Raw genomic sequence first — 55127 nt, forward strand, 5'->3', positions numbered from 1 at the left:
ATGCATGTGCCGCCAGCGCTCATAAATGATGCCCTTGGGGTTGGAGCGGATGAAGAAGAACTTTTCAAAATCGTCGTCGCTCTCGCCGGCCATATTGGCCGAGCGCGCGATGTGCGCCTCGCCAGCGTTGCGGAACTCGAGTTCCGGACGCTCTTCCTCGCAATAGGGGCAGCGGATGAGAAGCATTGTCCTGGTTCCTACAATTCGCCGTGGCCGACGTGGGCGCCCGCCGGTTGATCGCAAAGCTTCTGTCCCAAGGTCGCGAACGGTGCGACGAGCCGGATGCGCTCTTCCACGCTTGCAGCGGGACGAAACAGATCGCGGGACGCCATGTTGCCGAGGGTGAGCTGCATCGGATCGGTGGTGACGATGACTTGACGCGGCTGGAATGTCTCGGCCTCGTCGAGTCCTTCGGGTCGTCCCTCGAAGAACATCACCACTCTCTGGCCGCCACTCCAGACGCAGGCCAGCGTGCCGTCATCGACCGAAAACGGCCAGACGGTTTCGTTGCCGGTGCGGCTGATCGGCTGCGTGCGCACTTCGTCCGGCGAGGGAAAATGGAACATGCCCCGTTCCCCCGCCAGCACTTGTTCCCCCGCCAGCATCAGCGGCATCGCGACAGCCATCTGCGCCATCATCAGTGCGCCACCGCCGCCGCCGCCGCCTCGTCGATGAGCCGTCCGGTGCGGAAGCGCTCGATGGTGAAGGGCGCGTTGATCGGATGCGGATCGTCCCTGGCGATCGTATGGGCAAAGACATGGCCCGATCCCGGCGTCGCCTTGAAGCCGCCCGTGCCCCAGCCGCAATTGACATAGAGGCCGGGCACCGGCGTCTTGGCCAGGATCGGCGAGCGGTCGGGCGTGACGTCGACGATGCCGCCCCACGAGCGCAGCATCTTCATGCGCGTGAAGATCGGGAACATCTCGCAGATGGCGTCGAGCGTATGCTGCAATATGTGCAAGCCGCCGGTCTGCGAGTAGGAGACATACTGGTCGGTGCCGGCGCCGATCACCAGCTCGCCCTTGTCGGACTGCGAGATATAGGCGTGCACCGTGTTCGACATCACCACGCAGGGAACCACCGGCTTGACCGGTTCCGACACCAGCGCTTGCAGCGGATAGCTTTCCAGCGGCATGCGCACGCCGGCCATGTTCATGATGACGGAGGAATGGCCGGCGGCAACGACGCCCACCTTCTTGGCGCCGATGAAGCCGCGCGTCGTGTCGACGCCCATCACCGCGCCATTGGCCGCCCGCTTGACCCCGGTAACCTCGCAATTCTGGATAATGTGGACGCCGCGCGCCGAGGCGCCGCGCGCATAGCCCCAGGCAACGGCGTCATGACGGGCCGTGCCGCCGCGCCGCTGCAGCGACGCACCGACCACCGGATAGCGCGCCTCCTTGGAGGTGTTGAGCGGTGGGCAGAATTCCTTCGCCTGCTCCGGCGTCAGCCACTCATTGTCGATGCCGTTCAGCCGGTTGGCGTGAACGTGACGCTTCAGCACCTGCACGTCGTGCACATTGTGCGCGAGCATCATGACGCCCCGCGCCGAATACATGACGTTGTAATTGAGCTCCTGGCTGAGCCCGTCCCACAGCTTCAGCGCGTGGTCGTAGATGCCGGCGCTCTCGTCATAGAGATAGTTGGAGCGGATGATGGTGGTGTTGCGGCCGGTGTTGCCGCCGCCGAGCCAGCCCTTTTCCAGCACCGCGACATTGGTGATGCCGTGCACCGTGGCGAGGTAATAGGCGGTGGCCAGGCCATGGCCGCCGGCGCCGACGATGATGACGTCGTATTCTTTCCTGGGCTCAGGCGAGGACCACTGTTCCTCCCAGCCCTTGTGGCCGCGCATGGCTTCCCGGGCGATGGCGAATACCGAATATTTCTTCAACGTCCCAACCTCGCCCCAAAAAGGCTTCGCGAATGGCGGCCGGCGTTCGTTCGGTCCCGGCGCGCGAGGTGTATCACTAGCGAAACAGCACTTCCACCCTTGCGCTGTTTGCGACGGCGCTTGCCGTTTTGCGCCGTGGTGAAAAAGACGCATCTGGTGCGTCGGCGCTTTCCAGCATCTTGGCACGTATCGGGTGGCTCGCCTTGCCTCGATCTGCGACCAAGCACCCCAACTGCCGGTCAGGCCGGCGCGAAGAAAAGGATGCAAAAATGTTCGCACTCGCAAACAAGATCGCCATCGTCACCGGCGCCAGTTCCGGCATCGGCCGGGCCTCGGCAAAACTCTTTGCCGAGGAAGGCGCCAAGGTCATCGTCGCCGCCCGCCGTCAGGCCGAGCTCGATACGCTCGTCGCCGAGATAGAAGACAATGATGGCGCGGCCATCGCGCTTGCCGGCGATGTCAGGGACGAAGCCTATGCAAAGGCCCTTGTCGATCTGGCGGTCGAAAAGTTCGGCGGGCTCGACATCGCCTTCAACAATGCCGGCGCCGTTGGCCGGATGGGGCCGATTTCGGACCTGCCGCTGGAGGGATGGCGAAAGACGCTCGACACCAACCTCACCAGCGCGTTTCTCGGCGCCAAATACCAGGTGCCGGCAATGATCGAGCGCGGCGGCGGTTCGCTGATCTTCACCTCCACCTTCGTTGGTCACACAGTCGGCATGCCCGGCATGACTAGTTATGCCGCGAGCAAGGCCGGCCTGATCGGACTGACACAGGTGCTGGCCGCCGAATACGGCCCGAAAGGCGTGCGGGTCAACGCGCTGCTGCCCGGCGGCACCGACACACCGGCGGCAACCTTCAAGACCCCGGAATCACGGGTTTTCGTCGAAGGCCTGCATGCTTTGAAGCGTATCGCGATGCCGGAGGAGATCGCCCGCTCGGCACTCTATCTCGCCTCCGACGCCTCGAGCTTCACCACCGGAGCGGCTCTGTTTGCCGATGGCGGCGTGTCGATCAACCGGACGTGAAGATTCCAGCGGCGGGATGCATGCTCATAACCGCCAGGCAAACGGCCGCTCTTGATTTTTCGCCGCGATTTGGCGATTCCGTTTATGTCCAAAAGCGGGTCTGGAACCATGATGCTGATCAGAACCTATGTGACTGCGAGTGCGATCGAAGGTGTCGGCGTGTTCGCCGCGGAGCCGATCAGGAAAGGCGCTTCGATCTGGCGGCTCGATCCGGATTTCGACCGGCTGATCCCCATGGACAAATACGAGACGGCACCCCCGCATCTCAGGGAGCTGCTCGACCGCTATGCCTATCCGAGCCCGGACCGGCCAGGTTTCCTGGTCTATGAAGTCGACAATGGCCGCTTCATGAACCATTCCAGCAATCCGAATACGGATTTTTCGCAATATGGCGGGGCCACCGCGACCCGCGACATCGGCGTGGGCGAGGAGATCACCTGCGACTACGGCGAGTTCTTCGAAAATTTCGAGTTGCTGCACCTCGCGACGGCCTAGTCGGCTCCTTATATCAAGGCAAACAGACGGCGGCTGGCCCCGCAAATTCATTTCCGCTGTGGACAGCGCGGCATGATTCTGCTATCAGCCGCCACAATTCGTGGTGTAAACCGCCGCGGAGGCTAGTGGCTATGGCCGCTTGCCTGTTGATATCAAACCCGAAAGACAGGATTGCCCGTGCAGGTACTCGTCCGCGACAATAACGTTGATCAGGCGCTTCGCGCTCTCAAGAAGAAGATGCAGCGCGAAGGCATTTTCCGTGAAATGAAGATGCGCGGTCACTACGAGAAGCCGTCCGAGAAGCGCGCCCGCGAAAAGGCTGAAGCCGTTCGCCGCGCCCGCAAGCTGGCCCGCAAGCGCGCCCAGCGCGAAGGCCTACTGCCGATGACGCCGCGCCCGGTCGCTGCTGGCGCCGCCGGCGGTGCAGGTGGCGCTCCGCGTCCGCCGCGGTTCTAACGCCAATTTTTCGTCCTTTTCGAAGGATATCAGAGGTGGCGCGATGTGGAATCGCCGCCACCTTTTTGTTTTGATGTGACCGGTCCGGAGGGGGAGCCGGACCTGAACGACGCGGCTTGAAGTGAGGACAGGGCAGACATGAACGCAACGAGCGTGGAGCGCGGGACCGCATTGCGTGGTTTCGCCCTGACAGCAGCCCTGCTCTCCGGACTGGCGCTTGCCGGCTGCCAAACGGCGGGCCCGACCGGTGAATTCAACAACATCGACAAGGCGCAAGGGTCGAGCGAGAACATTTCCTCGCTGTCGGCGGTCATCCAGCGCAATCCCCAGGATCCCGAAGGCTACAATGTGCGCGGCTCGGCCTATGGCCGTGGCGGTCAGTACCAGGCGGCGCTCAAGGATTTCAATCAAGCCATCCAGCTCAATCCGAATTTCTTCCAGGCCTATTCGAATCGCGCGCTCATCCAGCGCTTCCTCGGCAACCAGGAAGCCGCGCTGGCGGACTACAACCGTTCGATCCAGATCAACTCGAACTATGACGCCGCCTATATCGGCCGCGGCAATCTCTACCGCAAGGCGGGTCGCACCCAGGACGCCTTCAACGACTTTCAGAAGGCGATCCAGCTCGATACGACCGACGCGCGCGCCTACCACAATCGAGGCCTGATCTATCAGAGCCAGGGCCAGCACAAATTCGCTATCGAGGACTTCTCGACCGCCATCTCGCTGGCGCCGGACGCCGCCGAACCCTACAATGGCCGCGGCCTCTCCTATCTGGCGACCAACGACGAAGACAATGCCTTCTCCGATTTCAACATGGCGATCAAGCTCGACGGCAGGAATGCCGAGGCCTGGTCCAACCAGGCGCTGATCTATGAGCGGCGCGGCGACAAGGCGAAGGCCGCGAAATCCTATAAGGAAGCCGTTCGCCTCGACCCTACCTACCAGCCGGCCAAGGATGGCCTCGCCCGCGTCAGCTGATCTCGGTTCGGCTTCCCATACAAATCCGCATGACATCCAAGTGCTGCGGGATTCTTTGCGTGTCCGAAAGGACGCACTTCGCAACCGCGCATTAACCCCGGCAGGAGGCTTTCGGCCCCTGCCTTGATCGCGCCAAGTTTTCGGCGGAACGGTCTACCCACCCAAGCCGTTGTTGAAAGTATTTTGCGAAAGGACCCTCCCATGATCAAGAAACTCGCCTGCGCCGCTGCCCTCGCCACGACGATGTTCGCGGTGGCTCCGGCCAGCGCCGGCAAGCTGCAACTCGGCACGCTCGATTGCACCATCGACGGCGGCACCGCTTATATCGTCGCTTCCAACAAGGGCGTGTCCTGTGTCTTCCGGCCTCATCATCACGGGCCGTCCGAGATTTACACAGGCGTCATCTCCAAGATCGGCCTCGATGTCGGCCAGACGCATCAGGGCCAGCTCGTCTGGGCCGTGCTGGCTGCGACCCGGGACCGTGACGGAGGCGATCTCGCCGGCAGCTACTACGGTGTCAACGCCGAAGCGAGCGTGGTGACCGGCGGCGGCGCCAATCTGCTGGTTGGCGGCCTGGACAGCGCCTTCATGCTGGAGCCGCTCAGCGTCCAGGCGCAGACCGGCGTCAACCTTGCCGTGGCCGTGACCTCGCTCCAGCTGATCCACTCATTCAAGTGATTACATGGAGCCGTGCGCTCCATGACCCCTCACCCCGCGGCGCGGAACCAAATAGGATGGTTTCGCGCCGTTTGATTTTGGAGGGGAACCATCATGCTGAAGACAGCCATAGCTGCCGCCATGTTCACCACGCTATCCGGAGCGGTGCAGGCGCAGGACCGAGGCATGGAAGTCGGTACGCTTGACTGCGCCATAGGCGGCGGCACCGGCTTCATCTTCGGCTCAAGCAAGGATCTGAGCTGCACCTTTAACCCCGCCGACAAAAGCTTCGCGCCGGAAGCCTATTTCGGCGCTGTCAACAAATACGGCCTCGACATCGGCACGACGAAGCAGACGGTCATGCAGTGGATCGTGCTGACGCCGCTGAAGAACATCTATGCGCCGGGTGCGCTGGCCGGCGACTACATCGGCGCCAGCGCGGAGGTGACGGCCGCCGTCGGCGCCGGCGCCAATCTGCTGGTCGGCGGCTCCTCTCAGGCCTTCACCTTGCAGCCGCTCAGCTTGCAGACGCAGACCGGCATGAACCTCGCGATCGGCGTCAGCCAATTCCAGCTGCGCAGCACCGAGAACTGATCGCGCAACGAACCCGCAACCGGAAAGGCTGCCGCGCGAACGATCTTCAAAAAAACCGCTTGAGCTCAACCCCGGTTGAGGTTTTACAAGCCTGCCCCGAACGCCACAACGCCTCGATCCGGCGCTGTCGATTCGCATGGTCCTGCCGGAAACCCGTACTGGCTTCTGGCGTGCTGCGCTGGCGTCGAGATATGCAAGACAGGGGTGGAAATGACCGAGATCAGCACGAACAGGGTCGACTGGCGCTTATTGTGGGCAAGCGGCGACCTGGCGCGCTTCTGCTTCATCAGCCTCGGCATCCTGCTGCACGCCACCAACGAGACGATGGTGGCAACGGTGATGCCGGCCATGGTCGGCGAACTGGCGGGCGTACAGCTCGTCGGCTGGTCGCTGGCGATCTACGAACTCGGCGCCATCGTTGCCGGCGCAGCCGCCGGACGACTGGTGAGTTATGTCCCCTTGCGCACCAACATGGTGGTCGCCGCGCTGCTCTACGCAGCAGGCGCGCTGATATGCGCCACCTCGCCTTCCATGCCACTGTTCCTCGCCGGCCGCCTGATCGAAGGACTTGGCGGCGGTGCGCTGGTGTCGCTGGCCTTCGTCTCGGTCGAACGACTGTTCTCGCGCGCCATCTGGCCGCAGCTTTTCGGCATCATGTCGGCGATCTGGGGCGTCGCCGCCTTCAGCGGACCATTGCTCGGCGCGATCATGACCGAGCTGTTGTCATGGCGCTGGGCCTTCGGCATCTTTACTCTCGGCGGCACTGCCATGGCGCTGGCAAGCTTCATCGTGCTCGACACGCCGCAGGCGACGAAACCCAAGACGAGCACGGGCAAGGCGCCGCCCTTCCCGTTCGCGGCCCTTGGCTGCCTTGCCGTCGCCGTGGTGTTGATTGCCTCGGCCGGCGTCGACATCGCCTTGCTGCGCTCTTCGCTGCTGATGGCCTTCGGCCTGATAGGCCTGGTGCTGTTCTTCACCATCGACGCGCTGAAGCCGCGTTCGCGGCTGTTTCCGGCGCGGCTGTTCTCGTGGCGCACGCCGGTCGGCGCCGGCATGACCATGGTTGCCGCCTTTTCGGTGGCGACCTGTTCCTTCGGCGTCTACGGGCCGCTGTTGCTGACCAGTCTTCACGACATTCCGCTGCTGACCACCGGCTACATCATCGCCGCCGAATCGATCGCCTGGTCGATCCTGTCGATCCTGGTCGCCAACGCGCCGCCGCAGCGCGAGCGGCTGATCATCGTCGGCGGCGCGGTGATGATCGCGGCCGGCATCGCAGGCTTTGCGTATGCGATACCGCTGGGCTCCATTCCGCTGATCCTGATCTGCGCCCTGCTGCAAGGCGGCGGCTTCGGCGTGGCCTGGCCCTTCCTCACGCGCGTCATCGTGGCCTCCGCGCCGGAGGGCGAGCAGACCATCGCCTCGGCGGCGGTGCCGACCATGCAGCGCATCGGCTATGCCGTGGGCGCCGCACTCGCCGGCATCGTCGCCAACGCCAGCGGCTTTTCGCAAGGTCTGAACCACGACGCGGCGGCGAATGTCGCGTCGTGGTTGTTTCTTGCCTTCGTGCCGCTCGGCATTGTCGGCTGCCTCGCGGCCTTGCGGGTTTCCAGACCGCTTGGCCAGCCACGGGAAGCTATCGGCTAAAACCTGGCCTGCTCACTCGACCTCGCGCAGGCGGTAGCCGACGCCGGTCTCGGTGGTGATGTAGCGCGGCTGGTCGGGGCTCTTCTCGATCTTCTGCCTGAGCTGCCGCACATAGACCCTGAGATACTGCACGTCGGTCGAGTCGCCCCAGACCTGCTTCAACAGGAAATGATGGGTCAGCACCTTGCCGGCGTGCTGCACCAGCATGCGCAGGATGTCGTATTCCTTCGGCGAGAGCTTTACCTCCTTGCCCTCGACCTTGACGATGCGCTTGACCAGATCGACGCTGAGATCGCCGGTCTGGAAAATCGGCTTCTCGCCCTGCTGCTGGAACTTGTGGCGGAGCGCCACGCGAATGCGCGCCACCAGCTCATTCATGCCGAAAGGCTTGGTGACATAGTCGTCGGCGCCGAGTTCCAGGGCCTGGACGATGCCGGCCTCGTCGGTCCGGCTGGACAGGATGACCACTGGAATGTCGAGACCATCGTCGCGCCATTTGCGCAGCAGTTCATGGCCGCTCATGCCGGGCAGCCCAAGGTCGAGCAGGACGAGGTCCGGCTTCTCCGCCTCCATCAGCTCGATCGCCACCTTCGCGTTCGGCGCCTCGCTGACCGCATAACCTTGGCTGCCGAGCCCGACGCGCAGCAGCTTGCGGATCGGCGGCTCGTCATCGACGACCAATATTCTGACGTTCGAGTTTGTCATGCCAGGTCACCCACATCGTGGTCGTCGGTATTCGAAGCGTCGAAATTGGGCGGATTTGCCGGCCTGGGCATTTTGATGGTGAACACCGCGCCCGAACCGTCGGTCCGGTTTGCCGCCATGATCGTGCCACCCATCGCTTCGACGAAGCCGCGGCAGATCGACAGGCCGAGCCCCGTACCGGCGCGGATCTGGTCGCCCTTGCGCACTCGATAGAACGTGTCGAAAATCCGTTCCAGATCGCCGGGAGGAATGCCTGGCCCTTCATCCATGATTTGCAGCAGGACGGAGCCATTGTCGGTCCAACCCTGCATGCGAATCGTCGAGCCTGCCGGGGCATATTTCGCCGCATTGTCGAGAAGATTGAACAACGCTTGCTCGAACAGCACCGGGTCGACCTTCAACATCGGCAAATCCTTGGGGATGTCGGTCTCGATCTTGTGCTCGCCAATGATTTTCCTGGCCCTTTGCAAGGCGGAGCCGACGATGTCGCCGACATAGTGAAAGGCGTAGTTCGACTCCATCGCGCCGGACTCGATCTTGGTCATGTCGAGCAGATTGGCGATGAAGCGGTTCAACCGCTCGGATTCGTCCAGCACCGTCGACAGCAGTTCGGCCCGGTCCGGTTCGGGAAGCGCGACTGAAAAATCCCGCAGCGTGCCAGCCGCGCCCATGATGGCAGCGAGCGGCGTTTTCAGATCATGGGAAATGGAGGTGAGCAGCGCCGAGCGCAGCCTGTCCGCCTCGGCCGCGAGCTTGGCACGGTCGACGTCGGCAACCAATTGAATACGTTCGATGGCGACCGCCGCCTGGTCGGCCAGTGCGTCAAGCAGCCGCTGCTGCTCGGGCGTCAGCAGCGGACCCTGCTTGTCGTTGTCCAGGCCGACGACCCCGATGGCCGTGCGCCCCGTCCGCAAGGGCAAATAGAGGCGCTTGGCGCCTGGAAGCGTGTCGGCGCCGCGACCCGCGGCACGATTGTGCTCCCAGGCCCAGCGGGCGGCGGCGATGTCGGCTTCGGCCAGCGTGTCGTCGGGCGGATAGCCGGCCTTGACGGTGATGGTCCCGTCTTCCGGCAAAAGCAGCACCACCCGCAGCTTCAGCATCGAGGCGATCTGGAAGGCCGTGGCCCAAAGGACGTCGTCGAGCGTGCCGGCGCCGGCGAGCTTCTTTGAAAAGAGGTAGATGTCTTCCGTGGCCCGCGCCCGCGAGCGGGCGGCGACCGCCTGGCGCTGCACGCGCGCCGTCAGATTGCTGGCGATGACCGCAACGACGAGAAAGACGCCAAGCGCGACGATGCTCTCCGGATCCCGGATCGTCAGCGTATAACGAGGCTCCAGGAAGAAATAATTGAAAGCAAGGGCGCTGGCGAAACAAGCGTACAGAGCCGGCCACAGACCGCCGGTTACCGCCGATGCCAGTACGCCGATGAGAAGAATGATCGCCAGGTTGCGAACGTCGAGAAACTGGTCGAGAACGACGGCGAAGGCGAGCGAACCGATGACAAAGGCCGTGGCCTTGAGATAGGGCCAGATCTCGAACTGCCACTGCTCGTCCGCCGCCTTGACACTCCTCGACGTCACCTCGGCGTTGCGTTCGGTTCCTGAAATGACATGGACGCTGATGTCACCGGCGTTGCGGATGAGATCGTAGGTGAGCGAGCCTTCGATCAATTCCCGCCAGCGCGACCGGGTCGGCCTGCCGACCACGATATGGGTGAAATTGTTCGCCGTCGCATGGCGAACAATGTCCTGCGCGATGTTCTGACCGGGAATGGTGGTCACCTCGGCGCCGAGCTGTTCGGCAAGCCGCAGGTTCGTAGCGAGCCGATCCTTGTCCGCTTCGGGCATGCTGGCCGAGCGAGGGCTGTCGACATGCAGCGCCGTCCACGGGGCACGGAGCCGGTCGGCCAACCTGCGCGCGTAGCGAATACGCGCCGCCCCGCCCGGACGCGCGTCGACGCAGACGAGTACCCTTTCCCCCGCAGCCCACGGTCCAGGAATGGCGTGGGCCTGCATATGGATCAGCAACTGGTCGTCGACGCGCTGCGCGGTGCGGCGCAGCGCCAGCTCCCTGAGCGCCGTCAGATTGCCCGGCGAGAAATAGTTCTCGATCGCGCGCTGCGCGGTGTTGGGGAAATAGACCTTGCCTTCCTCGAGCCGCTTGATCAGGTCGTCGGGAGTGAGATCGATGATCTCGACATCGTCGGCCTGGTCGATGATGGAATCGGGAACCGTCTCGCGAACCCTGACCTTGGTGATCTGGGCGACAACGTCGTTCAGGCTTTCGACATGCTGGATGTTGAGCGTCGTGTAGACGTCGATGCCGTGCGTCAGGATTTCCTGGACGTCGAGATAGCGCTTGGGATGGCGGCTGCCGGGCGCATTGGTGTGGGCGAGTTCGTCGACAAGAACCAGCGCCGGGCGCCGGGCGAGGATGGCGTCGATGTCCATCTCGTCGAGGATGCGCCCCTTGTAGTCGACCTTGCGGCGGGCAATGACCTCATAACCCTCGACCAGGGCCAGTGTCTCCTTGCGCCCATGCGTCTCGACGACACCGATCACCACATCCACGCCGTCGGTCAGCCTGGCGCGGCCCGACATCAGCATCTCATAGGTCTTGCCTACGCCGGGAGCGGCACCCAGGAATATCCGCAGCCGGCCGCGACCTTCCCGCTCGGCATGGTCAAGCAGTGCGTCGGGAGAAGGTCTGGCGTCGTTGTTTCTGTCGTCCGGCATCGGGACCGATCATGGATGGCGCCGGAGATACTGTCGATCCCCAGCCCGCACCATTCACTGTTTCGCGGCGTCCAGCGCAAGGTTGAGACCGAGCACATTGACCACCGGTTCGCCCATGAAGCCGAGTTCCCTGCCCTCGACCTGACTGTCGACAAGCGCCTTGACCTTGGCTTCATCGATCCCCCTGGCCTTGGCCACCCTGGCGACCTGGAAGTAGGCTGCTTTGGGACTGATATCGGGATCGAGGCCACTGCCGGACGTCGTCACCAGGTCCATCGGGACGGGCTGGTTCGGATTCTCCGCCTTCAGTCTTTCCGCATCGCCCTTGATGCGGTCGATCAGCTTGGGATTGGTCGGGCCGAGATTGCTGCCGCTCGAAGCGGCGGCGTTGTAGCCGTCGCCGGCGGCCGAGGGGCGGCCATGGAAATACTTGTCGCTGGCAAAGCCCTGGCCGATCAGTTCGGAGCCGATAACCTTGCCATCCTTCTCGATCAGGCTGCCATTGGCCTGGCGCGGGAAGATCGCCTGGGCGATGCCGGTCATGCCGATCGGATAGATCAGGCCGGTCAGGACCGTGAAGAAGACGATCATGATGATCGCGGGTCTTAGCTGGGTGAGCATGGAGATGTTCCTCAAAGCAATTCCAGGAAAAGTGTGAAGCGGTTTTCCGTCCGGAATTGCGTTAAAACAAAGAGTTAAGCGAGGCCAAGCGCGGTGACGATCATGTCGATCGCCTTGATGCCGACGAACGGCACGATGAGGCCGCCGAGGCCGTAGACGAGAAGATTGCGGCTGAGCAGCGCGCCGGCGCCAATGGCGCGGTATTTGACGCCCTTCAGCGACAGCGGGATCAGCGCGATGATGATCAGCGCGTTGAAGATGATGGCCGACAGGATGGCGCTTTGCGGCGTCGCCAGATGCATGACGTTGAGTGCCTGCAGCGGGCCGGTCGTCTGTCCCGGTGCGACGTAGAAGACGGCGAACATCGCCGGAATGATGGCGAAATACTTGGCCACATCGTTGGCGATCGAGAAGGTTGTCAGCGAACCCCGCGTCATCAAGAGCGCCTTGCCGATCTCGACGATCTCGATGAGCTTGGTCGGATCGCTGTCGAGATCGATCATGTTGCCGGCCTCGCGGGCGGCAACCGTGCCGGTGTTCATGGCGACGCCGACATCGGCTTGTGCAAGGGCGGGTGCATCGTTGGTGCCGTCGCCGCACATGGCCACCAGCTTGCCCTTGGCCTGTTCGTCGCGGATCAGCTTCAGCTTGTCCTCCGGTGTGGCCTGAGCGAGGAAGTCGTCGACGCCGGCTTCCGCGGCGATCGCCGCCGCCGTCATCGGATTGTCACCGGTGATCATCACCGTGCGGATGCCCATGCGGCGCAGTTCGGTGAAACGCTCCCTGATGCCGCCCTTGACGATGTCCTTGAGGTGGACGACGCCGAGCAGGCGCCCGTCGCGTTCGACCGCCAGCGGCGTGCCGCCGGACTTGGCGATCTCGTCGGCGATGGACTGGAGATCGCGGATGGATTCGCTGCTTGGGCGCGTGCCATGGGCGGCGGCTGCCGACTGGTTGACATGGGCAAGCACGGAATCGACGGCGCCCTTGCGCACCGATGAACCATCGATGTCGACGCCGCTCATACGGGTCTGCGCTGTGAAGGGCACGAAAGTGGCGTGCAGCGTTGCCATGTCGCGGGCGCGGATGGCGTATTTCTCCTTGGCCAGCACGACGATGGAGCGGCCTTCCGGCGTCTCGTCGGCGAGCGAGGCAAGCTGGGCCGCGTCGGCCAGTTCCTGTTCGGTGACGCCCTTGACCGGGCGAAACTGCGTCGCCTGGCGGTTGCCTAGTGTGATCGTGCCGGTCTTGTCGAGCAGCAGCGTGTCGACGTCGCCTGCGGCTTCCACGGCGCGGCCCGACATGGCCAGCACGTTGAATCGCACCAGACGGTCCATACCGGCGATGCCGATGGCCGAAAGCAGCGCGCCGATCGTGGTCGGGATCAAGGTGACGAACAGCGCCACCAGAACGGTCACCGAGATATAGCCGCCCGAGTAGGAGGCAAAACTCGGGATCGTCGCGGTGGCCAGCACGAAGATCAGCGTCATGCCGACGAGCAGGATGTTGAGCGCGATCTCGTTCGGCGTCTTCTGGCGCTCGGCACCTTCGACCAGTGAGATCATGCGGTCGAGGAAGGTATGGCCGGAGGCGGCGGTGATGCGGACGCGGACCCAGTCGGACAGCACCTGGGTGCCACCGGTGACCGCCGAACGGTCGCCACCGGATTCGCGAATGACCGGCGCGGATTCGCCCGTGATCGCAGCCTCGTTGACCGAAGCAACGCCTTCGATCACTTCGCCGTCGGACGGGATGATGTCGCCGGCCTCGACCAGCACGGCATCGCCGACCTTGAGGCTGGTGCCGGGCACGAGTTTGTATTTGGTGCGGTCTTCACCGGTCAAAAGCTTGGCCTGGGTCTCGGTGCGTGCCTTGCGCAGCGAATCCGCCTGCGCCTTGCCGCGGCCTTCTGCGACCGCTTCGGCGAAGTTGGCGAACAGCACGGTAAACCAAAGCCAGATGATGATCTGCAGCGTGAAGCCGAGATTGCCGCCTCCGGTGACCAGGTCCTTGACGAACAGCACCGTGGTGAGCGCCGAGACGACGGCAACGACGAACATCACCGGGTTCCTGGCCAGCGTGCGCGGATCGAGCTTGCGGAAGGCGCCGCCAATGGCGGGAACCAAGATGCGGGCATCCATGATGCTGGCTGATTTCGAGTTGCTCATTTTGAAGCTCCGGCTTCGGTGTTGTTGGACGGCACCCGATGATTGGATGCCGAAAGGAAATGCGGCGGCCTGTAGGCCAGCAGCCAGAGGACGAGCATGACTGCCGCAAGGCCGAGAAACGTCGACAGGGTCGGGAAAGGAGGAGGTCTCTCCTCCTTTCCGTGATCGTCCCTGTGGCCGACCTTGCGGCGCATGGCATTGAACCAGGACATGACGGTCTCAGAAGGTCTGCCCGTGAGCCATCGCCAGGTGCTCGATGATCGGCCCGACGGCGAGCGCCGGGAAGAAGGTGAGGCCACCGACGATCAGGATGACGCCGACCAGCAGCCCGACGAACAGCGGGCCATCGGTCGGGAAGGTGCCGGCGGAAGCCGGAACCGTTTTCTTCGCCACCAGCGAGCCGGCAATGGCCAGCGCCGGAATGATGACCAGGAAGCGGCCCATCAGCATGCCGATGCCGATCGTGATGTTGTACCAGGGCGTGTTGCCGCTGAGGCCGCCAAAGGCCGAACCGTTGTTGGCCGCCGCCGAAGTGTAGGCATACAGAACCTCGGAGAAGCCGTGCGGGCCGGCATTGCCCATCGACGCCACGCCGGTCGGCAGCACGACGGCGATGGCCGTGAAGATCAGCATCGCCAGCGGCAGGCATAGTATGGCCAACATAGCCATCTTGACCTCCTTGGCCTCGATCTTCTTGCCGAGATATTCGGGCGTGCGGCCGACCATCAGGCCGGCAATGAAGACGGCAACGACGATGTACATCAGGATGCCGTAGAGACCCGCGCCGACACCGCCGACGATGACTTCGCCAAGCTGCATGTTGATGATCGGGATCATGCCGCCGAGCGCGGTGAACGAGCCGTGCATGGCGTTCACCGCGCCGCAGGAAGCGGCCGTGGTGATGACGGCAAACAGCGCCGACAGGGCGGTGCCGAAACGCGTCTCCTTGCCCTCCATGTTGCCGCCGTCGATGCCCAGCGCATGCACCAGCGGGTTGCCGGCGGCTTCCGCCCAATAGCAGATGGCGACACCGGCGATGAACATGACGCCCATGGCCGAGAGGATCGCCCAGCCCTGGCGCTGGTTGCCGATCATGCGGCCGAAGACATTGGTCAAGGCGGCGCCGATGGCGAAGATCGACACCATCTGGATCAGGTTGGAGATCGCGTCGGGGTTCTCGAACGGGTGCGCGGCATTGGCGTTGAAGAAACCACCGCCATTGGTGCCGAGCATCTTGATGGCCACCTGCGAAGCGACCGGGCCGACGGCGATGGTCTGTTGCGCGCCTTCCAGCGTCGTGGCGTTGACGTAGGCGCCGAGCGTCTGCGGCATGCCGAGCCAGACATAGACCAGCGTCAGCACGATGCAGAACGGCAGAAGCAGATAGAGTGTGGAGCGGGTCATATCGACCCAGAAATTGCCGATCGACTTGCCGGAGGCCCGTGCAAAGCCGCGGATCAGCGCGATGGCGATGGCAATGCCGGTGGCCGCCGAAACGAAGTTCTGCACCGTCAGCCCGGCCATCTGCACGAGATAGGACATCGTGCTCTCGCCACCATAGTTCTGCCAGTTGGTGTTGGTCATGAAGCTGGCGGCGGTGTCGAAGGCCAGCCCTGGTTCAACCGCTGTCATGCCGGCAGGATTGTAAGGCAGGCTGCCCTGCAGACGCTGCAGGGCATAAAGCGCCAGGAAGCCGGCGAGGTTGAAGAGCAGCAGGGCGACCGCGTAGGTGGTCCAGTGCTGTTCCTCGCGTTCGCTGGTTCCGCAGATACGATAAAGCCCGCGCTCAAGCGGGCGAAGGACCGGCGAAAGCAGCGTGCGGTCGCCGTTGAAGACGCGGTGCATGTAGCCGCCGAGCGGCTTCACCAGCAATATGACGATCCCGCAATAGACCAGGATCTGTATCCAACCGTTCAGTGTCATGGCTGTGGGCTTTCCGTGCCTTCAGAAGCGTTCTGGACGAACGAGGGCGTATGTCAGGTAGGCGAGCAGGAACAGCGTAACGCCGCCACCGAGAATATAGTCGATGATCATTTTTTCAGCCTCGCTCTAGAGCGCGTCACAAGCTTTGATGTAGGCGAAACAAAAGGCGAAGAACAAAATTCCGATCCCGATAACGGCTATATCCATTGTGTTTATTCCTTTTGTTCTTTTGCACTTTGCGAATTTGACAGGAGAGTTCGCAATATATCGGAAGTGGCCCGTCGCATCTTTGGCGACGGAACCGGTTGTGTTTTCTGAAAGGAATATGGACCCGATCGCCATAAAGGTTCGAGACAGGGCGCAGTGGAAAGAAATAGGAATGTCATAAAGATTTTTGCGCGGGCTCTTCCCAACACTCCACCCAGGCATTGTCGCCCAAGGCACACGGCCAACCACAGGATTGCGATTTCCTTGCGAGCTGCCGGAAACGGGAAAGCCCGGCTGGGGGCCAGCCGGGCTTTCTATGGTGGTATGGCTTCAGCCGCCACGGGGAACATCAATCTTCAGGCGGCGTAGCCGCCATAACCACGCGCAACGGCGTGCACGCCCGCCACCGGCTCGAGGTCCGGCCACAGGATGCCCGCGGCTTGCGCGAATTCGAGCAACGCCCGGCGCGCCTGCTCGACGCTCACATAACCTGGAACGGCCAGATCACATGCCTTCACCGCATTTCGGTAGAGCGGGCCGCGGCGGGAGGTGGTCCAATTGGTGAGGAAATCGTGCATTTCGGCCAGCGAGGCAATCTCGCGCTTGAAGCCGAGGCCGACCGACAGTGCGACCGGTGAATGAAACAGCTTGTCGTGCATGAAGCGGGCTCCTGGTTTTTTCGCGCGCTTGGAGAGATATCCGGGCGGGTCCGCGAACGGGACGCCGTGAAACGCGCGGAGCGGCAGGAGGTTCCAGACTTAGGTCTTGGCGGTTTTTTGTGCCTGGTCGGCGAAATCATCAATTTTACAGCGCAACTGTCGGGTGCCGGACGCTCAATGGCTCCGCGACCCACTTGGCGACGGCAGGCTTTCCGGAATCCCGAAGGAGCCATCGAGATCGCTTGCCGCCTTGAGGCTTACGCCTTCTTCACGAACTCCGTCTTGAGCACCAGGCCTTTCACTTGCTTGGTGTTGCATTCGATCTCGCCGGGATTGCCGTTCAGCCGGATGGCCTTCACCAACGTGCCGCGCTTGATCGTCTCCGAAGTGCCTTTGACTTTGAGGTCTTTGATCAGCGTGACGGAATCGCCGTCATTCAATTGAGCGCCATTGCTGTCGCGCACGAGTACATCGTTCGGCATGCCATCTCCTGTGATTTGGATCCCACTACCAGATCAGGTGAGAATCCCAAAACCGATGACGACCGCCGACAACCTGCTCGATCTCCGCCACCATGCGTGAATCCATCGCCTGCCGCATCTCGGCTTCCGGTCTGCGCCATCTAGCGGATTGGTATTTCGATAGCTACGCCGGCTCGTCGTCCGGATGGCCAAGCTCGCAGAACCACCCGCCCAGATACTTCACCGATGGCGCCTTGGGATCCGGAATCTGCGTCTTCGCCTCGACCGCTGCGCGGAACGGCTCGGCACTATCCTGCGGAGAAAACCCCAGATGGTTGGCGCCGCTGTTGTCGACCGTTTTCACCTTGTTGTCGGAAAGGCCGAAGGAGATCGTATGGCCGACGCGCGGCGCGGTGAGAGCTGCCTCGACCAGACGCACACAGTCGGCGAAGGAGAGGTATGACCATAGCATGCGACGGTCCGCCGGTTCGGGGAAGGATGAAAAGATGCGCAGGCACGCCGTCTCGATGCCGAACTTGTCCCAGTAAAGCCGGCTCAGGCTCTCGACGAAGTTCTTCGACACGCCATAGAGGCTGTCGGGACGGACCGGCACGTCGACGCCGATATGCGCCTCGACCTCGTGATAGCCGACGGCATGTACGGAGGAGGCATAGATGACTCGTTTCACGCCGTGTTTCCGGGCGCCCTCGTAGATGTGATAGGAGCCGCGGATGCTGGAGTCCAGGATGGTTTGCCATTCGCATTCGAGTGGTGCGCCGCCGAAATGCACGATCGCGTCGCAATCCTTGGTGGCGGCAATCGTCGCCTCCATATCGGCGAGGTCGAAGACCGCTTCTTCCTCGTGTGGAGCAAGATCGCCGAACGGTTCGCGGCCTGCCAGGCGGATCGTTTTTGCCAGCGGCACCAGCCCCTTTCGCAGTTCCGAACCGAGGCGGCCGGCCGCGCCGGTGATCAGGATGCGTTCGTAATGCGGCATGATCTACTCCACTTGCGCGACGGCGGCGTTGATGCGCGCGATCGCTTCGGTCAGCACCTCTTCGCCGGTCGCGGTCGAGATGCGGAAATAGGGTGAAAGTCCATAGGCGGCGCCCGGCACCGAGGCCACGCGCCCTTCGTTCAGGAGATAATTCGCCACTGCCGTGTCGTCCTCGAGCACGACGCCTTTTGGGGTCCTGCGGCCGATCAGGCTGGCGCAGCCAATATAGGCATAGAAGGCGCCTTCCGGTGGCGAAAGCGTAAGACCGTTGATTCGCCTGATGCCGTCGACGACAAGGTCGCGGCGCGCCTCGAACGCCTGCCGAAAGCGTGCCACCTCGTCCTGAGGGCCGTTGAGCGCGGCCACCGTCGCCGCTTGCGCGATCGAGCAGACGGACGTGCAGGACTGGCTCTGGATGGTCGCCATCGCCCTGGTGAGCGGCGCCGGCCCGGCGGCATAGCCGACACGCCACCCGGTCATCGCATAGGATTTGGAGACGCCGTTGACGATCAGGGTGCGGTCCCTGAGTTCCGGGCAAGCCTTGCCGAAGGAGACGAAGTCGCGTCTGTCGAACAGGATGTGCTCGTAAATCTCGTCGGAAAGCACCAGCACCTGCGGATGCCTTGCCAAAACCGCTCCGAGTGCCCGCAGGTCCGATTGCGAATATATGGCGCCGGAGGGGTTGCCGGGCATGTTGAGGAACAGCCATTTCGTCCTTGGCGTGATGGCTTTTTCGAGCAACTCCGGCGTCAGCCGGAAGCCCGAAGTTTCCGGGCACTCGATAACGACAGGCGTGCCGCCGAGCAGCTTCACCATCTCGGGATAGGAAACGAAGTAGGGCGCCGGCAGGATCGCTTCGTCACCAGACTCCAGCGTCGCCATCAGCGCGTTGAAGATGATCTGCTTGGCGCCATTGGCCACGACGACGTCGTCCGCCGTGTAGTCCAGTCCGTTTTCGCGGCGGAACTTGCCGGCCACGGCTTCGCGCACCTCGGCCGTGCCGGCGGCACCCGTGTATAGCGTCTGGCCGGCCTTCGCGGCAAAATGCGCCGCTTCGATGATGTGGCTCGGTGTCGGGAAATCCGGCTCGCCCAAGCCAAGATCGATCACGTCGACGCCCTTGGCGCGCAGGGCCTTGGCTGCTTGCGAAGCAGCCATGGACGCCGAAGGCTTCACCGCAGACAGGCGCGAGGCAATGTAGCTCATTTGCCGTTCTCCGAAATGTATTCCTTGGAGCGGTCGTTCGCCCGCGCCTCGGTGCTGCGCTTGGACGGATCGCCATAGCCGCCACCGCCCGGCAATTGGAGGATCAGCCGACGGCCGGCCGGAACATGCTGCCAGCCTTTGGGCCGCATCTGCGTGCCATCGTCCAGCCTGACCACGCCGGCCACTCCAGGCCCGCCGCCGTTGCGCCCGTGGGCGGGATGATTGACGCGGTCGAACATGGCCGAAAAGTCGAATTCATGGCCCTCGATCGCCTCGATTTCGATAACCTGCCCGAGCCCGCCGCGGAACTCGCCGTCGCCGCCGGAATCGGGCCGCAGCTCCTTGCGCCAGATGACGATCGGGCCGGTGTGCTCCGTTGCCTCGATCGGCATCGTATGGACGCCGGAGGGGAAGGCCGTCGCCGACAATCCGTCGAGACCGGGGCGCGCGCCCATGCCGCCGGAATTGAACATCAGCACCTCGGCGCGGCGGCCCGAACCGCCGGAGACCGGCCGAACCGAGATATGGATGTTCCACAGTGCGCCGGCGCCCTCGGCAAGGATCTTGCCGGGCATCGCCTTGGCAATCGCGCCGAGCACCAGATCGGGAACCATGTGGCCGAAGATGTGCCTGAGCGCCACCGGCGCCGGCCGCACGGCGTTCAGGATGTTGACCGGAGACGACACGGTGAAGAAGGCGAGCGACGCGGCATTGTTAGGAATATCGGGCGCCACCACGCATTTCAACGCGTAGCAGGCATAGGCCTTGCTGTAGATGATCGGGCAGTTGATGCCCCATCGGCTCATCGGGTCGGTACCGGTGAAATCGACCTCGATGCCGGCGTCCCGAACCGTGACGGTCGCCGCGAGCTTCACCGGCTTGTCGTAGCCGTCGGTCACCAGCGCGTTCGACCAGCTGCCTTTGGGCATCGCCTTGATGCGTTCGACCATGGCGTCGCGGGTGCGCGAGAAGATGAACTCGCCAAGCCCGTCCAGCGATGCCAGGCCGATCTCCTTCATCATGTCGATGAGGCGTCGGTGGCCGACTTCGTTGCAGGCGGCGAGTGAATAGAAATCGCCGACGACCTGGTTCGGCTCGCGGACGTTGGCGCGCAGGATCCTGACGAGATCGAAATTGACCTTGCCCTTCTCCGCGAACTTCATGATCGGGATCTGGATGCCTTCCTCGTAGACCGACTTGCCGTCAGCGCCGAAGCCGCGCCCACCGACATCGACCACATGCGCCGTGCAGGCGAAGAACGCAACCAATTCGCCGTTCAGGAACGACGGCGACACCATGGTGATGTCGTGCAGGTGGCCCGTGCCCAACCAGGGGTCATTGGTGACGTAGGTGTCGCCCTCGAACATGGTTTCGCGCGGGATTTCATTCATGAAATGCAGCACCGCCTCGGCCATGGTGTTGACATGGCCGGGCGTTCCCGTCACCGCCTGTGCCAGCATCTGGCCGCGGGGATCGAACACGCCCGCCGACAGGTCGCCGGATTCGCGCACCGATGTCGAGAAAGCCGTGCGCAGCAAGGTGAGGGCCTGCTCCTCGACCACCGAGATCAACCGGTTCCACATAACCTGCATGCGGATTTCACTGATGTCGCTCATGCCTGGCTGCCTTTGCGGATCAGAAGGATTGCGCCGTCGCTCTGGATGACGGCGTCGAAGCTCGTGGTGACGACGGTGGACGTCTCGCGTTCGACGATGATGACCGGGCCCGCCACCCGATCGCCGGTGCACAGCCCCTCCCGTTCGACGATGCCATAGGTCCGTGGCGCACCGCTGGCCGGATCGAACACCGCGCGGCTTGTTGCCGGCTGAGTGGTCCGCTTGCCGGTGATCAGCTCGTGCCTGGCGACAGCAGGCCGGACATCCGTCGCCTTCACGGACCAGGTGACGATCTCGATTTCCAGGCCGGCAAGTCCTTCGATGGCGCGGCCGAAGAAGCGTTGGTAATTCGCCTGGAACAAATCCTCGAGCGTGGTTGCGGCATCGTTGCCGAACGGCACGTCCGGCAGCGGCACGGGGATTTCCCAGCCCTGGCCGGCGTAGCGCATGAAGGCGGTGATTTCGCATGTGATCGTACCGTTGGCCCCTGCCCGCACGAAGCTTTCGGCTGACACTTTGAGGTCGTCGAGCAAAGCATTGGCCTCGGCCGGCTTGAACTGCGACAGCCGCGTCAGCCGGGATGCCAGGGCTTCGTAGCCGAACGGAGCCTTGAGGAAGCCGATCGCCGATCCGACGCCCGCGCCCTTGGGGACGATGCACTGGTCGATGCCGAGTTTCTCGCAAAGCCTTGCGGCGTGAAGCGGGGCCGCGCCACCGAAGGCGATCATCACGTTGTCGGAAATGTTTTTGCCGTTTTCGACGGCATGGACGCGGGCGGCATTGGCCATGTTTTCGTCCACCACCTCGCAGATGCCGAAGGCCGTCGCCATGGCATCGAGCGACAGGCGTTCGCCGACATCGCGCAGGATCGCCTGTTCGGATGCGGACGTGTCCAGCCTGATGGCGCCGCCGGCGAAATTGTCGGGATCGAGCTTGCCGAGCACCAGGTCGGCATCTGTGATGGCCGGGCGCCTGCCGCCGCGGCCGTAGCAGGCCGGGCCAGGTTCCGATCCGGCACTTTCGGGACCGGTCTGGATGCGGCCCATGGCGTCGACCCAGGCGATCGAGCCGCCGCCGGCGCCGATCTCGATCATCTCGATCACGGGAATGGAGATCGGCATGCCGGAACCTTTGCAGAAGCGATAGGTACGCGCCACTTCGAAGGTTCTGGCGGTGCGTGGCGCATAATCCTCGATCAGGCAGATCTTTGCAGTGGTGCCGCCCATGTCATAGGAGACGACCTTTTCCAGGCCGAATCGCCTGGCGATGTCGGCGGCGAAGATGGCGCCGCCGGCCGGGCCGGACTCGACGAGGCGCACGGGAAATTCCGAGGCCGTCTCCACCGAGATCAGACCGCCGCCCGAATGGATCATGAAGACCGGGCACTCGGCGCCCATCTCCTTCAAGCGGGTCTGGAAACGCGCGAGATAGTCCGCCATCTGCGGCCGCACATAGGCGTTGGCGCAGACCGTGTTGAAGCGTTCGAACTCGCGCATCTGCGGCGAGACTTCGGCGCTGATCGAAATCGGGATGGTAAGCTTGCGGGACAGGATAGCGCGTGCCCGGCGCTCATGATCAGGGTTGGTGTAGGCGTGGATGAAGCCGATCGCCACGGAGCCGAAGCCGCCGGCCCCGATCCGGTCGGCAATGCCTTCCAGGGCGGCTTCGTCGAGCGGCTGAAGCTCCTGGCCTTCCGCGCCGATCCGGCCCTTTACCGTGAAACGGTGCTCGCGCGGGATTAGCGGCGCCGGCAGCTGCAGGTCGAGGTCATACTGCTCGAAGCGGTTTTCCGTACGCATCTCGATGACATCGCGGAACCCTTCGGTGGTGACCAGCGCGGTCCTGGCGCCACGGCGTTCGATGAGCGCATTCGTCGCCAGCGTCGTGCCGTGGATGATGATGCCGATCTCGGCAAGCGCGATACCGGCATCGCGCGTGACGACGGCAATGCCGTCCAGGATCGCCTGCTCGGGCGCCGCATAATTGGTCAACACCTTGGTGGAGAAGATCGTTCCCCTGAGGTCGAGCGCGACGTCGGTGAACGTGCCGCCGATGTCCGCGCCGAGACGGATGTCGTCTTTGGAGGTCATGCCTTGGCCTTCTGGGAAGCGAGCGCGGCGTCACGCATCTGGGAAAGGGTCTGTCGGGGCGTCAGCGCTTCGGGAGATATGGCGATGTCGAGGACCGCTCCCGTCACGGATCCGAGCGCCCGATCGAACGCCGCCGCGAAATCGCGCGTCGCCTCGATCCGCTCGGCATGGAAGCCATAGGCCTTTGCCAGTGTCACGAAATCAGGGTTTTCGAGCGACGTGCCCGAAACGCGCGCCGGATAGTGGCGCTCCTGATGGGCGCGGATCGTGCCGTAGATGCCGTTGTTGAGGATCAGCACGATCGGCTGCGCGCCAGCCTGCATGGCGGTTCCGAGTTCCTGGCAATTCATCTGGAAGTCGCCGTCGCCGGCAAAGCAGACGACCGTGCGTTCTGGAAACGCAACCTTGGCGGCAATTGCCGCCGGCAGGCCGTAGCCCATGGCGCCAGACTGCGGGGCGAGCAGCCGTGCGTCCGGCCCGAACTTGAAGAACTTGTTCGGCCAGACGGTGAAATTGCCGGCGCCGTTGGTGAGAATGACGTCGGGAGGCAGGTTTTCGCGCAGCCAGGCGCTGACCTCCACCATGTCCACCGGGCCGGGCTGGACGGGCGCGCCGAATGTCCCTTCATAGGCTTTGCGGGCCGTCGCGCGCCAGTCCGCGCAGCCGCCTTTGACGGGCGTCAACGCCCGGGCGAAAGCGTTCGGCCCGGCATGGATACCGATGGCCGGCACATAGATCTTGCCGATCTCGCGATCGGAGCCATGGGCATGGATCAGTTTCTGGCGCGGCAACGGCACGGACAGCAGCGTATAGCCGTCCGTGGTCATCTCGCCGAAACGCACATTGACGGCCAGGATCACGTCGGCGTCGCGGAGCAGGGCTTTGACATGCGCCACCATGCCGACGCCGGCCTCGCCGACAAAGACCGGCGAATGGTTGTCGAACTGGTCCTGATAGCGAAAGGCCGCCACGACAGGGATGTCGGAAACCTCTGCGAAAGCCTGTAGCGCCGCGCGTCCGTCCACGGTCCAGTTGGCGCCGCCCATGAGCAGGACCGGCCTCTCGGCCTTGGCCAGCAGCCTGAAGGCCGAAGCGATCGCTTCCGGCGCCGGCGCCGGCTCGAAAATGGCCACCGGTGCGCTGAGCGGAGCCGCTTCGGTCATGGTGGTCAGCATGTCCTCGGGCAGCGCGACCACGACGGGACCAGGTCGTCCGGTCAATGCGGTCGTCCATGCCCGCGCCACAATCTCGGGCAGGCGCGCGACATCGTCGATCTCGACCGCCCATTTGGCGACCGTGCCGAACACCGCCCGGTAGTCGATTTCCTGAAAGGCTTCGCGGCCCTTCATGTCGGTGCCGACCTGGCCGACGAACAGGATCATCGGCGAACTGTCCTGCATGGCCGTGTGAACGCCGATGCTGGCGTTGGTGGCGCCTGGGCCGCGCGTCACGAAACAGATGCCTGGCGAGCCGGTAAGCTTGCCGTAGGCCGAGGCCATGAACGCCGCGCCGCCTTCATTGCGGCAAAGCGTGTAGTCCAGCTTTCCCTGCGTGTCGTGCAGCGCGTCCAGGACGGCCAGATAACTTTCTCCGGGCACGCCGAAGCTCCTGGTCGCGCCAAGCCCGATCAGGCACTCGACGAGAAGGCGGCCGCCATTGCGGATCATGCTTCGACATCCTCACTTTGGCGGCAGGTCGATCGAGCCTGCCTTCGGTTCATAGGTGCACGCAGGCGGTTCGGGGCGAAATCAAGAAATGCCGTCTATTCGAAAGTTTTTCTTTGCCGAGCAGCGTGCACCAGCACGCCCGGATTCATCGTTCCCCGTGGATCGAATGCATCCTTGAGCCGCGCCATGAGTTCGCGCTCCAACGGACTGCGGTTTCGGTCGGCCATGGCGACCTTGGCGCGGCCAAGTCCATGCTCGGCCGCGAAACTGCCGCCCATTTCCGTGGCGAGCGACGATAGCGCCTCGGCGAACCGCCCGGCCTTGCCGTCAAAATCGGCGCGGCCTTCCGGCGGCGACAGATTGTAGTGGATGTTGCCGTCGCCGAGATGCCCGAACGGGTTTATCCGCACGCCGGGAAGAATGTCGTCGCAGATCTCTGCGCCGGCCTCGACGAAACGGGCGATAGCGCCCGGAGGCACCGAGATGTCGTGCTTCAGCTGCTCGCCTTCCAGCCTCTGTCCTTCCGGCTGCTCCTCTCGCAGCCGCCAGAATTGTGCGCGATGCGCGCCCGTCGCCGCCAATGCTCCGTCCAGCACCAGGCCTTGCTCCATCCCCCACTCCAGCGCCGAAGCCAGTATCTCGTCGAGTGGAACGCGGGGGACGGCCGATGCCAGTTCGACCAGCACATAGACCTCGCCGCGTGCCTCCAACTGGTAGGCTAGGTCGGGCAGGTGTTTGAGGGCCAGTCCCAGCCCGATGTCGGAGAAGAACTCGAGGCCGGTCAGGAATTCCCCCGCCTCGCCCCGCAGAAAGGTGCCGAACGAAACCGCGGCAGCGAAATCGGGCATGACGACAAGCGCGCTCGCCTGCCGCTGCGGCATCGGGTAGAGCCGCAGGATCGCCCGCGTCACGATGCCAAGCGTTCCTTCCGCGCCGCAATAGAGCTTGCGCAACTGGTAGCCGGCATTGTCCTTCTGCACCGCGCGCAGCCCGTTCCATATCGCCCCGTCAGGGGTCACGACCTCCAGGCCAAGCACGAGGTCTTGCATCATGCCATACCGGAATGCCTGGCTGCCGCCGGCATTGGTGCCGACCAGGCCGCCGATCCTGGCGCTGCCTTCCGCGCCGAGATGCATCGGAAACATCAGGCCGTGCGGTTCCAGCGCCTCGTGCAGCGCGGCAAGCACGGCCCCCGCCTCGATGAGGATCGAGCCGCTGTCCAAGTCCGGTTTGCCGATCGCCGTCATGCGCGAAAGCGAAACGATCACCGCATCCGGCCGATCGGCGACGGCGCCGCCGCAAAGCCCGGTGTTGCCGCCTTGCGGCACGACCGCCAGTCCGGCCGCATGGCATGCCTTTACGACACTGGCCACTTCGGAGGTGTCCGCAGGCCTGGCTACGCCCAGAGCCGCGACGCCGTAGCGATCGAGCGAATCGCGCTGATAGGGCCTGGCATCGCTGCCCGAAAGCCAGCCTTTCGGTCCGAGCATCTCGCGCAAGACGGTGACGGGATCAGTCACGGACATGGCTGCGGCCTGACGCGGGATCGTTGCATCGATCAGTGACCAAGCACTTGCGACAGGAACTGCCGCGTGCGCTCGTTGCGGGAAAAGGTGAAGAATTCATCGGGAGGCGCCTGTTCGACGATCTCGCCTCCATCCATGAAAATTACCCGGTCGGCAACCCGGCGCGCAAAACCCATCTCATGCGTGACGCAGATCATTGTCATGCCTTCGGAGGCGAGCGTGACTATGACGTCGAGCACTTCCGCGATCATTTCCGGGTCGAGCGCAGAGGTCGGCTCATCGAACAGCATGATCTCGGGCTGCATGCAAAGGGCACGCGCTATCGCGACCCGCTGTTGCTGGCCGCCGGACAACTGACCGGGATACTTCATCGCCTGTTCAGGAATGCGTACCTTCTCCAGATAGCGCCGGGCGGTCGCCTCGGCATCCGCGCGCGGCACCTTGCGCACGATCATGGGCGCGAGCATGCAGTTCTCCAGCACCGTCATGTGTGGAAACAGGTTGAAGTGCTGGAACACCATGCCGACTTCCCGCCTGATCCCGTCGATGTTGCCGACATCGTCGTTGAGCTCGGTGCCGAGCACGGTGATCCGGCCGCCATTGTGCTGCTCCAGACGGTTGATGCAGCGGATCATGGTGGACTTGCCGGAGCCGGACGGGCCGCAGACGACGATCCTCTCGCCGCGATCCACGGACAAGCTCACCTTTCGCAGCGCCTGGAATGTCCCGTAATATTTGTCGAGATTTTCGATCAGCACCGCGGGGCCGCTGGATCGGTTTCCTGAAATCACGTAAACGCCCCCTATCGTTCGCCGACCGACATACGGCGCTCGAGAAAAGCGCCATAGCGGGACAGGCTGAACACGAAGATGAAGTAGATGAAGGCGATGAAGGCATAGACCTCGACATAGGCGAAGCGCCACTCGCCGGTGCCGTAGGCGGCATTGCCGGAGGCCAGGATCTCGAAGAAGCCGACGATGATCACCAGCGAGGTTTCCTTGAACGAGATCACGAACTGGTTGATCGTCGCCGGCAGCGCATTGCGCATGGCCTGCGGTAGAAGAATGCGGCCGACGCGCTGCCAGTAGCGCATGCCAAGCGCCTTGGCTGCCTCTTCTTGCCCACTGGGAACGCCCTGCATCCCACCTCTGACGATCTCCGCCTGGTAGGCGGAAAAAAACAGGGCCGAGCCCAGGATCACCCGGTACAGCTTGTCGCCCACCAGCCATTGCGGCAGTGCGAACGGCAGCACGATGGCGAAGGTGAACAGGATCGAGATCAGAGGCAATGAACGCACCCCGTCGATGATGAGGCCGGTGGTGCGGGAAATCCATGGCAGGCCGGAGCGGCGCAGCAGCGCCAGGCAGATTGCCAGCGGGAAGCCGATCAGGCAGGTGGTCACGAAGATGAACAGGGTCAGCGCCAGTCCGCCCCAGGCCTCCTCGCCGACATAGGGCAGACCAAGCACGCCGCCCTTCATCAGCACGTAGAAAAGCGCCGTTCCGGCTCCCCATACGAGTGCGATGCGGCGACCCGTCCAGAAGGCCGGAATGCAACTTAGCACCGTCATGACCACGACGGTCAGGCAAGCCAGGGCCGACCGCCACTGCTCGTCATAGGGATAGAGGCCGAACAGGATGATGCGCCATCGCGCGGCAATGACCGACCAGCAGGCTCCCGCCGCCGCCTGACAGGCTTCGGGTCCGCCGCTCGTCGTGAAGACGGCCGAGAAAACCGCCCAATTCAGGAGCTTCCAGACCAGGAAGACCATGATCGCCAGGGAAGCCAGCGACAGCAATGCCTGCAGGGGTGTCGCAAAGAAGCGCCGCCTCAGATCCTCGATCTTTCCAAGGGCAGGAGGGGCGACAACGACCATTTCCATCCCTCACCCCCTCAACTGGTTGCCCTTGAGGGCGATTGCTTTGTTGATGCGGTTGAAGATGGCGGCGAGGCTGAGGTTGATGGCGAGGAAGCCAGCCATCAGGATGCCGATCGCTTCGATTGTCTGGCCGGAATGGTTGATCGTCAGCGCCACGATCATGAAGAAATCCGTGAAGCCCACCGCGATGCCCATTGTGGTCGCCTTCATCAGCCAGACATACTGGTTGGCGAGGATTGGCAGCATGGCGCGTAGTGCCAGCGGCAGCCGCACCAGCATGAAGACCCGCCACGGGCCAAGGCCCAGGGAAAGAGCCGCCTCGACCTGGCCCTTGCCGACAGCCTTGAACCCGCCGCGCACGATCTCGGCGATGTAGGAGCCGCCATAGATGGCGATCGCGATGGCCAGTGTCGCAAATTCCGGCGGAATGCGCAGGCCGCCTCTCAGATTGAGACCTTGCAGCGCCGGGAAATCGAGCAGCGGCAAGTCGGCCAGGCGGCCGGCCACCAGAACGACGGCCGCGCAGGCAAGTGCCGCCGCCGCGCAGGCAAGCTGGATGCCGCCACGCTGGCCGACCGGCAGGCTGAGGCGCGATGTCCTGCCCAGCCAGATCGGCAGCGCGATGGCGGCAATCACAGCCAATGTCGCCGCAGCGAGCGCGGCGCTGCTGACATTGGGGAACGGAATGTAAAGCCCCCGGCTGGTGAGGAGAAAGCCCCATCCCTCATGCGCGGCGCGCGGCGTCGGCAGATGGGTGATGACGGCATACCAGAAAAAAACCTGGAGGATCAGCGGGATGTTTCGGAAGATGTCCACATAGGTGCGGCCGAGCAGCCGGGCCAATTCGTTCGAGGATGTTCGCGCCAGGCCGACGATCGTTCCCACGATCGTCGCCAGCGTCAGGCCGACGGTTCCCAGAAACAGCGTATTGATGATCCCGATGAGGAAGTACCACCAATAAGGATCGTTCGCCGTGGCGGGCAGCAGCGAGAAGTTCAGGTCCCAGCCCGTGGACTTGAACAGGAAGTCGAATCCGGAGGTGATCCCCTGCGCCGCCAGGTTCTGTCTGGCGATCGCAATGCCGGCAAGCACCATCGCGGCGATCGAGCCGACATACAGGACCTGCAACAGTGCGTTGCGGACTTTTTGATTTCTCAGCAGGCTGACCATTCAGAAATCCTTCCCGAATTGCCGCGCGGTCCCGCCCGGTGGGAGCCGGGCGGGACCTGGAGCGAGATGCGTTCAGAACGGATCAATCGACAACCAGCGGGAACAGGACACCGCCATTGTTCCACAAATTGGTCAGTTCGCGATCCATCTTGTAGGGCGAGTCCTTGCCGAGATCGCGATCGAAGATTTCGCCGTAGTTGCCGACGTTCTTGATCACCTTGTAGGCCCAGTCGTCGGAGAGCCCGAGACCTTTGCCCATGCCTGGCGTGACGCCGAGGAATTTGGCGACCTGCGGTGAGGTCGGCTTGGCCTTTATCTCGTCGACGTTCTTCGAGGTAATACCTTCCTGCTCGGCAAAGATCAGCGTGCTCAGCGTCCAGTTGGCGATGTCGACCCAGTTGTCGTCGCCTTGCCGCATGATCATGACTTCAGGCTCGACGGCGAGCACGTCGGGCAGAATGACGTGGTCGTCGACCTTGCTCTTGGCGATGCGCGCAATGGCCAGTGTCGGACCCCACTGCGCATAAAGATCGCAGCGTCCCGAGAAATAGGCCTGCTCGAGCTCCTCGGTCTTCTCGATGAGCACCGGTTCGAGCTTGATGCCGAGCTTGGCCGTATAGGCAGCGACCTGCTGTTCCTGCGAGGTGCCGGCGGGAATGCAGATCGTGCCGCCTGCGGCATCCTTGAGCGACTTGAGGTTCAGCTCCTTGTGCGCCATCACCTTGGTGGTCCCGAGATAGTAGGACATGGAGAACTGCAGCCCAAGTTCGGTGTCGCGGCTGAGCGTGCCGCCCGAGGCCTTGATGATGATGTCGACATCGCCGGACTGCAAGGCCGGCCAGCGCTGGGCCCAGCTGATCGGAACGACCTTCAGCTTCGCCGGGTCGCCGAACACGGCCGCGGCTACCGCCTTGCAGAGGTCGATGTCCATGCCCTTCCAGTTGCCCTTGTCGTCCACCTCGGCGAAGCCGAGATAGGAGCCGTCATGGCCGGTGCAGTTCAGCATGCCGCGTGCCTTGACGGTTTCGAGCGTCTTGCCGCCGGCGGCTTCCGCCGGCGCCGCAAAATGCACGAGGCCAAGGGCCAGGGCCGAAGCCCCCCATTTCATCATTTTCATGTTCCGTCTCCACTGTTGAGGTTGTTTGGTTTCTTGTTGTTGGAGGCCTAAAAAGCGTCTTTCAGGCCTCGGTCTCGAAGCCGCTTCTAGTCGGAAAGCGGGGCCGGTTTCGGTAACGAGGAAATCGTGAGGTCGCCGCGCCAGTCCTGCTGAGCCAGCCATCGGTGAAGTGCGGCGACCGCCTTCACACGCAGATGTCCGCGCGGGACGACAAGATAGAAGCCCGGGACTTCCTCTGGCTTCATATCGGCAATGGCGTCGCGGCCGATCGGCGCGACCAGCGTGCCCGCTCGGAAATCTTCCTCGGCGTCGATGACGGAAACCAAGCCCACACCTATGCCTTGCAAGGTCGCCCGGCGCATGGTCGCGGCGTCGTCGAAGCTGATGCTGCGGTCGCCATCCGTCAGTTCCACGCCAAGGTGGCGCAATATGTCCGGCCACAGACGCTTCGACTTGACGGTGTCGAGCAACGTGAACTGTGTCAGATCATGCGCCGACTTGATCCTTTCGCCGATCGCCGGCGTGCAGCAGATGATCTTCGGGTCCGGCACCAGCAACGTGGTTTCATAGTCGGACCAGTTGCCGTAGCCCCACTGGACCGTCATATCGATATCGTCGCGCCCGAAATCGGGCAGGTCGACCATCGTCGTCAGGCGCAGATCCGCGCCCGGCAAGATTTCCCGGAACAACGAAAGCCGCGGCAGGAGATAGTGCGTGGCGAAGTATGGGCTTGCATTCAGGTTGATGCGGTCCCGATAGTTCGACTTGGTGACGCGGCGAACGCCTTCGGCAAACTCGTTGAAGCCGGCTTTGACATAGTGCGACAGAAGAATGGCCGACTCGGTCAGTTCGATCGACCGGCCCTTACGCTCGAACAGCGTTACCTGGAGCGTATCCTCCAGAAGCTTGATCTGCTGTCCGACGGCCTGCGGCGTGACCAGCAATTCATCCGCCGCCTGCCGAAAGCTCTTGTGCTGCGCGACCGCGTGGAACACGCGCAGAGCATTCAGCGAGGGAAGGCGCAGCTTGCCGGTCATCGAAAATCCCGTTCCTTTCCCTGCTTGTGGCCGGTCGGTCATGCACTGCCTCGGTCATGCACTGCCAGAGTTCAGTCGCCTGCGGCGAAAGAGGCTCAGGCGTATATGTAACCGCCTGAAACAATTACGTTTTCACCGGTCATGTAAGTGTTCTTGGGGCTGCCCGTCATCAGCACCCATTCGGCAATTTCCTTTGGCTCGGCACCGCGGCCGAGCGGGCTCGCCTTGGCCAGTTCCTCCAGGAAGCCGAGCGCTTTTGCCTTCTCCGTCGCCATGCCGGCCGGCGCCACCGAATTCACCAGAATGCCGTCCTTCGCCACGTGATGGGCAAAGGATCGGGTAAGGCTGACGACGGCGGCCTTGGTCGCCGCATAATGAGCGTTCTGCGGATGCGCCTTGAAGGCGTCGACCGAGGTCAGGTTCACGATCCGCCCGCGGACGTGGCTCTTCGGCTCCTGCGATTGCATGTGGCGAACCGCCGCCACCATCATGTGGTAGGTGCCCTTGATGTTGATGCCGTTGGAGGCATCCCAGTCGGCGTCGGTGATTTCGAGGAGCGGGCGGCGAGGGTAGATCGCGGCGCAATTGATCAGCGTGTCGACGCGCCCGAGTTTCGAAACGATCGCCTCGAATGCGGCGTGGCACTCTGGGCCTACCTGGATGTCGCAAAGGGCGGTCGCGGTAGGCAGTCCGCTGGCCTTCGCGGTCGCCAGCGCGGACTCGGCGGCTTCCTGGTTGATGTCGATGATGCCGATCTTTGCCGCTCCGGCCTCGACAGCCATCTCGGCTAAGAGGGCACCGAGGCCGGCACCACCGCCAACGATCAGAACGGAAAGATCTTTCATCCCAGTTTTCCTTACTTGGTACCGCTTGGCGAGGTTGGCCAAGTCGGCATGATGTCGAAACGGGTAACGTCGGCCCATGCGGGGAGCCCAAGCACAGCGACGACCATCCTGGCCACGTCATCCGGTTGCACCACTTTGCTGGCGTACATGGCTGCGCGCGCGTTGGCGTCGAGGATGTCCTGGTAGAGCTGCGTCTCGACACGGCCGGCAACGATCTCGGTGACGCGTACGCCTGATGGGGAGAGGTCGGCGCGCAGCGCTGCTGCAAAGCCTGATATCGCCGCCTTGGTCGCTGAATAGACGGCAACGTTGGAGTATGCCGCGTGGCCCGCTGTGGAGCCGGTGAACAATACATGCCCGGACTGCCGCTCGCGCATTTGCGGGACGACGAGGCGCGTGAGCAGGATTGCCGCGCTGAGGTTCACCTCGAGCGTGGTGTCGATGTCAGCGATCTTCATATCGGCGAAGTTGCCGAGCGGCGGCATGACCCCGGCATTGTTGATCAGCACGTCGATGGTGAGATCCGCCAGGGCCGCTTCCAGGGCCTCGCGGTCGGTGACGTCGACGGCAATCGGCACGATGCCGGACCGCTGTGCCTGCAGCTCCTTGAGCGCGGCCTGGCTGCGCCCGACCGCATAGACGTCGTAGCCGGCGTCGCTCAGCGCGATCGCTATGGCCCGCCCTATGCCGCTCGTCGCACCGGTGATGAAGGCTGTCGTCACGTGGACTTTCCTGATTGTCTGTTTTCAGTTTGCGGCCCGGGCCGATGCCGCGAAACCAAGAAAACCAGCAAAAAGGAAAGATAAACTTTCGAAAATTTCGAACGCCTCCAAAATCCCTTGGGGTGTTGGTTTAACCGCAGCAGCCGAAAACCCAGGGAAACGCTGGCAAGCTGGCGCCTTCAACCCTTGGGAAACCCGCGCAGCCGGTGACGGAACAAAAAACACGGCTTTCGCAACGGATGTCTAATTTTCGGCTCAGGCGCGCCGATGCGATCGAATTCGCCGAGGCCTCATCCGCCTGTCGAGACAGGCCTTTTCATGTCGGTGAAAAGTGAGGCCGCCGCCGCCTTCTGCTCGGCTTCGATTGCCTCCACGCCAGAGGCTCGGGCCAGGGCGCGCACCCGCCCGAGGCTGTTGTGCAGGTGCTTGCGCATGGCCTGGCGGGCGGCGCGGCCATCCTGCCTTTCGATGGCGTCGACGATCGTCTTATGTTCGCTGTGTATGCGCGCGTAGTAGCTGTCCTTGAGTTCGGGCGTGACCAGATAGCCGAGCTGGAAGCGCGGCACGATCATCGGCCCGAGATAGCCTAGGAAACCGTGGATGAATTCATTTCGTGCCGCCTTGGCGATCGCCAGGTGGAAATCATAGTCGTAGTGGATCTGGACGACGGCGGGATCGGCCTGCTGGGCGTCGACCTGTTCCATCAAGGTGCGGATCACGCTGGCTTCCGCATCGGTGCGCCGTTCCGCGCACAATCCCGCCGACTCCACCTCGACGCTCAACCTCAGCTCGAGCAGCGCAATGGTTTCCGGCAAGGTCCTGAGCGCTTCGTCCGGTATCGAGAAGTTGCGCGGCGCCGGCGTCTCGCTGACGAACATGCCGCGCCCCTGCTGCGGCACCACCAGGCCTTCGGAACGTAGTCGCGCCACAGCTTCCCGCACCACCGTGCGGCTGACATCGTACTCGGCGCAAAGCTCCGCCTCTGTCGGCAATTGCGCGCCGGGCAGCAGCTGTCCGGAACGGATCTTCTCGGACAGGCTCTCCGCCACGACGGTGGAAAGCGGCTTGCGCTTCGTCATCAGTCTCCCTCTCGCCAGATTCGGGATGATGCCCGAACCGGCAGGACCATTCAAACCGCCGCGGTGACGATCAGTTCGACCAGCATTCCGGGCTTCGCCATCCGTCCTTCGCCCGATGAGCGCGCCGGTGCGTGCTCCCCGGGCATCCAGGCGTCCCACACCGCGTTGACTTCGTCGAAATCCCTGATGTCGTCCAGCCACATCTGCACATGAAGGATGCGGGTCTTGTCCGTGCCCGCCTTGCCAAGCAGCGCATCGATCTTGTCGAGCACCTCGCGCATCTGGTCGGCCGCGGACTGGCCGGGCCTCGCGACCTGGCCGGTGAGGTAGAGCGTGCCGTTATGGATGACGCCGTGGTGGATGCGGGTATCGAAGTCGAAGCGCTGGATGTCGCTCACTGGCCGGATATTGCTCACTGGATTATCCTTGTCAGATAGCCGGCGTTTGCCGGATGGGATTTCCCTGCAGATATTGTGCGTAAGGCGCCTGAACCAGCCAGCCGGCGTCGACCGGCAAGGTGACGCCGGTAATCGAAGCGGCGCGCTCCGAGCAGAGGAACAATGCCGCCTCGGCGACATCGCGCGGCTCGACGAAGCGTCGCAGTGCCGTGGTGGCCTGTATGGCTTCGGGGTTGCGTTCACCCTTGGCGATCTTGGTCTTCAAACCATCGGAAAGTGTATAGCCGGGCGCGACCGCATTGACGCGAACGCCATGCGGGCCGAGTTCGGCGGCGAGGATCTGGGTCAGGGCCAGGACCGCATGCTTTCCCGGCGTGTAGGCCGGCAGCGACAGCGGCGCGAAAGAGGCGAGCGAGCCGACATTCAGGATCGCGCCTCGCCGGGCGGCCGACATCAGCCGGCCAAACACCTGGCACCCCAACAGCGTGCCGCGATAATTCACCCGCCACATCTTCTCGTCCTCGTCCAGATCCTGATCAAGGACGTACTTGCCGCTCTGCAAGATGCCGGCGCAGTTGACGACGACGTGAGGCGTGCCGAACCCGTCGCTGACAATCCGTGCCAGAGCCTCGACTGAGCCGCTATCTGCGACATCTGTCTGGACAAACAGCGCACGCGGCGCGCCTGCCGCCTGGCAGGAGCCGGCCGCCTCATTGCCCCTCGTCGCATCCCGGCCGGAGACGACCACATGATAACCGTCTTCGGCGAAGCGCTGCGTGATAGCGCGTCCGATGCCGGACGTGCCGCCGATGACGACGGCAGTCGGTGTCTCAGCCATGGCCACGGTCCTTGCCTTCGATGTCGAAGAATTCGGACATCGCCCGGACCTGGAAATCCATCATCGGGCGTCCCGGTTGAACGCGGCAGCCGACCCCCTTGGCCGCCCGCAGCAGAGCGGTTTCCGCAGGCTCCATGATGATGTCCACGACCGTCATATCCGGGGTCAGCCGGCTGACGTCAAGCGGCAGCGGATCGCCGGCATGCATGCCGACAGGTGTGGCGTTGATCGCCATATGCATGCCGGAAGGCTCGGCCCCTCCGACCTGGATGCGGCATTTCGGGAACGCGCGGCCAACCAGCGCCGCCAGTTTCTCGGCACGCGCCGTATCGATGTCGGTAAGGCGGATTTCGTCGGCGCCGGCTTCCGCGAGACAATAGGCGAGCGAGGCACCGGCGCCGCCGGCACCGACTTGAAGAATGCGGCGGCCGGCGATCTGATGTCCGTTTGCCTTTAGCGCATCGATGAAGCCGACGCCGTCGAAATTGTCGGCATACCAGCTGCCATCCGGCAGCCGTCGCACCGAGTTGGCGCTTTCCACCCGCGCGGCGCGGTCATGCGCGGCGGAGCATTTGTGGTAGACGGCAACCTTGTACGGCACCGAAATGATCACGCCCCTGATATTCTCGGCTGCCGTGATGCCGGCCCAGAAGGTCTCGAAATCCTCCGGGCGGCAGCTCAAGGGCACCATGAGGCTGTCGAGGCCCTTCTGCTCGAAGATCTCGTTGAATATGCCGGGGCTCTTGGCATGGGCCACGGGATGGGCCAGCATCACGAAGATCTCGGCCTTGCCGGTTCCGCGCATCGGTTACTCCTTTTCTTTTGACAGTTCGTGGCCGCTCAGGATCTCCAGCGCCCGGACGAGAGACGAGTGATCGGCCTCGGCGCCACCTGGATGGCCTGAACAGGCATTCATCAGTTGCTGCGCCATGGCGGTGTTCGGCAGCGCCACGCCAAGGACGCGGGCACTGTCAAGCGCCAGGTTGAGATCCTTCTGGTGGAGCTTGATGCGGAAGCCTGGGGCGAAGGTCCGGTCGATCATGCGCTGGCCATGCACTTCCAGGACGCGTGAAGCGGCGAAGCCACCCATCAGGGCGCCGCGCACCTTCGTCGGGTCGCACCCGGCCTTGCTGGCGAAGACAAGCGCTTCGGCCACGGCCTCGATGTTGAGCGCGACGATGATCTGGTTGGCGATCTTGCAGGTCTGCCCGGCGCCATTCTGCTCGCCGATCGAAGTGACGTTCTTTCCGAGTGTCTCAAAGATCGGCAGCGCCCGCTCGAACTCGGCGGCCGGGCCGCCGACCATGATGGTGAGGCTTGCCGCCTTGGCGCCGACCTCGCCGCCCGAGACCGGGGCGTCGAGGTAGCCGGCTCCCTTCTCTCGCAGTTTCGCCGCGAACGCCGCCGTGGCGATGGGGCTGATCGAGCTCATGTCGACGACCAGCTTGCCGGCTGACAGTCCTTCCAGGACGCCGTCCTCGCCCAACAGGACGCGTTCGACGTCAGGCGTGTCGGGCAGCATGGTGATGATGATCTCGGACCGCCGTGCCACTTCGGCGGCGGACGCGACGACCGATGCGGTCAGGCCCTGCGGTAGAGGGGAGCGATTGAGAACGGTGACGATCTCATGCCCGGCATCGGCCAGGTGGCGCGCCATCGGTGCTCCCATGACGCCAAGCCCGATGAACCCGATCCTCATTCTCCAGCTCCCATTCGAAAGTCCGCACATCCCATCTTGCACCGTTTTGTAGCCATATGATATAGGACATCATACAAATTTCAGTCCAGATGATTGGAGATGATCGCAAGATGCAAGAACGCCTCAACACGCTGAAAGCTGCCACAGCGGCTGGCCAGGCTCACATCGGCATCTGGTGCTCGCTGGCTTCGGCGCTCACCACGGAGATCGTCGCCGGCTCCGGAGCCGATTGGGTGCTGATCGACGGCGAGCACAGCCCCAACCATCTGCGCAGCATCATGGCGCAGCTTCAGGTGATGGGCGGCTTCGACAGCGAGGCTGTCGTCAGACTGCCCTCCGACGATCCCAATCTGATCAAGCAGGCGCTGGATATCGGCGCACGCAGCCTGATGATCCCCAATGTACGGACCGCCGATCAGGCCCGCGCCATCGTCGCGGCAATGACCTATGCGCCCGGCGGATTTCGCGGCTTCTCGGTCGGTCACCGCGCCAACGCCTTCGGCCGCATCGCCGGCTACCACGCCAAGGCGCGTGAGCAGCAGCTTCTCGCCGTGCAGATTGAGGATGAATTGGGCGTGGCGAATGCCGCCGAGATCGCGGCGGTCGACGGCGTCGACGTTCTCTTCGTCGGTCCCGGCGATCTTTCCACCAATATGGGCGCGATGGGCAATCCCGGCGCGGCACATGTCCAGGAGGCAATCTCGTCCGTGCGTCAGGCCGCAACGGCGGCAGGCAAGGCAAGCGGCATCCTGGCGCCGGCGAGGGCCGATGCCGACCGCTACCTTGCCGAAGGCTTCACCATGGTTGCCGTCGGTTCGGACCTTGGCCTTCTTGCGCGGGGCTCGGATGCCCTGATCGCTTTGTTCAACCAGTAGCTTGGAGTCGGAGCCATGGCGATCCCGCCTTACAAAGCGCCATCGCGCAACGCCTACGACATCGTCATCGTCGGCGGAGCGGTTGTCGGCTCGTCCACGGCCTACTGGCTGAGCCAGGCGCTGGGCAGCGGTGCATCGATCCTCGTGGTCGAGCGCGATAGCAGTTACGAGTTTTCATCGACAGCGCTGTCCACCAGCGCGATCCGGCAGCAATATTCCAATCCGATCAATGTGAAGATCAGCCAGTTCGGCATCGAGATCATCCGCACCTTCCAGGAGCGCATGGCACCCTTCTACAAGGACGAGCCGGCGCCCGATCTCGGCTTTCGTGAGCACGGCTATCTCTACTGCTGCTCCCCGGACGGCGTCGAAGCGGCCCGCGAGCGCGTCGACCTGCAGCGAAGTCTCGGGGCTCACACTGTCTTCCTCAAGCCGGGCCCGCTGAAGGATCGCTTTCCCTGGCTCAACGTGGATGATCTCGGCGGCGGTTCCTGGGGGGCCCGGGAAGAGGGCTGGTTCGATTCCATGGGGCTGATGAACGGTTTCCGCCGAGCCGCCCGGGCCAGCGGTGTCGAGTATATCGATAATGCCGTGACGGAGCTTGGCATCGCCAACGGGCGGGTCATCTCAGTGCGCCTCGCGACCGGCCAGACGATCGCCTGCGGAACATTGGTCAACGCCGCGGGTCCGCGCGCGCAACAGGTGGCAGCCATGGCCGGCCTGTCGATCCCGGTCGCGCCGTACAAGCGCTACAGCTTCGTCTTCGCCAGCGCCAATCCGATCCCTGGCCGGATGCCTAACGTCATCGACCTTTCCGGTACATTCGTGCGCCCGGAAGGCGAGCTTTTTCTCACCGGCAACACCCCGCAGGGCGACGGGCCGGCCGGCTACGACGACTTCGAAATGCAGTATGAAGAGTTCGACGAATATATCTGGCCGGCGCTCTGGCATCGCGTCCCGGCCTTCGATGCCCTCAAGGTCCAGACCAGTTGGACCGGCCACTACGAGTACAACATGCTCGACCACAACGGCATCGTCGGCTTCCACCCGCAGGTGACCAATTTCATGTTTGCCAACGGCTTCTCGGGGCACGGGCTGCAACAGTCGCCAGCCGTGGGCCGGGGAGTTTCAGAACTCATCGTTCACGGGGCTTTCCAGACGCTCGATCTGTCGCCGTTCTGTTACGAGCGCATAGAGCGCAACGAGCCGTTCCTCGAGGAAGCGGTGATCTAGGACGTAGACTCATTACCGCGTAGCCAGATGCGGATTGCGACGAGTTTGAGCGCGGTAAGATAGTTCTCAGCCAACTTGTCGTAGCGGGTTGCGATGCGGCGGAACTGCTTGGCTTTGTTGAAGAAGCGCTCAACCAAGTTGCGGCCTTATACAAGAAGGGGCTGAAGCAGATTGGGTCCTTGCGGTTGGCCTTGGGCGGGATGTTGGCCCATGCTTTTCGCTTGCTGACCGCATTACGCAAGGCGTTGGCATCATAGCCCTTGTCGGCGAGTAGCATGGCACCCTCCGGCAGATCCGTGATCAGGTCTGCTGCCGAGGCAATATCACTCATCTGACCTGCCGTGAGCATCAATTTGATCGGCATGCCTTTGGCGTCGACAAGAGCATGGATTTTGGTTGTCAGCCCGCCTCGGGAACGACCGAGACAATGATCTCGATCCCCCTTTTTTGCCGTCGCGCCCTGCTGGTGGACGCGAACAATAGAGGTGTCGATCATCTGCACCTTGCCGTCATGGACTTTGGTGATAGCGTCCATGAGGCGGTCCCACACGCCTGCTTTCCGCTATCGGACGAAGCGATTGTAACAGGTGGTGCGTGGACCATACCGCTCTGGTAGATCCCGCCAAGGCGCACCGGATCGCAGCACCCAGAAGATGCCGTTTAGCACGCACCGATCATCGACACGCGGCACCCCTCGTGGCCTTTTGGGCAAAAGTGGCTCGATCACGTGCCATTCGGAGTCGGTCAGGTCATATCGGCTCATGCAGAGTCTGGAATCAGATTCCGCTGCAATAGGAGAGCCGCCAGTCGACAATCGACCTCTTAGCGGACGTATTTGATCAATCCACAGGTGGCCGTTTTGGGGCTGCCGCAGCCACGAAGTCTTCACCTCGGAATTGCAGTGCCAGTGGTGTTCAGCCACCAGCACCGCAAGTACGGATGTTCCGCAGGGGTCGCTTAGTTATGGCCATTCTCGTCGATGGCGAGGGAACTCGAGAGCTCGCGATAGGCATCGATCTGCTGCTGCAGAATGGCAATCTTCTGCTCTGCCGTCGCAATGGCATCGGCACCGGCAAGGAAACGATGGGGCAGCACGTCCCCAGCCGCGAGCGTGATCAGTGCGTGCGCAAGCTTTGCGGGGTCACCCCCTTGCTTGCCGTTTTGAGAACGCCAGAAAGCGATCTGCGCCGTCCGCCGTTCGTTGTAGTCCTCGACGGAAGGCGCGGCATAGTTGGTCGACTCTTCCGTGAGAAGCTCGGTGCGGAAAAAGCCCGGGTTCACGATCATCGTCTCGATGCCGAACGGCACGACTTCGGTCTGCAGCGCCTCCATCCAGCCGTCGAGGCCGAACTTCGAGGCTGAATAGGCCGTGCAGAACTCGAAGCCCATTAGCCCGGCCGTCGAAGAGATCGAAATGACCCTGCCGGACCGCTGCTTGCGCATCGCTGGCAGAAAGGCCCGCGTCACGTTCATGGGACCGACGAGGCTGGTGCTGAGCTGCAGTTGCATCTGTTCGGCGGTCAGCTCTTCGAAATACCCGGCAAAGAAACTCGCCGCATTGTTGACCAGCACGTCGATGCGGCCAAACCGGTCAAGCGTTGCCTGGGCAGCGGCTTCGGCGTCGGCCGCGCTCGTCACGTCCAGCTTGACGATAAGGACGTTCTCGGACTTTCCGACGGCCCTTGCGACCTTTTCCGTGTTGCGGCCGGTTGCCACCACCTTGTGGCCCGCCGCCAATGCGGCCTTGGCGATATCCAGACCGAGGCCCCGGCCTGCGCCGGTAATGAACCAAACACTCATATTGCGCTCCTGTTCTCTAGGCCGCAGCTCGGCCTCGAATTCGGACGCGATGGCCAGCAGGGGCTGACGCCGCCCATGCCGGTATCCATCCGCCAGCGGACTGCGTCACTGCGGAAGGCCGGCGCCTTCGGTGATGATGCGAAATCCTTCGGTCGATTTGGTGAAAAACTGCCGGGCCGCCGTGTATTCCGGCGAGTTGTAGTAGCGCTGGGCGTCAGCAAGGCTCGGGAACTCGGCGATGGCTATCACCGATCTCGAGCTTCCTTCGATGGCAGTGACATTGGGGTTGTAGACGATCACCCGGCCGCCATACTTGGTGACGAGCGGCGAGGCGGCTTCGATGTACTGCTGAAACACCGCCTTATCCTTGATGTCATAGCTGCCGATCATGTAGGCGCGGGGGACGGCGCCCGTCGCTTCCTGAGCAAAGGCGGCAGGGCTCACGATCATGGTGAGGGCGGCGAGCGCGCCCACGATTACCTTCTTCATTTTGTTCTCCTTCGGTGGCCAGTTGGACGGTAGGCATTGCGCGGAGAGTTGCTCCGGACCGTCTGGCCTTGAGGTCAGGAAGTTAGCTCCTTTAGCGGCATGCAATTAGATGGTATAATCTGCATGGGCTTAGAAGTGGGGTTGATGAATGCGTCGCGACAGTCTGGATGACTTCCTGACCTTCATCGCCGTCGCCCGCGAGCGCAGCTTCACCAAGGCGGCCGCCAAGCTCGGGGTGTCGCAGTCGGCTCTGAGCTATTCGATCCGGACGCTGGAAGAGCGCCTCGGCGTTAGGCTGCTGACCCGCACGACCCGCAGCGTCTCGCTCACCGAAGCGGGGGATCGTCTGTTCCGAAGCATCGCTCCCAAGTTCGATGAGATCGCAAGCGAAATTGCCGCCCTCAGCGCCCTGCGCGACAAGCCGGCCGGCACAGTCCGGATCACCACCGTGGAGCATGCCGGCGAGACTATCATCTGGCCTGCCATGGTCGGGCTCATGCGCGACTATCCCGACATCAGGGTCGAGATCATCCATGACTACGGCTTGGCAGACATTGCGGCCGATCGCTTCGACGCGGGTGTGCGGCTTGGCGAACAGGTGGACAAGGACATGATCTCGGCGCGCATCGGACCAGACTTCCGCATGGCGGTTGTGGCAGCGCCTTCATACTTCGTAAGCCGCTCCCGTCCGGTCACGCCCGCAGACCTTGCCGATCACGCGTGCATACCTCTGCGACTGCCCACACATGGCGGCTTTGCACCGTGGGAGTTTCGCAAGGAGGGGCGGGAGCTGAAGGTGCGCGTTCAAGGACACGCAGCGTTCAACACCCTCGCGATGATCCGTCAGGCCAGCCTTGAGGGATTCGGGCTCGCCTACCTGCCCGAGGACCTGGTGACCTCCCCCCTTGAAGAGGGTCGCCTGGTGCGTGTTCTTGAGGACTGGTGCCCACTCCGGCCGGGATATCACCTGTACTATCCAAGCCGGCGCCAACCCTCGCCGGCTTTCGCACTCGTGCTGGAAACGCTGCGCTACCGCGACTGAGTACGGTTGAAATAAGGATCGTCAGACCTTGGCGACCATGGCGCCTATCCAAGCAGCTCGGTACAGGAAGTCGGCGTCCGTTCCCACCGATCCCGGTCTCCCCAATTTATGAGTTCACGGCCTAGGGCGAGATGATCGACCGTTTTGCTGCCATTCTCCGGTATTCGGCCCTGTTCAGAATATGACAGCACCGGGGCAACACTATCACACCTTCAGCACAAGCGCCCTGGTTGTCCTCCTGGCCTCGAGATCGCGATGAGCGTCGGCAGCCTGCGCCAGTAGGCGCCGACCGGCGGGCATGCATAGGCAATGCGGTCGCCGACTGAAAAGCCTGAAACCTCCGGGCCGGCCGCTGCGATGAGACCGGCGGCTTCCATGCCCGGAACGCCTGGCGGCTGCAGGAGGTCGAAATAGCCGGTCCTGCAATAGACGTCGATGAAATTGACCCCAATGATTGTGTGACGGATCTGGACCTCGCTACGCGATGGCGGCGCCAAGCCGATCTCCGCAAGCTGCAGAACGTCGGGGCCTCCGTGGCGCTCGACGAGGATTGCCTTGGTCCGTGTGCCCTGGGCGCCGGCTCCAGGCAACTCCGGCTGGGGTGCAAATTGGCGGAGAGAGCGTCCGTCCGTCTAACTCCTGCCAAGTTCCGAAGAACTCCGAAATCCACCCTAAGATGTTGTGGTAGTACATAATTTCCGTTCCGAAGAGTTCTGCCCAATTCCGGCACAATACAGCACTTGTTTGTGGGTTGTATTGTAGGTATATTTTACCATTCGTTTTCCGTTAGTTGGGGTGTGTCGATGGCAAGGACTATTAACAAACTCAGTGCTGTCGAGGTCGTGAAGAAATCCGAGCCGGGAGACTACGGCGATGGCGGCGGGCTATATCTTCAAGTCTCCAAGAGCACCTCGAAGAACGCCGCGCAGGGCGATGTCACCAAATCCTGGCTCTTTCGCTTCATGCTCGCCGGCAAGGCTCGGTATATGGGCCTCGGAGACGTTCAGACGTTCAGCCTAAAGGAGGCCCGAGATAGGGCACGGGCTGCTCGCCAGTTAGTCGCGGACGGCAAGGACCCGATCGAGGAGCGGCGCGAACGGACGGCTGCTCTTCGCGCTGCAGACGCCAAGCGCATCACGTTCAAGCAAGCATCCGAGCGTTACATCACCGCGAACTCAGCCGGCTGGAAGAACGCCAAGCATGGCGAACAGTGGAAGAACACGCTTGAGACCTACGCCTACCCTGTCGTTGGCGACCTTCCAGTGGAGAAGGTTGATGACGGTCATATCAGCCAGATTCTGGACCCGATCTGGACGACAAAGAACGAGACGGCCAACCGTGTGCGCGGTCGAATTGAGAACATTCTTGACTGGGCAAGGGTGAAGGGATTTCGCCCGAAACACAGCCCCAATCCTGCGGTGTGGAAAGGTCATCTCGATAAGTCTTATCCCAAACCGTCGAAGGTTAAGAAAGTGGTGCATCAGCCCGCGCTGCCGTTCGAGGAATTGCCCGCGTTCGTGGTCCGGCTCCGCGCCAATGCCAGCATTTCCGCGCGCGCTCTCGAGTTCGCCATTTTGACCGCAGCCCGAACCGGGGCCGTCATCGGCGCGAAGTGGGTTGAAATCGACTTTGCCGAGAAGGTCTGGACCGTCCCGGCATCACGGGCTGGGACAAAACTAGGCGGCGATAACAAGCGCGAACACCGCGTTCCTCTCTGCGAAAGGGCGCTTGAAATCCTGCAAACGGTACCGCGCGAGAAGGATAACGAACATCTGTTTGCCGGGGGGCGCCTGGGCAAGGGGCTGTCTGACATGGCAATGAACGAGTTGATGAAGGGCTTCGGCGCCCTTCCATCTGACACGCCTGGACGGCAGCCGGTGCCGCACGGCTTCCGTTCGACGTTCAAGGATTGGGCGAAGGAGCGGACCAATTTCGCGGATGACATTTCCGAAGCCGCGCTTGCCCATGTGATATCCGACAAGACACAATCAGCATATGAACGCCGGGACAAGTTCGAGAAGCGCCGCAAACTGATGGCCGCGTGGGCAAGGTTTGCCGCTCAGGCGCCGGCAAGTGGTGGCAACGTAGTGGTACTGGCCATGGCCGCGAAGGTCTGAGCCACGCCGCGATCCTCGCTAACGCCAGCCGATCCGCGACATTGCTTCCTGCATGGCCGGGTTGGGGCGCACCTTACCTTCGTGCATCCAAAGGTTGGCGACTTGCGGATTTGCACTGCGCTGAATGTCAGCTGGCAAATTTGCAAGCACCATCAGTGCCGCTTCCTGTGGGGTGCACCCCGACTTTTTTCCGAGGGTCTGTCCCAGCTCCCGATATTCGGCAGGGACCAGAGTCGGACTAATACCCAAGCCCGCTAAAGCAGCGTTGAATCGAATGACGAAGAACACTTGGCCTCCCCCTTTATCATGGGCCGATCTCACCTTCCGGCCTTCAATTACTCGTCTTATATGACGTGGTTTCATAGAGTGCCAGATGTTGCTCTGACTAAATGGATGTCAGGGAACGGGTCGGCTGGAATGTCCGGCGTTTGCGGGTCGAAATGGGGATGTCGCAAGACCACCTTGCTTATGCCGCCGAGGTCGAGCGTGCCTATGTCGGCCACCTAGAGCGCGGCAAGAGAAACGCGACGATCAACACGCTAGAAAAGGTTGCCAAGGTCCTCGGGCATGACGTTTCCGAGCTGTTCGCTATTCCGCCGAAAGACGCCGAACCGATTGCTCCCCTGAACCCGGGGAGACGGAAAAGCTGAGGTCCCGCTCATCATCAAAGTAGCACCGCGACGGGTTCTTAGTATCCGCCGCCTAGCGATTAGCAATTCTGTGGAACCTGTGCAAAACAACCAATACGGTCTTGCGGGAAATTCCGCTTGCTTGAAGAGCGCCGTTCGCGCCATTTCGCTTGGCCGCGAGTGGCTGGCTCTCTCGGTTCAGGGAAAGATGGTGGCTGGAGATGGGCGGCATATGGGGAGCGCGGCAATATTTCGTGGATGCGTTGGCCGAAATTGCCGGATTCAAGGCGGGGGTTGTTCTCACCGAGATCGAGCTCTACGAGCTGTTGCACGATCAAGAAATCGCGGAGATTCTTGACCCCGATGGACCAGGTGGTGGCCGCATTCACTCTAGCTCGTTCGAGGAGGCGGTAGTTACGCTTCTCTACCGGCTCGGCAACACGCCGTCAGACAGCAACGTCTCAATAACAATTGAGATGTTCCATAAGTACCGGAACAGTGAGAAAAAGAAAATCTACGACGACTTGATGGATGGGTACATCAGGTTCGCCAAGTCCGAGCATGCAAAGCCAGAGGATGGTCTAATCGATCCATCACCTCTCATGATGGAACTGTTCGAACTCCATGGCATCGATGGCGCGACTATGACGCTTGAGTTCATCGAGGGTCTCGGCCGCGACATGCATCGCAGCGCATGGGGTTCGGTGCGCAACGTCGAGTGGCGCGACACTGTGGAGCTTAGCGGCCTGTTCAAGAGCGCCGGGTTGGAAACCCAGCACACAAAGTTCTTCGACCAGAGATACGTTGACTACCTCAGCCAGAACTTTGACGAGATTGACAAGATGCACTGGCGCAAGTTCGAAGGGTTCACTGCCGAATTCTTCGACCGCGAGGGCTTCCGCGTTAGCCTTGGACCTGGGAGCAACGATGGTGGAGTCGACTTGCGCGTCTATCCCATCGACGCGAGCCCCGATCGACCACCCATGATCCTCGTGCAATGCAAGCGTCAGAAAGCAAAGATAGACAAGACGCTGGTCAAGTCGGTTTACGCTGATGTTCTCAACGAGAAGGCTGGTTCCGGACTCATTGTTACAACGTCAGTGCTCTCTCCCGGTGCCGAAGCAACGCGCACGGCTCGAAATTATCCACTAGAGGCAGCGGACAGGGCGACACTGCGAACTTGGATTGATCGACTTCGCTCGTAACTCAGGAAATTTCCCGCACCACAGTTGATAGCGCGACTGAAAAATCAGCACAAAATTTGCGAGGGACCACGTACGGGGGATGGCCGGGGCGGCATCAGCGAAAGCCTTCAGCGCGGTTTGAGAAGATAGGGGGGTGGGCTCCACTTCGCGACACCTAAACGAGTGGAAAAGCCATACGCATTCATTCGCCCGCACATGGCCCACAACGCGCGCCGACGTTGCCCCGGTCATTCGGGGTGCGCCAACGCGTTGAACACGCGTCCACGGCCCGCGCACGGCCACCATGATAATGGCCGCACGATCGCCATCCGCCGTGATCGCAACACGCCACGTTGAGCCATACGCCAGGCCTCCGATCCCGAACCGCAGCCCTCGCGATGCGTGTTCAAAAAACCCCTCCGAAACGCCCGCGTGGAAATGGCGCAAATCCGGGCTTTTCAGCCTGTCATTTTTGCGTTCAAAAACCATTTGTTTTTCGCACATCGCGCTTGACTGCCGCGCATAGTAGAGCGACATTTTTCTAGTAAATTCAGTTACTTAACGCGGTTCAGCCGCACCATTGAAGGAGATACAGCTATGCAAGTCACGCGCACGTTTTCACATCGCGAGTTCGGCCCTCTGGGCGAGGCAATCTTGGCCGTCGAAAAAGGCAAATGGACGCTCGACGGCCAAGCCCTTCCCGACGCCTCAGTCGAATACCTCATGGGCTTCGCCCTCCAATCTCTGCAGGACGCATACGCGGGCGCTAAGAGCCAGGAGGCGGCTAGCGCCGCTTTCGACGCGAAGCGCAAACGGCTGATCGAGGGGGCCATTGGGCGAACGGCTGGCCCGGCCGAAGAACCGCACGTTCGGTTTATTCGCCAGATGGTCCGAAATGCGCTCGGCCCCGAGAGCAAGGCCCGGTATGAGCAGACCGACGCGAAAGACCGGAACAAGTTCCTAATGGGGCTGTTCACGGGGCTTCCCGCTACGAAACGCGACCGTCTCGACGCCCAAGCCCGTACTGCCTATCAGGCATCGCTTGCCGCGAAGGCAGCGACCGAGTTCGAGCTAACCATCTAACGGCCCATCGCCAACGTTCCGCTGGGCGGCTCGCGAAAGCGCGCCGTCTAGTTGAACGCTAGGCTCACATCGAAAGGGCGAACGCCATGCGCGCCGCACTCTACCTTCGCGTATCCACCGACCAGCAAACCACCGACCGACAAGAGCGCGAACTGCGGGAGGTCGCGTCCCGCACGGGATGGGAGATTGTCCAAGTCTACCGCGATCACGGCGTTAGCGGAGCAAGCGCCAAGCGCCCCGCCTTCGAAGCGCTCTGCAAAGATGCCGCCCGCCGGCGCTTCGACGTCGTGATGGCGTGGAGCGTTGACCGGTTGGGCCGCTCACTTCAGGGCCTCGTCGCCTTCCTCTCCGACCTCCACGCCCTCCGCGTTGATCTCTTCCTCCATCAGCAGGGCATCGACACCACTACCCCAGCGGGCAAGGCCATGTTTCAGATGATGGGTGTGTTCGCGGAGTTCGAGCGCGCGATGATAAGCGAGCGCGTCAAATCGGGACTCAACTCGGCGCGGGCGAAGGGCAAGAAGCTAGGCCGTCCTCGCGTCTCAAAGGCGACGGAGGAGGCGATCGCCCATGACCTGAGTTCCTCCCACGGCAGCATTCGCGCCCTCGCGGCTAAGCATGGCGTGAGCGTCGGCACTGTCCAGAGGATCAAGCACCAAGCCGGGAACGGCTCAAGTCGGATGGGCTGACGGGAGATGCCATCGCCGCAAAGCTGGGGATTGGGAGGGCAAGCGTATTCTGCATTCTAAGGGATGCGGCGTAAGCGTCGATTGTGCGGGCCGTCGAGGCAAACACGGTCTTGGTTTGAGTTCCATCCCCGCCGTTAGTGCGCTAGAGAATAGCCAACAGGGGAGGGAGCGATGAAAATATTTGCCAGTTGGTCCGGTAAGCAGAGCCATAGCATAGCTGAGGCTCTGAAGGACTGGTTGCCCAACGTACTTCAAGCCGTGGATGTTTTTGTTTCATCGCAGGATATTTCGTCAGGCGACCGGGGTCTCAACACTATCGCGGAAAATCTTGCCGAAAGGGGTTTCGGCATCGTGATTTTGACCAAGACAAACCTCAAGGCGCCATGGGTGCTGTTTGAGGCGGGCGCCCTTTCGAACACGATGCCTGGTCGCGTTACGCCGCTTCTCTGCGACCTACCTGATCTCGCGCTTGTCGAAAGCCCGCTCAGCCAGTTCCAATACAATAAGTTCGACAGGACCGGAATCCTGAAGTTGGTCAAAGACATCAACAAGGCGTCGTCTGCACCCATAGAGGATGCTCGTATCACCAGTACTTTCGAAAAGTGGTGGCCGGATTTGGAAAGCGCTTACCAAGCGATTCCGGCGGATAAGTTAGAAGAAGAAAAAGCGAAGAATATTGGCGATGAGAAGCGCGATACCCAAGCCGCTTTGGCCCAACTGCTAACCCAGCAAAATTACCTTCGGCGATCGCAAAACGACATAATGGGCTTGCTCGCAGGCGTCCTGGAGACCCTTGGGATTTCGCGAGCCAGCACTGACAACGAAACAACCGGCCGATTCACCATCGGTACAAAGATGGCGCCTGAAGCGAGAGCTATGCTGCTGGCGCAGGACGACGCGGCGCGACATGCGGAGATGCTGGCAGATCGCTACTCTAACCCGGAAGGCGATAGCCCCCCTTCGCCCGCCGACGCAGTTCGACGTCGAGCCAAATTCTAATCCGTGAACGCAAATCTCATAGGAGCTTAAACGTCGCCGTTCTTCCAAAAAAGTCCGAATGCCGTGATAATCCCAGCCCCTAATTGGCCAAGGCTATTTATCTGGTTTAGTTGCATTGGTACGAAAAGAATCTCTATGGCAAGGACAGCGACCGTAAGTATCGCGAACATTACAAATACCGCCTTTCTTGAATATCCGCGCAAAAGGCAGAGGAATTGGGAGAAACGGATTGAAAAGTAACGCGGCTGCGAATAACGCCCATGCCAGGTGCTGATTTTCGCTGCCTGTCGATCTCATAAACACGTCGCAGCAAATGCCGGCGAAAAAGACAACCACCCGGAGCAATTGATAATAGCCGTATAGCCATGGCGCGACGGCTAGAAGCGACGCAAGGGCAACGAAAATGCAAACCACCCGAAATACACCGGCTGGAGTCGACAACACCGCTTTCAGCAAGAACCCCTCCCGACTCGAAACTGCCAAAAATCATCATTGCTAAACTGATGCAAGGCGTCAGTCGGGTGACTTGGGCGGCTTAGGAGCGATCATCTTCGAAAGCTTGTCTAGGAGGATCGATAGATCGTGCCGGCGCTCGAAGAGGAAATTTTTCCATCGCGTACCATGAGGCGGGAGATACCCCTGCAAAATCAGCTCCCGCAAATTCTGCTTATGGGTCCGCCATTGCGGTTTTGACTGTAGCCCGCTTATAGCAGGCAAGGTGGCAAAGAAGCCGCCAATGGTTTTGAGACTGTCGCCTGGAACCTCAGAAACCAAATGGCCAGATGGGCTCCGAAGCAGCTGCGCCATTTCCGCGTCTTCCGGTCTTGTTTTGGCTTCGTGTTCGCGTCGCAAATGCCAAGCCAACATGTCGGCTGCCTGCAGAGGCAAGACATCCCTGTCGCTGCGAAACACGGGAGCATTTACGATCAGCTTTCTAGCCTTCCTGGGGATTTGCTTCTTCATATACGAAAAAAACAGGTCGACATCGTCTTGAACGCCTTCCTGATCATCAAAGATGAAATCGATTGGGATGCGGTTCCTGACAGACACCGCATATTGCGACAGGCCGGCCATGACATGATAGGTCAACACAAAATGCGGGGCTTGGATGCCCCGTGGGGCAACTGGCTTCACATCGTCCCAATAGGCTTTCCGGCTCACCGAGAATTCGAAGGAGGTCGGCGCAAAGTGATGGATTACCCGCACCATTGACCGAAGCTTTTGATCCTTTTCGGGCACGCTCCAGCCACGAAACTGGTCACGCAGGTTCTGGGCTTCAGCCATCTTAAGATAGGCAATAGACGGCTTCGCCCTAAGCTCCTCGTCCCACGCTTCAGCAAACAGCGCCCAGCGAGCGGCGCTATTCAAATAGCCCGCAAAAAAGAGACGCTTGTCATCAATTTCGCTGGCGGAGTCGTCGCTAAAGGCTTGAAGAGGCATTTTCGGAACCTTGCGGCCTGAAGGCTATGCGTTGCCCTCAGTGGGGCTCTCGTTATCCAGCGCCCATTTCGTCCGCCGTTAGCGCTTGCTGGGGCAGTGAACGAAATAAGAACAAAGGTGTCAAGGCGCCCTTGCGCGCTCGGTATTCGAGATCTGCTGGGAGAGGCCGACGATGTGACGAGATGAGGGTCGAGCACAAAACAAAGGCCCGGCTACGGGGCCGGGCCTACGTTTAATCGAAACGGGCTAGCGTCAGATACCGACGTCGTCACCAATCGTACGTACGTTCATGGGTGCCTCCATCTCTGGTCGTTTACATAGTACAGTGCGCACTCGGCATCAAGCAGCTGTGACTCTGAAATCGTACACATGCTTGGCAGGTTTTAAATCCTTTAGGTTAACGATCATTTTGGCTTCGCCGGGAGGGATCGTCACCGGCCCACTAGGCAGCCCCCCTGCCTGCGGGTCAACTAATAAGTTCCGCTCAGGGAGATCGTTCCGGACTTCCATCTCTACATTCTGAACGAAGCGCATGGCCGAAAAACGATTGGGGTCATTGGCCGCTACCCAGCAGTTAAATCGATGCTCGATAACGCAGCTTTGACCTGGGGAAATGACCACGGGAAAAGGTCCCTCCAAGAATTTGGTATCGAAAGGCGTTGGCCCGACTTTTACCAGTCCATCAATCCTGATGAAGGTTAGCCCGGCCTGCGGCCTATTTTGGGGCGATTGAGCTGCATGCTCGTATCCCACCTTTGGTTCAAATTTTGTCGGAATGTCGTCAAGGTAGGCTCGAAGTTCTGTCATACTGTGATAGATAATATGAAAACGGTTCGTTGCCTCGTCATAATCGTTGATCGTCATTTTTTTAGTGGCGCTAACAACATAGGGCTCAAGAAGCGTATTCATGTCGTCGATTAGAAAGTCGATATGAGACCCTGAGCGCCCGCGCAGCAGAATACGGGCTCTGGAATTAAAGGCGTCTCGCTCTGGATTCGAGAGAGATACAACCGCCGTAATCAGCCCCAATATTGATAGTAGTAATCCAGCCATCCAACCCGCAAAAACAGCTCCGGCAAATTTTGCGGGATCGGTAGCAGCTGGCCAAAAAGCGTAAACAACCAAGGTCCCAACCACCGCAATAATAGTTAGCGCGACGATGCCTTGCGCCCGCCAGTCGGACTTCGTCTCGTCAAAAATCCGAATGCTGAACTGACGAACGTTCGTAAAGAACGACTTAAACATATCCGCCTCCCATTAAGCCCGGACGAATAAAAACAGCTTTAGGGGTAAACTGTCTAGTAGCGCCGCTTTGCCTCCACCCGCACCCGCGCCTCTTCCAGCCGCTTGCCAAGGCCCTCGGCAGGGTCCGCTGCTTTCGCAACACCGGGAATGACGCGGCGGGCTTCGACTTTCCGTAAAAGCTGCAATGCCTGGACGGCCAACTTCAAATCGCCACACTCCGCCACACCCAAGAGGAAAGCGTGCGTGAGGTCGTAAACCTCTTGCGGCACTTCAAACTCGATGACAGCGCGGGCCGCGTCGACGGAGCGGGCCATCGGCACATCTGGCGAGGTCATGATGTCTAGGAGCTTTCGCAGCGCCGGGCTGATTTCGGGGTCGTTCATTTTTCGCTCCAATGGGCGCTAGTTACCGTGATGTAGCCGTCCGAATTGAGATCACGGCTACTAAATTGCCATGTCATTTCAATGGTTTGTGAGTGTGTTACCGTAGTTACCGTTGTTACCGATAAAAAACCGATTGGGTGGCCGAGGTACTACACGCCGGGAGCAGCCTTAGCTGGACAACGGCTACACGGTAACAACGGTAACGGGACACGAGAGCCATATCACCCCTCCTTTACGTAGCCCTTTTCCAGCGCGCCCCCGACCCGGAATGGCCTGGGCCCGTCCCATCCGAGGCGCCTCATGCATTCGCCCAGTCGCAACATGTCGCGCCGCGATGCTGAACCAAATTCCATGCCAAGGCAGCTTTCGAATATGGCATGGGTTGGGATGCGCAATTCGCTGCTTACGCGGTGTGCCGTCTCCGGCAGCTTTCTTTCCAAGATGTCTTCCCAAGGGTCGCTCGCAAAGCGCTCGGCCTGGCGCTCGGCTGCAGCGGCCCAAAGGCTTTCGGGAATAGTGATCGGGTCGGGAGCGTCGGGCTCGGCAGCGGCGGCTTCCGCCCAAAGCTGATGGCGAGCCTCCGCTAATGTGACGAGATCAATCTTGCCAGTCGCGACCGGCCAAAAGCGGCGGTTCCCTGTTGGGTCTTTCAGGTACTGCGCATCGTTCGTGGTGCCTGCGAAAATGCAGCGACGAGGTAGCTCCTCGACCGACTTTTGAAACGCGCCGCGCGCTCGGTCAACCGTCTTTGAGACGAACTGCTTTATTCCCCTGATATCGGCGCTGCGCAGGCCGACCAATTCTGGCAGTTCAACAATCCATTTTCCTTGAAGCAGTTCCTGCGTTTCCTTCGAGCCCTGGCCGATTACGATCTCGTCAGAAAAGAAGTCCTCGCCACCGGCTATTATCTTCAGTGCGCTCGATTTGCCGCGCCCTTGCTGGCCTTCCAGCACCAACACGTAGTCAAACTTACAGCCGGGACGACGCGCCCTCCGAACGCCGGCAATGAGAAACGCCCGTCCAAAAGCCCGGTTCAGTGGGTTATCTTGCGCGCCGAGATACACGCTCAGCCAATTGTCGATCCTTGGTACTCCGTCCCACTGCTGCGCATCAATGTAATTGAGCACCGGGTTAAACGAGTTCTCCCTCGCCAAGATGCGGATTGCATCACGAGTGTGATTTTGCTCCGGGTCGAAGCCGAACTTCTGGATGACGGCGCGCCTCACATGCAGCACGATGTCTTCCATTGTCACGCCGAGGTGCGTGTCGAGGCCGTCGCAGACGACGCGCTGCCGGAACTCATCAAAGCGGAACACGATCCCGAGCTCTCGGATAGCGCGCTCCGCGTTGTCTAACGAAGCAGCTATGCCGCTCGGATTTCGGACGCGACTCATTTCCGTTGAGGCCTCGGCCTTGACCACCGCGCCACCGTTCGAGGTCTGTTGCTTTCGCACCAGCTGCTCCGCGAACATTCTAACCAGCGGAGACCCGCTGCCGTCTTTCACCACGTCAGTCATCCGCCGTAGAACCTCGTCTCGCGAGCCAGCAGTCTCTCGCAAGCGTCCAGAATGGCCGCGCGAGCGGCGATCAACGGCGCAGACGGTGGGGCCTCATCGATGCGGTCTACGGCATCCATCAGGCGCTCCCACCCGGAGCCAAACTCCGCGAGCGGATCAAGCGGCCTCCGCCGCTTCGCCCGCACTTCGTTCAAGTTGATAATGGTTCCCATTTGCCTCGGCTCCTTCAGGTCGCCAGCACGATCCAGACAATTACGATGACGGAAAAAGCGAACGTCCCGTGAGCCACAAGATCTCGTCGCCGAACGAGGCGACGCCATCTCAATGCACCTCCTCAAGGAGGTGGCCAAATCCACGTTGCCGGAGTATTTGCTCGGCCTTCGCCGCTGCTTTGCGGGCGCGTTCCAGCAGGTCGGCGGGAGGCTCCACGCCCGAGGCCCGAAAGAAGGTGAATGTTGTCCTCACCTGCTTTACTTCTGGCAGCGTCTTTAGTTCGATAAGCGCTTGCTCCGGGTAGGCCAGCAATTGCCAGGCGAACTCCTCCTCAACATCGGGGTACTCGCAAAGCTGCGCGAGTACCCGCATCACTGCGCCAACGTTGTCCGCACGCATATGCGCCATAATCTGCTCTGCGAAACGGTGCTTTCCGTCAGGGGAAAAGCGAAGGCTACGGAGGATGTAGCGTACCTCCTCCGCAACCGAGCGCGGCCGCTTACACTTGGTTCGCGCCATTGCCGTTCGCCTCGATCTGCCCAATAAGCCAGTCCCTCACCTCGGTGTCTTCGCCCGCGAGGGCTACGAGGATGTGCGGCGCACCGCTGGCTTTGATCCGCTGCTGCTTGGCCTGGGTTTCTTGCTGAAGTTCCAGATCGCGCGCATGGCTTTCCCGCAATTCTGTACGCCAAGGCTCGTTGGCGATAGGGGTCTCGCTCGGATGCGTCTTCTTGGCGAAATCAGGGTCGCGCATCAGAGCGCTAAAGGATGTTTCGTCCATTTTCTTTCTCCTTACGCTGCTGCCGAAGTGTCGCGCTGGGCGGCGATGCAGCGTTCTTGCCACTCGGTGATTTCGTCCGCGTCCCAGGCTACGGCGGACACTCCGATTTTCAGCGGCCTGGGAAACCGGCCCGCCTTGATCAACTCGTAAAGAGTTGACACGCTGAGCCCGGTTCGTGTAAGTACTTCTGGTCGTCTCACAAAGGTCTTCATCGTTTGCTCCGGCGGGCACCCGTTGCCCGGACCGATGATCGTAAATTGATGTACGGTCGTAGTCAATCGGAAACGAAAAGCCATA

The 55127-nt window shown here is 61.8% G+C and carries 60 protein-coding genes and 1 pseudogene (1 of these 61 only partly in view); 17 read left to right on the forward strand and 44 right to left on the reverse strand.

Annotation, left to right across the window (positions count from 1 at the left end; all coding sequences use genetic code 11):
* The 3 genes in view from NKI69_RS18245 to NKI69_RS18255 are tightly spaced (at most 11 nt apart) and all read right to left on the reverse strand, a layout consistent with a single transcriptional unit that may run on beyond the window.
* On the reverse strand, nt 1-186 hold the 5' portion of the coding sequence (locus tag NKI69_RS18245) for a sarcosine oxidase subunit delta (RefSeq protein WP_023810124.1). Its footprint begins 126 nt before the window's first position; only the first 186 of its 312 coding nucleotides appear in the window; its start codon is at nt 184-186; its stop codon lies beyond the left edge, outside the window.
* An 11-nt stretch (nt 187-197) separates the two neighbouring features.
* Nucleotides 198-638, reverse strand: a complete 441-nt coding sequence (locus NKI69_RS18250) for a hypothetical protein (RefSeq protein WP_023810125.1) — start codon at nt 636-638, stop codon at nt 198-200.
* Nucleotides 638-1891 (reverse strand): sarcosine oxidase subunit beta, encoded by a 1254-nt coding sequence (locus tag NKI69_RS18255; protein ID WP_023810126.1) that lies wholly within the window; start codon nt 1889-1891, stop codon nt 638-640. Before NKI69_RS18255 ends, NKI69_RS18250 begins: the two co-directional genes overlap by 1 nt.
* A gap of 269 nt (nt 1892-2160) precedes the next feature.
* Here NKI69_RS18255 and NKI69_RS18260 point away from each other — a divergent pair, with 269 nt between their 5' ends.
* From NKI69_RS18260 to NKI69_RS18290, 7 genes are all read left to right on the forward strand, one after another.
* Complete coding sequence (locus NKI69_RS18260) at nt 2161-2919, forward strand: SDR family oxidoreductase (protein ID WP_023810127.1); 759 nt, start codon at nt 2161-2163, stop codon at nt 2917-2919.
* 108 nt (nt 2920-3027) lie between these two features.
* Nucleotides 3028-3414 (forward strand): SET domain-containing protein, encoded by a 387-nt coding sequence (locus NKI69_RS18265; protein WP_023810128.1) that lies wholly within the window; start codon nt 3028-3030, stop codon nt 3412-3414.
* A gap of 177 nt (nt 3415-3591) precedes the next feature.
* Entirely contained in the window at nt 3592-3870 is a 279-nt protein-coding gene (gene rpsU / locus NKI69_RS18270; protein WP_023810129.1) for a 30S ribosomal protein S21, read from the forward strand.
* Between the two features lie 138 nt (nt 3871-4008).
* Nucleotides 4009-4851, forward strand: coding sequence for a tetratricopeptide repeat protein (locus tag NKI69_RS18275; RefSeq protein WP_023810130.1), 843 nt, complete (start codon nt 4009-4011; stop codon nt 4849-4851).
* A gap of 201 nt (nt 4852-5052) precedes the next feature.
* Nucleotides 5053-5529, forward strand: coding sequence for a DUF992 domain-containing protein (locus NKI69_RS18280; protein WP_023810131.1), 477 nt, complete (start codon nt 5053-5055; stop codon nt 5527-5529).
* Between the two features lie 93 nt (nt 5530-5622).
* A complete protein-coding gene (locus NKI69_RS18285) occupies nt 5623-6102 on the forward strand; it encodes a DUF992 domain-containing protein (protein ID WP_023810132.1) in 480 nt (159 codons plus the stop codon).
* 210 nt (nt 6103-6312) lie between these two features.
* The gene (locus NKI69_RS18290) at nt 6313-7749 is read left to right on the forward strand and encodes an MFS transporter (protein WP_023810133.1); all 1437 of its coding nucleotides are present in this window, start codon (nt 6313-6315) and stop codon (nt 7747-7749) included.
* A 12-nt stretch (nt 7750-7761) separates the two neighbouring features.
* Here NKI69_RS18290 and NKI69_RS18295 read toward each other — a convergent pair whose 3' ends face one another.
* The 22 genes from NKI69_RS18295 to NKI69_RS18400 form a co-directional block, all read right to left on the reverse strand.
* Nucleotides 7762-8454 (reverse strand): response regulator transcription factor, encoded by a 693-nt coding sequence (locus NKI69_RS18295; RefSeq protein WP_023810134.1) that lies wholly within the window; start codon nt 8452-8454, stop codon nt 7762-7764.
* Nucleotides 8451-11186 (reverse strand): DUF4118 domain-containing protein, encoded by a 2736-nt coding sequence (locus NKI69_RS18300; RefSeq protein WP_023810135.1) that lies wholly within the window; start codon nt 11184-11186, stop codon nt 8451-8453. Before NKI69_RS18300 ends, NKI69_RS18295 begins: the two co-directional genes overlap by 4 nt.
* A 54-nt stretch (nt 11187-11240) precedes the next feature.
* A complete protein-coding gene (kdpC, locus tag NKI69_RS18305; protein ID WP_023810136.1) occupies nt 11241-11807 on the reverse strand; it encodes a potassium-transporting ATPase subunit KdpC in 567 nt (188 codons plus the stop codon).
* A 74-nt stretch (nt 11808-11881) separates the two neighbouring features.
* Entirely contained in the window at nt 11882-13975 is a 2094-nt protein-coding gene (gene kdpB / locus NKI69_RS18310) for a potassium-transporting ATPase subunit KdpB (protein ID WP_128303165.1), read from the reverse strand.
* Nucleotides 13972-14169, reverse strand: a complete 198-nt coding sequence (locus NKI69_RS18315; protein WP_352722284.1) for a hypothetical protein — start codon at nt 14167-14169, stop codon at nt 13972-13974. The genes kdpB and NKI69_RS18315 overlap by 4 nt, the downstream gene beginning before the upstream one ends.
* A gap of 25 nt (nt 14170-14194) precedes the next feature.
* Nucleotides 14195-15898, reverse strand: coding sequence for a potassium-transporting ATPase subunit KdpA (gene kdpA, locus NKI69_RS18320; RefSeq protein WP_023810139.1), 1704 nt, complete (start codon nt 15896-15898; stop codon nt 14195-14197).
* A gap of 21 nt (nt 15899-15919) precedes the next feature.
* Entirely contained in the window at nt 15920-16009 is a 90-nt protein-coding gene (locus NKI69_RS18325) for a K(+)-transporting ATPase subunit F (protein WP_023810140.1), read from the reverse strand.
* Between the two features lie 452 nt (nt 16010-16461).
* The gene (locus NKI69_RS18330) at nt 16462-16764 is read right to left on the reverse strand and encodes a DUF982 domain-containing protein (RefSeq protein ID WP_023810142.1); all 303 of its coding nucleotides are present in this window, start codon (nt 16762-16764) and stop codon (nt 16462-16464) included.
* Nucleotides 16765-17021: 257 nt separating this feature from the next.
* Nucleotides 17022-17246: an alkylphosphonate utilization protein gene (locus NKI69_RS18335; protein ID WP_023810143.1), complete on the reverse strand. Its 225-nt coding sequence runs from the start codon at nt 17244-17246 to the stop codon at nt 17022-17024.
* A gap of 163 nt (nt 17247-17409) precedes the next feature.
* Nucleotides 17410-18222: an NAD-dependent epimerase/dehydratase family protein gene (locus NKI69_RS18340; RefSeq protein ID WP_023810144.1), complete on the reverse strand. Its 813-nt coding sequence runs from the start codon at nt 18220-18222 to the stop codon at nt 17410-17412.
* Between the two features lie 3 nt (nt 18223-18225).
* Nucleotides 18226-19428, reverse strand: coding sequence for a pyridoxal phosphate-dependent aminotransferase (locus NKI69_RS18345; RefSeq protein ID WP_023810145.1), 1203 nt, complete (start codon nt 19426-19428; stop codon nt 18226-18228).
* Nucleotides 19425-21044, reverse strand: a complete 1620-nt coding sequence (locus NKI69_RS18350) for a hydantoinase B/oxoprolinase family protein (protein ID WP_023810146.1) — start codon at nt 21042-21044, stop codon at nt 19425-19427. The genes NKI69_RS18345 and NKI69_RS18350 overlap by 4 nt, the downstream gene beginning before the upstream one ends.
* Nucleotides 21041-23134, reverse strand: coding sequence for a hydantoinase/oxoprolinase family protein (locus NKI69_RS18355; RefSeq protein WP_023810147.1), 2094 nt, complete (start codon nt 23132-23134; stop codon nt 21041-21043). Before NKI69_RS18355 ends, NKI69_RS18350 begins: the two co-directional genes overlap by 4 nt.
* Nucleotides 23131-24801 (reverse strand): thiamine pyrophosphate-binding protein, encoded by a 1671-nt coding sequence (locus tag NKI69_RS18360; RefSeq protein WP_352722289.1) that lies wholly within the window; start codon nt 24799-24801, stop codon nt 23131-23133. Before NKI69_RS18360 ends, NKI69_RS18355 begins: the two co-directional genes overlap by 4 nt.
* 95 nt (nt 24802-24896) lie before the next feature.
* The gene (locus NKI69_RS18365) at nt 24897-26327 is read right to left on the reverse strand and encodes an FAD-binding oxidoreductase (RefSeq protein ID WP_245273150.1); all 1431 of its coding nucleotides are present in this window, start codon (nt 26325-26327) and stop codon (nt 24897-24899) included.
* Nucleotides 26328-26359: 32 nt separating this feature from the next.
* On the reverse strand, nt 26360-27118 hold the full coding sequence (locus tag NKI69_RS18370) for an amino acid ABC transporter ATP-binding protein (RefSeq protein WP_031212843.1): 759 nt from the start codon (nt 27116-27118) through the stop codon (nt 26360-26362).
* An 11-nt stretch (nt 27119-27129) separates the two neighbouring features.
* A complete protein-coding gene (locus tag NKI69_RS18375; RefSeq protein ID WP_023810151.1) occupies nt 27130-28209 on the reverse strand; it encodes an amino acid ABC transporter permease in 1080 nt (359 codons plus the stop codon).
* A 3-nt stretch (nt 28210-28212) separates the two neighbouring features.
* A complete protein-coding gene (locus NKI69_RS18380; RefSeq protein ID WP_023810152.1) occupies nt 28213-29376 on the reverse strand; it encodes an ABC transporter permease subunit in 1164 nt (387 codons plus the stop codon).
* A gap of 82 nt (nt 29377-29458) precedes the next feature.
* Entirely contained in the window at nt 29459-30493 is a 1035-nt protein-coding gene (locus tag NKI69_RS18385; protein WP_023810153.1) for an amino acid ABC transporter substrate-binding protein, read from the reverse strand.
* Between the two features lie 86 nt (nt 30494-30579).
* Entirely contained in the window at nt 30580-31530 is a 951-nt protein-coding gene (locus NKI69_RS18390; RefSeq protein ID WP_023810154.1) for a LysR substrate-binding domain-containing protein, read from the reverse strand.
* 95 nt (nt 31531-31625) lie between these two features.
* Nucleotides 31626-32375: an SDR family NAD(P)-dependent oxidoreductase gene (locus NKI69_RS18395; RefSeq protein WP_023810155.1), complete on the reverse strand. Its 750-nt coding sequence runs from the start codon at nt 32373-32375 to the stop codon at nt 31626-31628.
* Between the two features lie 11 nt (nt 32376-32386).
* Nucleotides 32387-33097: an SDR family oxidoreductase gene (locus NKI69_RS18400; RefSeq protein ID WP_023810156.1), complete on the reverse strand. Its 711-nt coding sequence runs from the start codon at nt 33095-33097 to the stop codon at nt 32387-32389.
* Here NKI69_RS18400 and NKI69_RS18405 point away from each other — a divergent pair.
* Nucleotides 33081-33344, forward strand: coding sequence for a hypothetical protein (locus tag NKI69_RS18405; RefSeq protein WP_128303176.1), 264 nt, complete (start codon nt 33081-33083; stop codon nt 33342-33344). The genes NKI69_RS18400 and NKI69_RS18405 overlap by 17 nt on opposite strands.
* 43 nt (nt 33345-33387) lie before the next feature.
* Here NKI69_RS18405 and NKI69_RS18410 read toward each other — a convergent pair whose 3' ends face one another.
* Genes NKI69_RS18410 through NKI69_RS18430 form a run of 5 tightly spaced genes read right to left on the reverse strand, consistent with a single transcriptional unit; the run spans nt 33388 to nt 37111 of the window.
* Complete coding sequence (locus NKI69_RS18410) at nt 33388-34176, reverse strand: FadR/GntR family transcriptional regulator (RefSeq protein WP_032908872.1); 789 nt, start codon at nt 34174-34176, stop codon at nt 33388-33390.
* A gap of 50 nt (nt 34177-34226) precedes the next feature.
* Nucleotides 34227-34574: a RidA family protein gene (locus NKI69_RS18415; RefSeq protein WP_352722343.1), complete on the reverse strand. Its 348-nt coding sequence runs from the start codon at nt 34572-34574 to the stop codon at nt 34227-34229.
* Nucleotides 34575-34605: 31 nt separating this feature from the next.
* Nucleotides 34606-35412 carry an SDR family NAD(P)-dependent oxidoreductase gene (locus NKI69_RS18420; RefSeq protein WP_023810159.1) on the reverse strand — a complete coding sequence of 269 codons (807 nt, stop codon included), beginning with the start codon at nt 35410-35412 and terminating at the stop codon, nt 34606-34608.
* A complete protein-coding gene (locus NKI69_RS18425; protein WP_023810160.1) occupies nt 35405-36217 on the reverse strand; it encodes a shikimate dehydrogenase family protein in 813 nt (270 codons plus the stop codon). Before NKI69_RS18425 ends, NKI69_RS18420 begins: the two co-directional genes overlap by 8 nt.
* Nucleotides 36218-36220: 3 nt before the next feature.
* Nucleotides 36221-37111 (reverse strand): 2-hydroxy-3-oxopropionate reductase, encoded by an 891-nt coding sequence (locus NKI69_RS18430; protein WP_023810161.1) that lies wholly within the window; start codon nt 37109-37111, stop codon nt 36221-36223.
* A 110-nt stretch (nt 37112-37221) separates the two neighbouring features.
* Between NKI69_RS18430 and NKI69_RS18435 the strand changes: the two genes are divergently transcribed.
* Complete coding sequence (locus NKI69_RS18435; RefSeq protein ID WP_128303178.1) at nt 37222-37986, forward strand: HpcH/HpaI aldolase family protein; 765 nt, start codon at nt 37222-37224, stop codon at nt 37984-37986.
* Nucleotides 37987-38001: 15 nt separating this feature from the next.
* Nucleotides 38002-39219 (forward strand): NAD(P)/FAD-dependent oxidoreductase, encoded by a 1218-nt coding sequence (locus NKI69_RS18440; RefSeq protein ID WP_352440886.1) that lies wholly within the window; start codon nt 38002-38004, stop codon nt 39217-39219.
* Here the strand turns inward: NKI69_RS18440 and NKI69_RS18445 are convergent.
* From NKI69_RS18445 to NKI69_RS18455, 3 genes and pseudogenes are all read right to left on the reverse strand, one after another.
* Nucleotides 39216-39982, reverse strand: a pseudogene (locus NKI69_RS18445) (IS5 family transposase). The gene NKI69_RS18440 and the pseudogene NKI69_RS18445 overlap by 4 nt on opposite strands.
* 194 nt (nt 39983-40176) lie before the next feature.
* Entirely contained in the window at nt 40177-41019 is an 843-nt protein-coding gene (locus NKI69_RS18450) for an SDR family oxidoreductase (protein WP_128303180.1), read from the reverse strand.
* A 105-nt stretch (nt 41020-41124) separates the two neighbouring features.
* Nucleotides 41125-41508: a DUF1330 domain-containing protein gene (locus NKI69_RS18455; RefSeq protein WP_127290690.1), complete on the reverse strand. Its 384-nt coding sequence runs from the start codon at nt 41506-41508 to the stop codon at nt 41125-41127.
* Between the two features lie 148 nt (nt 41509-41656).
* On the opposite strand from NKI69_RS18455, the gene NKI69_RS18460 reads away from it, so the two are divergent.
* Nucleotides 41657-42550: a LysR family transcriptional regulator gene (locus tag NKI69_RS18460; RefSeq protein ID WP_352722295.1), complete on the forward strand. Its 894-nt coding sequence runs from the start codon at nt 41657-41659 to the stop codon at nt 42548-42550.
* A 212-nt stretch (nt 42551-42762) separates the two neighbouring features.
* Here the strand turns inward: NKI69_RS18460 and NKI69_RS18465 are convergent, their stop codons facing one another.
* Nucleotides 42763-43047: an alcohol dehydrogenase catalytic domain-containing protein gene (locus tag NKI69_RS18465; protein WP_352722296.1), complete on the reverse strand. Its 285-nt coding sequence runs from the start codon at nt 43045-43047 to the stop codon at nt 42763-42765.
* A gap of 306 nt (nt 43048-43353) precedes the next feature.
* Between NKI69_RS18465 and NKI69_RS18470 the strand changes: the two genes are divergently transcribed.
* Nucleotides 43354-44667, forward strand: a complete 1314-nt coding sequence (locus NKI69_RS18470) for a tyrosine-type recombinase/integrase (protein ID WP_352722297.1) — start codon at nt 43354-43356, stop codon at nt 44665-44667.
* An 18-nt stretch (nt 44668-44685) separates the two neighbouring features.
* Here NKI69_RS18470 and NKI69_RS18475 read toward each other — a convergent pair whose 3' ends face one another.
* Entirely contained in the window at nt 44686-44955 is a 270-nt protein-coding gene (locus NKI69_RS18475; protein WP_352722298.1) for a hypothetical protein, read from the reverse strand.
* Between the two features lie 101 nt (nt 44956-45056).
* Between NKI69_RS18475 and NKI69_RS18480 the strand changes: the two genes are divergently transcribed.
* The 5 genes from NKI69_RS18480 (at nt 45057) to NKI69_RS18500 (ending at nt 49251) form a co-directional block, all read left to right on the forward strand.
* A complete protein-coding gene (locus NKI69_RS18480) occupies nt 45057-45317 on the forward strand; it encodes a helix-turn-helix domain-containing protein (RefSeq protein ID WP_352722299.1) in 261 nt (86 codons plus the stop codon).
* A 200-nt stretch (nt 45318-45517) separates the two neighbouring features.
* Nucleotides 45518-46501, forward strand: coding sequence for a restriction endonuclease (locus NKI69_RS18485; protein WP_352722300.1), 984 nt, complete (start codon nt 45518-45520; stop codon nt 46499-46501).
* 576 nt (nt 46502-47077) lie between these two features.
* Nucleotides 47078-47563 carry a hypothetical protein gene (locus tag NKI69_RS18490; protein WP_352722301.1) on the forward strand — a complete coding sequence of 162 codons (486 nt, stop codon included), beginning with the start codon at nt 47078-47080 and terminating at the stop codon, nt 47561-47563.
* Between the two features lie 86 nt (nt 47564-47649).
* On the forward strand, nt 47650-48252 hold the full coding sequence (locus NKI69_RS18495; RefSeq protein ID WP_352722302.1) for a recombinase family protein: 603 nt from the start codon (nt 47650-47652) through the stop codon (nt 48250-48252).
* A 171-nt stretch (nt 48253-48423) separates the two neighbouring features.
* Entirely contained in the window at nt 48424-49251 is an 828-nt protein-coding gene (locus NKI69_RS18500; RefSeq protein ID WP_352722303.1) for a toll/interleukin-1 receptor domain-containing protein, read from the forward strand.
* 93 nt (nt 49252-49344) lie between these two features.
* Here the strand turns inward: NKI69_RS18500 and NKI69_RS18505 are convergent, their stop codons facing one another.
* From NKI69_RS18505 to NKI69_RS18545, 9 genes are all read right to left on the reverse strand, one after another.
* Nucleotides 49345-49707, reverse strand: a complete 363-nt coding sequence (locus NKI69_RS18505) for a DUF6804 family protein (protein WP_352722304.1) — start codon at nt 49705-49707, stop codon at nt 49345-49347.
* Nucleotides 49708-49764: 57 nt separating this feature from the next.
* Nucleotides 49765-50691, reverse strand: a complete 927-nt coding sequence (locus tag NKI69_RS18510) for a DUF3800 domain-containing protein (RefSeq protein WP_352722305.1) — start codon at nt 50689-50691, stop codon at nt 49765-49767.
* A gap of 339 nt (nt 50692-51030) precedes the next feature.
* Nucleotides 51031-51936: a hypothetical protein gene (locus NKI69_RS18515; RefSeq protein ID WP_352722306.1), complete on the reverse strand. Its 906-nt coding sequence runs from the start codon at nt 51934-51936 to the stop codon at nt 51031-51033.
* A gap of 53 nt (nt 51937-51989) precedes the next feature.
* The gene (locus tag NKI69_RS18520) at nt 51990-52319 is read right to left on the reverse strand and encodes a hypothetical protein (RefSeq protein ID WP_352722307.1); all 330 of its coding nucleotides are present in this window, start codon (nt 52317-52319) and stop codon (nt 51990-51992) included.
* A 221-nt stretch (nt 52320-52540) separates the two neighbouring features.
* On the reverse strand, nt 52541-53836 hold the full coding sequence (locus NKI69_RS18525) for a virulence-associated E family protein (RefSeq protein WP_352722308.1): 1296 nt from the start codon (nt 53834-53836) through the stop codon (nt 52541-52543).
* Nucleotides 53833-54048, reverse strand: a complete 216-nt coding sequence (locus NKI69_RS18530) for a hypothetical protein (RefSeq protein ID WP_352722310.1) — start codon at nt 54046-54048, stop codon at nt 53833-53835. The genes NKI69_RS18525 and NKI69_RS18530 overlap by 4 nt, the downstream gene beginning before the upstream one ends.
* Nucleotides 54049-54157: 109 nt before the next feature.
* Nucleotides 54158-54568: a hypothetical protein gene (locus tag NKI69_RS18535; protein WP_352722312.1), complete on the reverse strand. Its 411-nt coding sequence runs from the start codon at nt 54566-54568 to the stop codon at nt 54158-54160.
* Complete coding sequence (locus NKI69_RS18540; protein ID WP_352722313.1) at nt 54549-54830, reverse strand: hypothetical protein; 282 nt, start codon at nt 54828-54830, stop codon at nt 54549-54551. The genes NKI69_RS18535 and NKI69_RS18540 overlap by 20 nt, the downstream gene beginning before the upstream one ends.
* Before the next feature lie 11 nt (nt 54831-54841).
* Complete coding sequence (locus NKI69_RS18545) at nt 54842-55042, reverse strand: helix-turn-helix transcriptional regulator (RefSeq protein WP_352722315.1); 201 nt, start codon at nt 55040-55042, stop codon at nt 54842-54844.
* Nucleotides 55043-55127 lie beyond the last annotated feature (85 nt).

This window comes from Mesorhizobium sp. M0491, from assembly GCF_040321265.1.
GTDB lineage: Bacteria > Pseudomonadota > Alphaproteobacteria > Rhizobiales > Rhizobiaceae > Mesorhizobium.

Bases quoted from the DNA above. Each gene is read 5' to 3' on its own strand.
- NKI69_RS18480 (WP_352722299.1), top strand. From the start codon at position 45,057: ATGGATGTCAGGGAACGGGTCGGCTGGAATGTCCGGCGTTTGCGGGTC.
- NKI69_RS18385 (WP_023810153.1), bottom strand. From the start codon at position 30,493: ATGAAAATGATGAAATGGGGGGCTTCGGCCCTGGCCCTTGGCCTCGTG.
- NKI69_RS18325 (WP_023810140.1), bottom strand. From the start codon at position 16,009: ATGATCATCGACTATATTCTCGGTGGCGGCGTTACGCTGTTCCTGCTC.
- NKI69_RS18265 (WP_023810128.1), top strand. From the start codon at position 3,028: ATGATGCTGATCAGAACCTATGTGACTGCGAGTGCGATCGAAGGTGTC.
- NKI69_RS18435 (WP_128303178.1), top strand. From the start codon at position 37,222: ATGCAAGAACGCCTCAACACGCTGAAAGCTGCCACAGCGGCTGGCCAG.
- kdpA (WP_023810139.1), bottom strand. From the start codon at position 15,898: ATGACACTGAACGGTTGGATACAGATCCTGGTCTATTGCGGGATCGTC.
- NKI69_RS18250 (WP_023810125.1), bottom strand. From the start codon at position 638: ATGATGGCGCAGATGGCTGTCGCGATGCCGCTGATGCTGGCGGGGGAA.
- NKI69_RS18360 (WP_352722289.1), bottom strand. From the start codon at position 24,801: ATGATCCGCAATGGCGGCCGCCTTCTCGTCGAGTGCCTGATCGGGCTT.
- kdpB (WP_128303165.1), bottom strand. From the start codon at position 13,975: ATGAGCAACTCGAAATCAGCCAGCATCATGGATGCCCGCATCTTGGTT.
- NKI69_RS18355 (WP_023810147.1), bottom strand. From the start codon at position 23,134: ATGACCTCCAAAGACGACATCCGTCTCGGCGCGGACATCGGCGGCACG.
- NKI69_RS18430 (WP_023810161.1), bottom strand. From the start codon at position 37,111: ATGAGGATCGGGTTCATCGGGCTTGGCGTCATGGGAGCACCGATGGCG.
- NKI69_RS18275 (WP_023810130.1), top strand. From the start codon at position 4,009: ATGAACGCAACGAGCGTGGAGCGCGGGACCGCATTGCGTGGTTTCGCC.
- NKI69_RS18455 (WP_127290690.1), bottom strand. From the start codon at position 41,508: ATGAAGAAGGTAATCGTGGGCGCGCTCGCCGCCCTCACCATGATCGTG.
- NKI69_RS18500 (WP_352722303.1), top strand. From the start codon at position 48,424: ATGAAAATATTTGCCAGTTGGTCCGGTAAGCAGAGCCATAGCATAGCT.
- NKI69_RS18540 (WP_352722313.1), bottom strand. From the start codon at position 54,830: ATGGACGAAACATCCTTTAGCGCTCTGATGCGCGACCCTGATTTCGCC.
- NKI69_RS18515 (WP_352722306.1), bottom strand. From the start codon at position 51,936: ATGTTTAAGTCGTTCTTTACGAACGTTCGTCAGTTCAGCATTCGGATT.
- NKI69_RS18460 (WP_352722295.1), top strand. From the start codon at position 41,657: ATGCGTCGCGACAGTCTGGATGACTTCCTGACCTTCATCGCCGTCGCC.
- NKI69_RS18340 (WP_023810144.1), bottom strand. From the start codon at position 18,222: ATGCCGCATTACGAACGCATCCTGATCACCGGCGCGGCCGGCCGCCTC.
- NKI69_RS18295 (WP_023810134.1), bottom strand. From the start codon at position 8,454: ATGACAAACTCGAACGTCAGAATATTGGTCGTCGATGACGAGCCGCCG.
- NKI69_RS18300 (WP_023810135.1), bottom strand. From the start codon at position 11,186: ATGCCGGACGACAGAAACAACGACGCCAGACCTTCTCCCGACGCACTG.
- NKI69_RS18365 (WP_245273150.1), bottom strand. From the start codon at position 26,327: ATGTCCGTGACTGATCCCGTCACCGTCTTGCGCGAGATGCTCGGACCG.
- NKI69_RS18420 (WP_023810159.1), bottom strand. From the start codon at position 35,412: ATGGCTGAGACACCGACTGCCGTCGTCATCGGCGGCACGTCCGGCATC.
- NKI69_RS18470 (WP_352722297.1), top strand. From the start codon at position 43,354: ATGGCAAGGACTATTAACAAACTCAGTGCTGTCGAGGTCGTGAAGAAA.
- NKI69_RS18345 (WP_023810145.1), bottom strand. From the start codon at position 19,428: ATGAGCTACATTGCCTCGCGCCTGTCTGCGGTGAAGCCTTCGGCGTCC.
- NKI69_RS18535 (WP_352722312.1), bottom strand. From the start codon at position 54,568: ATGGCGCGAACCAAGTGTAAGCGGCCGCGCTCGGTTGCGGAGGAGGTA.
- NKI69_RS18390 (WP_023810154.1), bottom strand. From the start codon at position 31,530: ATGACCGGCAAGCTGCGCCTTCCCTCGCTGAATGCTCTGCGCGTGTTC.
- NKI69_RS18395 (WP_023810155.1), bottom strand. From the start codon at position 32,375: ATGAAAGATCTTTCCGTTCTGATCGTTGGCGGTGGTGCCGGCCTCGGT.
- NKI69_RS18485 (WP_352722300.1), top strand. From the start codon at position 45,518: ATGGGCGGCATATGGGGAGCGCGGCAATATTTCGTGGATGCGTTGGCC.
- NKI69_RS18490 (WP_352722301.1), top strand. From the start codon at position 47,078: ATGCAAGTCACGCGCACGTTTTCACATCGCGAGTTCGGCCCTCTGGGC.
- NKI69_RS18290 (WP_023810133.1), top strand. From the start codon at position 6,313: ATGACCGAGATCAGCACGAACAGGGTCGACTGGCGCTTATTGTGGGCA.
- NKI69_RS18330 (WP_023810142.1), bottom strand. From the start codon at position 16,764: ATGCACGACAAGCTGTTTCATTCACCGGTCGCACTGTCGGTCGGCCTC.
- NKI69_RS18510 (WP_352722305.1), bottom strand. From the start codon at position 50,691: ATGCCTCTTCAAGCCTTTAGCGACGACTCCGCCAGCGAAATTGATGAC.
- NKI69_RS18450 (WP_128303180.1), bottom strand. From the start codon at position 41,019: ATGAGTGTTTGGTTCATTACCGGCGCAGGCCGGGGCCTCGGTCTGGAT.
- NKI69_RS18280 (WP_023810131.1), top strand. From the start codon at position 5,053: ATGATCAAGAAACTCGCCTGCGCCGCTGCCCTCGCCACGACGATGTTC.
- NKI69_RS18410 (WP_032908872.1), bottom strand. From the start codon at position 34,176: ATGACGAAGCGCAAGCCGCTTTCCACCGTCGTGGCGGAGAGCCTGTCC.
- NKI69_RS18335 (WP_023810143.1), bottom strand. From the start codon at position 17,246: ATGCCGAACGATGTACTCGTGCGCGACAGCAATGGCGCTCAATTGAAT.
- NKI69_RS18350 (WP_023810146.1), bottom strand. From the start codon at position 21,044: ATGAGCGACATCAGTGAAATCCGCATGCAGGTTATGTGGAACCGGTTG.
- NKI69_RS18520 (WP_352722307.1), bottom strand. From the start codon at position 52,319: ATGAACGACCCCGAAATCAGCCCGGCGCTGCGAAAGCTCCTAGACATC.
- NKI69_RS18525 (WP_352722308.1), bottom strand. From the start codon at position 53,836: ATGACTGACGTGGTGAAAGACGGCAGCGGGTCTCCGCTGGTTAGAATG.
- NKI69_RS18375 (WP_023810151.1), bottom strand. From the start codon at position 28,209: ATGGAAATGGTCGTTGTCGCCCCTCCTGCCCTTGGAAAGATCGAGGAT.
- NKI69_RS18425 (WP_023810160.1), bottom strand. From the start codon at position 36,217: ATGCGCGGAACCGGCAAGGCCGAGATCTTCGTGATGCTGGCCCATCCC.
- NKI69_RS18285 (WP_023810132.1), top strand. From the start codon at position 5,623: ATGCTGAAGACAGCCATAGCTGCCGCCATGTTCACCACGCTATCCGGA.
- NKI69_RS18495 (WP_352722302.1), top strand. From the start codon at position 47,650: ATGCGCGCCGCACTCTACCTTCGCGTATCCACCGACCAGCAAACCACC.
- NKI69_RS18545 (WP_352722315.1), bottom strand. From the start codon at position 55,042: ATGAAGACCTTTGTGAGACGACCAGAAGTACTTACACGAACCGGGCTC.
- kdpC (WP_023810136.1), bottom strand. From the start codon at position 11,807: ATGCTCACCCAGCTAAGACCCGCGATCATCATGATCGTCTTCTTCACG.
- NKI69_RS18380 (WP_023810152.1), bottom strand. From the start codon at position 29,376: ATGGTCAGCCTGCTGAGAAATCAAAAAGTCCGCAACGCACTGTTGCAG.
- NKI69_RS18530 (WP_352722310.1), bottom strand. From the start codon at position 54,048: ATGGGAACCATTATCAACTTGAACGAAGTGCGGGCGAAGCGGCGGAGG.
- NKI69_RS18260 (WP_023810127.1), top strand. From the start codon at position 2,161: ATGTTCGCACTCGCAAACAAGATCGCCATCGTCACCGGCGCCAGTTCC.
- NKI69_RS18440 (WP_352440886.1), top strand. From the start codon at position 38,002: ATGGCGATCCCGCCTTACAAAGCGCCATCGCGCAACGCCTACGACATC.
- NKI69_RS18315 (WP_352722284.1), bottom strand. From the start codon at position 14,169: ATGCGCCGCAAGGTCGGCCACAGGGACGATCACGGAAAGGAGGAGAGA.
- NKI69_RS18405 (WP_128303176.1), top strand. From the start codon at position 33,081: ATGAAGGCTGTCGTCACGTGGACTTTCCTGATTGTCTGTTTTCAGTTT.